Annotated in this window: 51 protein-coding genes and 6 pseudogenes (1 of these 57 running past the window's edge); 36 read left to right on the top strand and 21 right to left on the bottom strand. The window is 65.2% G+C overall.

The genetic code is table 11. The features are described from left to right. Positions 1–124 precede the first annotated feature (124 nt). From AC0KTM_RS00005 to AC0KTM_RS00020, 4 genes and pseudogenes are all read left to right on the top strand, one after another. Positions 125–1138 (top strand): annotated as a pseudogene (locus AC0KTM_RS00005) (IS256 family transposase); the annotation flags it as partial. A gap of 116 nt (positions 1139–1254) precedes the next feature. Next, positions 1255–2304 carry a tyrosine-type recombinase/integrase gene (locus AC0KTM_RS00010; protein WP_007172498.1) on the top strand — a complete coding sequence of 350 codons (1050 nt, stop codon included), beginning with the start codon at positions 1255–1257 and terminating at the stop codon, positions 2302–2304. Further along, positions 2301–4244, top strand: coding sequence for a tyrosine-type recombinase/integrase (locus AC0KTM_RS00015; RefSeq protein ID WP_007172497.1), 1944 nt, complete (start codon positions 2301–2303; stop codon positions 4242–4244). Before AC0KTM_RS00010 ends, AC0KTM_RS00015 begins: the two co-directional genes overlap by 4 nt. A 46-nt stretch (positions 4245–4290) precedes the next feature. Beyond that, positions 4291–4509, top strand: a pseudogene (locus AC0KTM_RS00020) (transposase); the annotation flags it as partial. A 352-nt stretch (positions 4510–4861) separates the two neighbouring features. Here the strand turns inward: AC0KTM_RS00020 and AC0KTM_RS00025 are convergent. Beyond that, positions 4862–5953 carry a tyrosine-type recombinase/integrase gene (locus tag AC0KTM_RS00025; RefSeq protein ID WP_007172599.1) on the bottom strand — a complete coding sequence of 364 codons (1092 nt, stop codon included), beginning with the start codon at positions 5951–5953 and terminating at the stop codon, positions 4862–4864. A gap of 838 nt (positions 5954–6791) precedes the next feature. Between AC0KTM_RS00025 and AC0KTM_RS00030 the strand changes: the two genes are divergently transcribed. The 5 genes from AC0KTM_RS00030 to AC0KTM_RS00050 all read left to right on the top strand — a co-directional run bounded on the left by AC0KTM_RS00030 (position 6792) and on the right by AC0KTM_RS00050 (position 11986). After that, positions 6792–7334, top strand: a complete 543-nt coding sequence (locus AC0KTM_RS00030) for a hypothetical protein (RefSeq protein WP_174814220.1) — start codon at positions 6792–6794, stop codon at positions 7332–7334. 587 nt (positions 7335–7921) lie between these two features. Continuing rightward, positions 7922–8638 (top strand): ParA family protein, encoded by a 717-nt coding sequence (locus tag AC0KTM_RS00035; protein ID WP_007172118.1) that lies wholly within the window; start codon positions 7922–7924, stop codon positions 8636–8638. Then, positions 8638–9528 carry a ParB/RepB/Spo0J family partition protein gene (locus tag AC0KTM_RS00040; RefSeq protein WP_007172119.1) on the top strand — a complete coding sequence of 297 codons (891 nt, stop codon included), beginning with the start codon at positions 8638–8640 and terminating at the stop codon, positions 9526–9528. Before AC0KTM_RS00035 ends, AC0KTM_RS00040 begins: the two co-directional genes overlap by 1 nt. A 275-nt stretch (positions 9529–9803) precedes the next feature. Beyond that, positions 9804–10886, top strand: a complete 1083-nt coding sequence (locus AC0KTM_RS00045; RefSeq protein ID WP_075630248.1) for a hypothetical protein — start codon at positions 9804–9806, stop codon at positions 10884–10886. Between the two features lie 59 nt (positions 10887–10945). Beyond that, on the top strand, positions 10946–11986 hold the full coding sequence (locus AC0KTM_RS00050; RefSeq protein WP_051445829.1) for a C40 family peptidase: 1041 nt from the start codon (positions 10946–10948) through the stop codon (positions 11984–11986). Here the strand turns inward: AC0KTM_RS00050 and AC0KTM_RS00055 are convergent. Then, on the bottom strand, positions 11934–12605 hold the full coding sequence (locus AC0KTM_RS00055; protein WP_007172122.1) for a helix-turn-helix transcriptional regulator: 672 nt from the start codon (positions 12603–12605) through the stop codon (positions 11934–11936). The two genes, AC0KTM_RS00050 and AC0KTM_RS00055, sit on opposite strands and share 53 nt — an antisense overlap. Positions 12606–12938: 333 nt before the next feature. On the opposite strand from AC0KTM_RS00055, the gene AC0KTM_RS00060 reads away from it, so the two are divergent. From AC0KTM_RS00060 to AC0KTM_RS00150, 19 genes are all read left to right on the top strand, one after another. Continuing rightward, entirely contained in the window at positions 12939–13349 is a 411-nt protein-coding gene (locus AC0KTM_RS00060) for a WhiB family transcriptional regulator (RefSeq protein WP_072501167.1), read from the top strand. Next, complete coding sequence (locus AC0KTM_RS00065) at positions 13342–13665, top strand: hypothetical protein (protein WP_007172124.1); 324 nt, start codon at positions 13342–13344, stop codon at positions 13663–13665. Before AC0KTM_RS00060 ends, AC0KTM_RS00065 begins: the two co-directional genes overlap by 8 nt. A gap of 14 nt (positions 13666–13679) precedes the next feature. Further along, a complete protein-coding gene (locus AC0KTM_RS00070) occupies positions 13680–14165 on the top strand; it encodes a hypothetical protein (RefSeq protein ID WP_046184891.1) in 486 nt (161 codons plus the stop codon). A gap of 15 nt (positions 14166–14180) precedes the next feature. After that, entirely contained in the window at positions 14181–14345 is a 165-nt protein-coding gene (locus AC0KTM_RS00075) for a hypothetical protein (RefSeq protein WP_007172126.1), read from the top strand. Between the two features lie 188 nt (positions 14346–14533). Then, complete coding sequence (locus AC0KTM_RS00080) at positions 14534–15142, top strand: hypothetical protein (protein WP_033717261.1); 609 nt, start codon at positions 14534–14536, stop codon at positions 15140–15142. A gap of 236 nt (positions 15143–15378) precedes the next feature. After that, positions 15379–20631: a hypothetical protein gene (locus AC0KTM_RS00085; protein WP_007172128.1), complete on the top strand. Its 5253-nt coding sequence runs from the start codon at positions 15379–15381 to the stop codon at positions 20629–20631. 170 nt (positions 20632–20801) lie between these two features. Next, the gene (locus AC0KTM_RS00090) at positions 20802–21158 is read left to right on the top strand and encodes a hypothetical protein (protein WP_132160395.1); all 357 of its coding nucleotides are present in this window, start codon (positions 20802–20804) and stop codon (positions 21156–21158) included. 57 nt (positions 21159–21215) lie between these two features. Beyond that, positions 21216–22223, top strand: coding sequence for a DUF4226 domain-containing protein (locus AC0KTM_RS00095; protein WP_007172130.1), 1008 nt, complete (start codon positions 21216–21218; stop codon positions 22221–22223). 273 nt (positions 22224–22496) lie between these two features. Beyond that, entirely contained in the window at positions 22497–22712 is a 216-nt protein-coding gene (locus tag AC0KTM_RS00100; RefSeq protein WP_007172131.1) for a hypothetical protein, read from the top strand. A gap of 566 nt (positions 22713–23278) precedes the next feature. Further along, on the top strand, positions 23279–24904 hold the full coding sequence (locus tag AC0KTM_RS00105) for a DUF4226 domain-containing protein (RefSeq protein WP_047324037.1): 1626 nt from the start codon (positions 23279–23281) through the stop codon (positions 24902–24904). 55 nt (positions 24905–24959) lie between these two features. Next, positions 24960–25256, top strand: a complete 297-nt coding sequence (locus AC0KTM_RS00110) for a type VII secretion target (RefSeq protein WP_231588657.1) — start codon at positions 24960–24962, stop codon at positions 25254–25256. A 4-nt stretch (positions 25257–25260) separates the two neighbouring features. Next, the gene (locus tag AC0KTM_RS00115) at positions 25261–25560 is read left to right on the top strand and encodes a DUF2694 family protein (protein ID WP_007172135.1); all 300 of its coding nucleotides are present in this window, start codon (positions 25261–25263) and stop codon (positions 25558–25560) included. Positions 25561–25605: 45 nt separating this feature from the next. Beyond that, positions 25606–27351 carry a PPE domain-containing protein gene (locus AC0KTM_RS00120; RefSeq protein ID WP_007172136.1) on the top strand — a complete coding sequence of 582 codons (1746 nt, stop codon included), beginning with the start codon at positions 25606–25608 and terminating at the stop codon, positions 27349–27351. Then, positions 27348–27488 carry a hypothetical protein gene (locus AC0KTM_RS00125; protein ID WP_007172137.1) on the top strand — a complete coding sequence of 47 codons (141 nt, stop codon included), beginning with the start codon at positions 27348–27350 and terminating at the stop codon, positions 27486–27488. The genes AC0KTM_RS00120 and AC0KTM_RS00125 overlap by 4 nt, the downstream gene beginning before the upstream one ends. Continuing rightward, the gene (locus AC0KTM_RS00130; protein ID WP_007172138.1) at positions 27485–27871 is read left to right on the top strand and encodes a YbaB/EbfC family nucleoid-associated protein; all 387 of its coding nucleotides are present in this window, start codon (positions 27485–27487) and stop codon (positions 27869–27871) included. The genes AC0KTM_RS00125 and AC0KTM_RS00130 overlap by 4 nt, the downstream gene beginning before the upstream one ends. Positions 27872–28135: 264 nt before the next feature. Continuing rightward, complete coding sequence (locus AC0KTM_RS00135; protein ID WP_007172139.1) at positions 28136–28618, top strand: hypothetical protein; 483 nt, start codon at positions 28136–28138, stop codon at positions 28616–28618. Beyond that, on the top strand, positions 28618–28950 hold the full coding sequence (locus tag AC0KTM_RS00140) for a hypothetical protein (RefSeq protein ID WP_033717256.1): 333 nt from the start codon (positions 28618–28620) through the stop codon (positions 28948–28950). Before AC0KTM_RS00135 ends, AC0KTM_RS00140 begins: the two co-directional genes overlap by 1 nt. Before the next feature lie 287 nt (positions 28951–29237). Beyond that, entirely contained in the window at positions 29238–29525 is a 288-nt protein-coding gene (locus AC0KTM_RS00145; RefSeq protein ID WP_007172141.1) for a hypothetical protein, read from the top strand. Positions 29526–29543: 18 nt separating this feature from the next. Beyond that, positions 29544–31898 (top strand): hypothetical protein, encoded by a 2355-nt coding sequence (locus AC0KTM_RS00150; protein ID WP_007172142.1) that lies wholly within the window; start codon positions 29544–29546, stop codon positions 31896–31898. Between the two features lie 371 nt (positions 31899–32269). On the opposite strand, the gene AC0KTM_RS00155 is transcribed toward AC0KTM_RS00150, so the two are convergent. The 3 genes and pseudogenes from AC0KTM_RS00155 to AC0KTM_RS00165 all read right to left on the bottom strand — a co-directional run. Beyond that, entirely contained in the window at positions 32270–32575 is a 306-nt protein-coding gene (locus AC0KTM_RS00155; RefSeq protein ID WP_007172144.1) for a hypothetical protein, read from the bottom strand. Further along, complete coding sequence (locus AC0KTM_RS00160) at positions 32572–32799, bottom strand: ribbon-helix-helix protein, CopG family (protein ID WP_007172145.1); 228 nt, start codon at positions 32797–32799, stop codon at positions 32572–32574. Before AC0KTM_RS00160 ends, AC0KTM_RS00155 begins: the two co-directional genes overlap by 4 nt. Positions 32800–33093: 294 nt before the next feature. Continuing rightward, positions 33094–33447 (bottom strand): annotated as a pseudogene (locus tag AC0KTM_RS00165) (ATP-binding protein); the annotation flags it as partial. Positions 33448–33557: 110 nt separating this feature from the next. Here AC0KTM_RS00165 and AC0KTM_RS00170 point away from each other — a divergent pair. Then, positions 33558–33719 (top strand): annotated as a pseudogene (locus AC0KTM_RS00170) (YnfA family protein); the annotation flags it as partial. Here the strand turns inward: AC0KTM_RS00170 and AC0KTM_RS00175 are convergent. The 5 genes from AC0KTM_RS00175 to AC0KTM_RS00195 form a co-directional block, all read right to left on the bottom strand. Next, the gene (locus tag AC0KTM_RS00175; protein WP_007172605.1) at positions 33716–33979 is read right to left on the bottom strand and encodes a hypothetical protein; all 264 of its coding nucleotides are present in this window, start codon (positions 33977–33979) and stop codon (positions 33716–33718) included. The pseudogene AC0KTM_RS00170 and the gene AC0KTM_RS00175 sit on opposite strands and share 4 nt — an antisense overlap. 57 nt (positions 33980–34036) lie before the next feature. Then, the gene (locus AC0KTM_RS00180) at positions 34037–35113 is read right to left on the bottom strand and encodes an IS110 family RNA-guided transposase (RefSeq protein ID WP_238955752.1); all 1077 of its coding nucleotides are present in this window, start codon (positions 35111–35113) and stop codon (positions 34037–34039) included. A 331-nt stretch (positions 35114–35444) separates the two neighbouring features. Then, positions 35445–35783 carry a transposase gene (locus AC0KTM_RS00185; RefSeq protein WP_033718757.1) on the bottom strand — a complete coding sequence of 113 codons (339 nt, stop codon included), beginning with the start codon at positions 35781–35783 and terminating at the stop codon, positions 35445–35447. An 11-nt stretch (positions 35784–35794) separates the two neighbouring features. Then, the gene (locus AC0KTM_RS00190) at positions 35795–38164 is read right to left on the bottom strand and encodes a copper-translocating P-type ATPase (RefSeq protein WP_089150873.1); all 2370 of its coding nucleotides are present in this window, start codon (positions 38162–38164) and stop codon (positions 35795–35797) included. A gap of 55 nt (positions 38165–38219) precedes the next feature. Further along, the gene (locus tag AC0KTM_RS00195; RefSeq protein ID WP_033718771.1) at positions 38220–38516 is read right to left on the bottom strand and encodes a DUF1490 family protein; all 297 of its coding nucleotides are present in this window, start codon (positions 38514–38516) and stop codon (positions 38220–38222) included. A 121-nt stretch (positions 38517–38637) separates the two neighbouring features. Here AC0KTM_RS00195 and AC0KTM_RS00200 point away from each other — a divergent pair, with 121 nt between their 5' ends. The 3 genes from AC0KTM_RS00200 (at position 38638) to AC0KTM_RS00210 (ending at position 40616) form a co-directional block, all read left to right on the top strand. Further along, positions 38638–39069, top strand: coding sequence for a heavy metal-responsive transcriptional regulator (locus tag AC0KTM_RS00200; protein ID WP_007170246.1), 432 nt, complete (start codon positions 38638–38640; stop codon positions 39067–39069). Positions 39070–39072: 3 nt separating this feature from the next. Next, the gene (locus AC0KTM_RS00205; RefSeq protein ID WP_007170247.1) at positions 39073–39843 is read left to right on the top strand and encodes a DUF2182 domain-containing protein; all 771 of its coding nucleotides are present in this window, start codon (positions 39073–39075) and stop codon (positions 39841–39843) included. Between the two features lie 440 nt (positions 39844–40283). Beyond that, positions 40284–40616: a YnfA family protein gene (locus AC0KTM_RS00210; RefSeq protein WP_007170248.1), complete on the top strand. Its 333-nt coding sequence runs from the start codon at positions 40284–40286 to the stop codon at positions 40614–40616. 242 nt (positions 40617–40858) lie between these two features. Here AC0KTM_RS00210 and arsB read toward each other — a convergent pair. Beyond that, positions 40859–42366, bottom strand: a pseudogene (gene arsB, locus AC0KTM_RS00215) (ACR3 family arsenite efflux transporter). A gap of 101 nt (positions 42367–42467) precedes the next feature. After that, complete coding sequence (gene arsM / locus AC0KTM_RS00220) at positions 42468–43268, bottom strand: arsenite methyltransferase (protein ID WP_007170251.1); 801 nt, start codon at positions 43266–43268, stop codon at positions 42468–42470. 88 nt (positions 43269–43356) lie between these two features. On the opposite strand from arsM, the gene AC0KTM_RS00225 reads away from it, so the two are divergent. After that, the gene (locus AC0KTM_RS00225) at positions 43357–43743 is read left to right on the top strand and encodes an ArsR/SmtB family transcription factor (RefSeq protein WP_007170252.1); all 387 of its coding nucleotides are present in this window, start codon (positions 43357–43359) and stop codon (positions 43741–43743) included. A gap of 53 nt (positions 43744–43796) precedes the next feature. On the opposite strand, the gene AC0KTM_RS00230 is transcribed toward AC0KTM_RS00225, so the two are convergent. From AC0KTM_RS00230 to istA, 9 genes and pseudogenes are all read right to left on the bottom strand, one after another. Next, a complete protein-coding gene (locus tag AC0KTM_RS00230) occupies positions 43797–46085 on the bottom strand; it encodes a heavy metal translocating P-type ATPase (protein ID WP_033718775.1) in 2289 nt (762 codons plus the stop codon). Positions 46086–46149: 64 nt separating this feature from the next. Beyond that, on the bottom strand, positions 46150–46446 hold the full coding sequence (locus AC0KTM_RS00235; RefSeq protein ID WP_033718759.1) for a DUF1490 family protein: 297 nt from the start codon (positions 46444–46446) through the stop codon (positions 46150–46152). 81 nt (positions 46447–46527) lie between these two features. After that, positions 46528–46884, bottom strand: a complete 357-nt coding sequence (gene cmtR, locus AC0KTM_RS00240) for a Cd(II)/Pb(II)-sensing metalloregulatory transcriptional regulator CmtR (RefSeq protein ID WP_007170255.1) — start codon at positions 46882–46884, stop codon at positions 46528–46530. A gap of 71 nt (positions 46885–46955) precedes the next feature. Continuing rightward, positions 46956–47777, bottom strand: coding sequence for a hypothetical protein (locus AC0KTM_RS00245; protein ID WP_065018912.1), 822 nt, complete (start codon positions 47775–47777; stop codon positions 46956–46958). A gap of 79 nt (positions 47778–47856) precedes the next feature. Continuing rightward, positions 47857–48882, bottom strand: a complete 1026-nt coding sequence (locus AC0KTM_RS00250; protein ID WP_007172501.1) for a TniB family NTP-binding protein — start codon at positions 48880–48882, stop codon at positions 47857–47859. Next, positions 48870–50945: a Mu transposase C-terminal domain-containing protein gene (locus tag AC0KTM_RS00255; protein WP_224860251.1), complete on the bottom strand. Its 2076-nt coding sequence runs from the start codon at positions 50943–50945 to the stop codon at positions 48870–48872. The genes AC0KTM_RS00250 and AC0KTM_RS00255 overlap by 13 nt, the downstream gene beginning before the upstream one ends. A 5-nt stretch (positions 50946–50950) precedes the next feature. Then, positions 50951–51691, bottom strand: coding sequence for a TnsA-like heteromeric transposase endonuclease subunit (locus tag AC0KTM_RS00260; protein ID WP_099459185.1), 741 nt, complete (start codon positions 51689–51691; stop codon positions 50951–50953). A gap of 97 nt (positions 51692–51788) precedes the next feature. Then, a pseudogene (locus tag AC0KTM_RS00265) lies at positions 51789–52247 on the bottom strand (ATP-binding protein); the annotation flags it as partial. Beyond that, positions 52244–53752: an IS21 family transposase gene (gene istA / locus AC0KTM_RS00270; protein WP_079669096.1), complete on the bottom strand. Its 1509-nt coding sequence runs from the start codon at positions 53750–53752 to the stop codon at positions 52244–52246. The gene istA and the pseudogene AC0KTM_RS00265, both read right to left, overlap by 4 nt. Before the next feature lie 426 nt (positions 53753–54178). Here istA and eccB point away from each other — a divergent pair, with 426 nt between their 5' ends. The 3 genes from eccB to eccCb all read left to right on the top strand — a co-directional run. Beyond that, complete coding sequence (gene eccB / locus AC0KTM_RS00275; RefSeq protein WP_007172147.1) at positions 54179–55669, top strand: type VII secretion protein EccB; 1491 nt, start codon at positions 54179–54181, stop codon at positions 55667–55669. A gap of 73 nt (positions 55670–55742) precedes the next feature. After that, on the top strand, positions 55743–56798 hold the full coding sequence (locus AC0KTM_RS00280; protein ID WP_007172148.1) for a hypothetical protein: 1056 nt from the start codon (positions 55743–55745) through the stop codon (positions 56796–56798). Beyond that, on the top strand, positions 56788–57671 hold the beginning of the coding sequence (eccCb, locus tag AC0KTM_RS00285) for a type VII secretion protein EccCb (RefSeq protein ID WP_007172149.1). 2215 nt of this gene lie beyond the right edge of the window; 884 of the gene's 3099 nt are visible here — the first part of the coding sequence; its start codon is at positions 56788–56790; its stop codon lies beyond the right edge, outside the window. Before AC0KTM_RS00280 ends, eccCb begins: the two co-directional genes overlap by 11 nt.

A 57671-nucleotide genomic window follows, 5' to 3' on the forward strand; every position in this document is an offset into this window, starting at 1 on the left:
GTTGCGTCCAGCAGAGTGGTGTACGAGCCGGTGATGACCGGCGTGTCGTAGCCGGATGAATGAAGGTCATCGCGTGATTCTTCGAGGGACCGACCAAAGTCACTCGAGCAAAGGAATCAACGCGATGACCATTGCCCACGATATCGACCTGTCTGCCGTGCTGGCCGAACGACTCACCACCACGCACCCTGATGTGCTGCGCGAGTTGTTGGCCGCCTTCATTCACGCCCTGATGGGCGCCGAAGCCGACGCGGTGTGCGGTGCCGGCTACGGCCAGCGCAGCAGCGAGCGCACCAATTCCCGCAACGGGTATCGGCACCGCGAGTTTGACACCCGCGCAGGCACATTGGATCTGGCGATTCCCAAGCTAAGGCAAGGTTCGTACTTCCCGGACTGGCTGCTGGAACGGCGCAAACGCGCCGAGCGGGCCCTGACCACGGTGGTGGCTACCTGCTACCTGCTGGGCGTTTCGACGCGGCGGATGGACAAACTCGTCGAGACTCTGGGCATCACCAGCTTGTCGAAGTCCCAGGTCAGCGTGATGGCCAAAGAGCTCGACGCCGCGGTCGAGGCGTTCCGGACCCGGCCACTGGATGCAGGCCCGTACACGTTCATGGCTGCTGACGCCCTGGTGCTCAAGGTTCGCGAAGCAGGCCGGGTGGTCAACGTGCACGCGCTGATCGCCACCGGGGTCAACGCCGAGGGCTACCGCGAAATCCTGGGCATCGACGTCACCACCGCCGAGGACGGGGCCGGCTGGCTGACCTTCCTGCGGTCGCTGACCGCCCGCGGCCTATCAGGGGTCCGTCTGGTCACTTCCGACGCCCACGCCGGTCTGGTGGCCGCGATCGGCGCCACCCTGCCTGGGGCATCGTGGCAACGGTGTCGCACCCACTACGCCACCAACCTGATGGCCATCACTCCGAAATCATCGTGGCCGTGGGTACGCACACTACTGCATTCGGTCTTCGATCAACCTGACGCCGGTTCCGTTGCAGCCCAATATGACCGCATCATCGACGCACTGGCCGACAAGCTCCCCAAGGTCGCCGACCACCTCGAAGACGCCCGCGCCGACCTGCTCGCCTTCACCGCCTTCCCCAAACAAATTTGGCGGCAGATCTGGTCCAACAACCCACTATCCGTTAACCGGCTCTCCGGGGACACGGTTCGGGCTGCAGCGTGAGGTTCACGCACAAGCGCTGAGCACGGATGGATGCTGTCTGCATCTCGGTGGGGGAAGGCGGAGCGGCGATGCGGGTACTCAAGAGCGACAGCGGATATGTCCTGGAGGGCGACTGGGACGGGCAGGACGCGGTGAACGCGTTTCTCAACCATTTGGCGGGACGGGGGTTCAGCGCGGCCACGGTGCGGGCCTACGCATTCGACGTCGCCAATTTGAGCCGGTTCCTCGTCCAGCAAGCGGTCGGGCTCGCCGCGGTCGATGCGCCGTTGGTGTTCGACTGGATCGACTGGCAAGGCGTCCGCCGAACGGACCAGCCCACCGGCGGTCACCGCTCGTCGACCCCGCCGGCAGCTTCGACGGTGAACCGCCGGGTCGCGGCAGTGCGCGCGTTATTCGAGTATCTGGTGATGACCGGTGTCTGCACCGACAATCCGGTGCCGTCGCCGCGGCGGGGACAGGGGCTGCGCCAGTCGCAGCGGGGGTTGCTCGGTCATCTGGGTCCCGGGCGTGCACGCAGTGGCGGTAGGTTGGTGCGTCAGCCGCAGCGTCTTCCGGAATCGTTGTCCACCAACGATGTCGACGCGTTCCTGGCGACACTGGCAACGCACCGGGACCGGGCGATGGTGCTGGTGATGCTACTCGGAGGGCTGCGTTCGGCCGAGGCGCGTGGCCTGCTGCTCGCCGACGTCGATATGGGCCGGCGCCGGCTTCGGGTGATCGGCAAGGGCGGCAAGGAACGTCATGTCCCGGTCGATGCGGCGTTCTTCACCGAGCTCGCCGCCTACCTGCGATGGGAGCGGCCGCCGGGGTTGGCGACGCCGCAGTGCTTCGTAGTGCTGCGCGGCCCGACGACCGGTGCACCGGTCAGCGAGGCCGGGCTGCGCAGCCTGTTCCGTCGGCACCGGGAGACCTCTGGCGCCACAAGAGTCCGCCCGCACCGTTTACGGCATACCTACGGCACCGAATTGTCGGCGGCCGGAATCGATCTGCTGGCGTTGCGGGCGTTGATGGGGCATGTCTCGCCGGAGACCACGGCCCGCTACGTGCATTTGTCGATCGAGCAGCTCGCCGCCGAATACGGTGCTGCTCGTGCGACGTTGGCCGGAGCCCGGCAGTGACCACGGTGTTGGTCGGCCAACCCGTAGGCGCCGACGAGGTGGTGGCGGATTATCTCGACCACGTCGCCACCCTGGGTTTGAGCGGGCGGGCGGTACGCGACCGGATTCGGATCGCTCGCGACTTCACCGCACGCCACCGCGACCTGCACGCCTGGATGACGCTGCCGGCAGCCGAGCGGATCGCCGAGATACGGGACACCGGGGCGTGGCCGCTGATCTGTCACACGATCGGCACCGGCCGGTTACGGCTGGACGTCGAGCTGGCCGCGGTCAAACAGTTGACCGGGCTGGGCCGCGCAGTGGAGGACCGGGATCCGAGCGGATTCGCCGCGTTGCGGAATGCGGGAATTCGGTTGGGCTGGAGGAGTTCCTGGGTCGAGACGGTCCTCGGCGAATGTCTGGCGGTAGTGCTGGCACACCACGGCGGAATGGTCGCCGACCTGACCGGCGACGCGCTCGACGACTTCGACGCCGCGCTGTCACGTACCGTGGTGCCGCCATCGTCGCGGCGGGCATACAGGGGGCGGCTGGCCAGCCTGCGGCAGCTGTTGTTCGAGACCGCGGTCATCGACACCGCGCCGAAACGCCGGCGGTGGGCCCGTAGCCTCGAGCAGCGCTTCACCGAGGTGGAGATGCCCGACCCGATCCGTCAGACGTTGCTGCGCTACATCGGCGTGCGCGCGGCGGTGCTGCGGCCCAAATCGGTCGAGTCGCTGATCAACGACCTGCTGCCCTTCGCCGAATACCTCACCGCTCACCATCCCGACGTCATCAGCCTGCGTGAACTCGACCGGAGCTGCATCGAGGGCTACCTGAAATGGAATCGCACCCGGGGCTGGCGTGGTCAGCGCGCCGCCGCGGGCGCCGGGCGCACCGTCTCGGCCGCGGTGGCCCAGTCGGCAGTGCTCAGTCTGCGCAACCTGCTCGACGACATCACCGCCTGGGGCTGGGCGCAGGCCCCACCACGGCGGTTGGTATTCGCCGCCGACGTCCCCAAACTCGACCAGCCGTTGCCACGCGCGCTAGCACCCGATGTGGACGCGGCAGTGATGAACGCCGTTGCCCACCTGCAGGATCCGTTCGCCCGCATCGGCCTGACCGTGCTGCGTGGTGCCGGCCTGCGGGCGGGGGAACTGCTCGACCTCGAACTGGGCAGCATCATCGACTACGGACCGGCCGGAACCTGGCTGAAGGTGCCACTGGGCAAGCTCGCCACCGAACGCATGGTCCCGCTCTCCGCCGCGACCCTCGCCGCGCTCGACGAGTGGGTCGCCCTCCGCGGCACGCACCGGCCGCTGCCGCACCCACGCACCGGCGTGCTCACCGACTTTCTGTTCACCCGGCACGGACGCCGCCTGGGCTACACCCGGCTGCGCAACGGGCTGCTCACCGCCGCTGAATCCGCCGGGTTGCACCGTCCCGACGGCGGCGTCCTGATGGTCACTCCACATCAGTTGCGCCACACCTGGGCCACCGAACTCGCCAACGCCGGGATGAGTCTGCAGGCCTTGATGTCCTTACTCGGGCACGTCACTCCACAAATGACGATCCGCTACGCCACCCTGGCCTCGCCCACCCTGCGCGCGGCCTACGACGAAGCGATGGGCAAGATGCGCCGCCAGTTCACCCTCACCCCGGTCGGCAAACCGATCCTGCCCGACAAGGTCGGCTGGCTGCACAGTGAAATGCTGAAAACCCGCGTTGCACACGGATACTGCGCTCGCCACGAATCCGCGGGCGCGTGCCCTTATGCCAACATCTGCGAAACCTGCGACAACTACGTCACCGCCCCCGAATTCCGCGACACGCTCACCGACCAACTCGCCGACGTCCAGGCCCTCAGAACCGACGCCGAGTGCCGCGGCTGGACCGACGAAGCCGCCCGCCACGACCGCGTCGCCCACGCCCTTACCGACCACCTCCAGCGCCTCGATCGATGAACATCCCACCCCGACGGGTTGACCCGCCCCCGAGGGCCGGATAAAAGAACGACTCAACAAGGAAATCCGCCGGCGCACCGACGTCGTCGGAATCTTCCCCGACCGCAACGCCCTAATCCGCCTCGTCGGCGCGGTGCTGGCCGAACAACACGACGAATGGGCCGAATCCCGCCGCTACCTCGGCCTCGACGTCCTCAGCAAATCCCGCGCCGACCACACGCCATCAACAGAACAGGAGGACACCCCGGCGGCACTGACCGCCTAAACCACCAAGTCGAAGAATCACACGACGACGTCGTACACCACGTCCCTGGACTTGACCGTCGCATAACCCCGGGGTCGGCTGTGTTCAGCGGGGGCGTGTGGCCTCCGCTCAATTGGGTTTGAGTCCTTTACACTTGATGAAGTGCGCTCCGATGCGGCCGGTTAAACAAACGGCTTCGGGACCAGCGTTGGGGATGACCTCCGGGTCTGCGCTCTAGTCGAATGGCCCCGGCCTCGCCAACCTGGCTTGAGGCCGGGGTCTAACGATTGGGTCTCCCTTCCCGTGCGATTGCCAGACAGCCTTGCCGCCACCTCGATCCCTGAGAAATGGGACGAAACAGGGCCAAACCGGATCAGCTGCGGCCCGCACGAAAAGTATCGTCGAGCGAGTCAAGCGCGGTTGCGATGTCGTCAAGCTCGTCGTCGAAGAGATCCGCGTAGGTGTGTGCGGTCACGGTGATTGATGCGTGGCCCATTGCCTTTTGCAGGAGTCGCAAGTCGGCGCCGGCCCGTCGTGACAGCGATGCGTAGGTATGCCGTAGGTCATGCACACGCAAGTTGTCCCGGCCGATCTCAGTCACAGACTTCCGCCAGTTGACCGCACGCTTCCAGTTCTCCAGGCTCAGCCGGGAACCCTTCGGCGACGCGATCGCCGGCGCGCCACAGGGTCGTGCGTCGAGCCGCGCCTTAAGTGCCGGCATCAAGCGCTCGGGGATTGGGACAGAACGTCGGCCGGCTTGCGATTTCGGGTTCCCTTCAACGAGTTTGCCGCCGACTTGGGTCATCGACCGGCGAACACGGATTCGACGAGCGCCCAGGTCGACATCCTCGACATTGAGGCCGGTGAGTTCACCGAATCGTAGGCCTGTGTAAGCCAGGAGCAAGACGACGTCACCTTGAGCGCCGCATGTTTGGGCAAGTGTTGCGACTTCGCCGACGGTTAGATAGACGTGTGTGGCTTGCCGCATCGGTGGGAATTTGGTGCGTGATGCGGGGTTCTTGCCGAGGAGCTGGTCTTCCTCGACGGCGCGGTCAAGGGTCATCTTGAGGACCGAGTGCGTCCACCTCACGGTCCGCGGTCCGAGACCCGACGCTGACATGGCATTCACCCATCGTTGGATCGACTCGTGGTCGATTCTTGCGATCGGCCACGAACCAAACTGTGGCTCGATACGCAGCCTCCAGTTGTCTTCGTATCCGCGGCGGACTTTCGCGCTCAGGTCGGGTCGGGAGGCTAGCCACGATCGATAGACGTTGCGGAGCAGGATTTTGCCGCCGCGTGGGTCCACCCTGACGCCCGCGGCGCTGTCGGTGACGAGCCTTGCTTCGAACTGGCGCGCCTCCCGCTCTGTTCGGAAGCTCTTCTTGCGCTTCGAACGATCCGGTAGGCGCCATTGGACGTCATAACGCACGCCGTCCTTCGTCTCGCGGCGCTTTATGGCCAAGATTCCTCCGGAATGACGTTGGGGGAATTGAGGATCAGTGCCTGCAGCCAGCAGTGAGCGTGTGCAAGCTTGATCGTTAGCTCAAAATTTGCGGTTGTGCTAAGTCGTGGGTGAGGGCGAATCGCTCTACACCCGAGTCGATTCCAGCCAATCTTTGACGTCATCCAGTAACCATCGACGGTGCCGATCGCTAAGCCTGAGGTGATGTGGACCAGGCGCATCAATCCCACGTTCCCGCCTGGCCGCCCAATCATGCAGCGTTGAGACCGGAACTCCGGTCATTGCTCGAACTTCATGAGCGGTGAGCATGACCGACGCATTTTCTATAGTCATCGTCTCCAACCCCGTCTCCCGCCGTTGGTACTGGCCGGCAGGTCATACCGAGATCATGAGGCATAGTTCTCGATTCCCGCTACCAGCAGTGCGACATTCGATCGGAAATGCACCGTCGAGTGCGGTCAGGGGGTCGAATCTGCGAGACCGGCTTTAGGAGAGCGGTCAAGCCCTTCTGGTTGAGGTCCAGAAGGGGTGTCTGAGCTGGTCATATAGCGCCATCGCACACCAAGCGAAACCACCGCGTGCCGACCAGTGCAGATAGCGGGTTTCAGGCTGCTGTGGTACGGGTCTCGTTGGCATAAGTGTGTCGTAGCGCGTGAACGAGCGCACCCGACCGTTTCCCGGATCGGACAGGTGGTTGTGGTGAGTGGTGCGGATCGGTGCGGATGTGTTGCATTGGTGGGCAGTTGATTTGGCGACAGTGGGTGCGGACAAATGGGGACACAGATGATGTTGGTCAGGTTGGTAGAGCGCGACGATGGGTGTGTCCTATGGTTCCCACGTGGTGAACATCAATTCGAAATCGGCGGCGCGCAAGCGTGTCCGGGAGGCGCAGCATAAGGCCAACGAGGCACGTCTGGAGCGTGAGCGTCAAAATGTCGATGACGCTGCGTCGTTTCTCGTCGAGATTGGGCGGCTGGTCGCCGTCGACGAGTGGGAGCGCAACCGTATCCTCGAGATACGCGCAGAGGGGGAGCGGCGCCGTCACGAACACCGCCAGGCTGGCGCGACAGCGGTGGCCCGGATGCAAGGCCGTGGTGAAAGCCTCACTGCGATCGCTGAACTGGCGGGAGTCAAAGTCGGTGAGGTGCGCGCGGTGTTGAAGTCTGCCGACGCGCAGGCAGCGCCACGCGCGGATGCACTAGGCGCGGAAGGCAGCGCGGCGCGGGGCGCAGGAGAGGGCGCGGTGCCGGAAGCCGGCGGTGGCGCAGCCACCGACGCCGCGGCGCAAGCACTAGGTTCGGTAGACGCCGCCGCGCGAGAGGTCGGCGGTGGCGTGCCCAACAACGTGGCGGCACAAGCACTAGGTGCTGGTGCGCCGTGAACCGTCGACCGACGGTGTCGGTGAGGTCGTCAAGCGTCGGTGCACGTGCGAACGACTATGGGGGCGCTTTGTGGGTGGACCCGGTTGTGCATGCCAGCGGATGCCGCCGGTTCGACTCCTACGTCGTGCGGGGCCCCGGCGCAATCAACGCCCCGATCCACGAGTGCCCGAGGAAGTGGTCACCCTCTCGGCGGCGGCTGCCGGCCAACGTCATGATGTGGCCGGATGCCATCGGGAGCGGCGAGTCGATGAGGCGCGCGCACAACTCACTGCCGCGGCGGAATCGCGTGACTTTTGGGGTGATGATCTGAGCCCGGCATGTCCAGTTTTCCGCGGAAAACTGGCCTGTCGCTCGTCAATCGACGCAAGTCATGGACTCGCTGATGTGATTGACGGACCGGGAAGGCGCGAAAGACGGCATGCGATCTCCGGTTGGATCTGGGCAGTTTTCCGCGGAAAACTGGCGAGATGTAATGCACAATTCAGCGTGTCTGAGGGGCGGTCGTTCGGTCAGCGACGTATTTCCTGGCGGCCGGTTCCCGGAGTGGGCCGCAGCCGCGGCCCAAGCGCACCAAGGTCTTCTCCCCATGACTAAAGTTGTCACTGTTTTGAACCAAAAAGGCGGTGTCGGCAAGAGCACCGCGACCGTCAATCTGGCCGCCGTACGAGCCCAAAAACTGACCGCATATCTCGAGCCCGACGCGTTCTCGCCGGTGGCTGCGGTCTCGATAGACCCGCAGGGGTCGGCAAAATGGTGGGCCAACCGGGTCGACGCACTCCCCTTCCATCTTGTCCAAGCGCACGACGATCCCCTCGAATGGCTGCAGCAGCTCAACAACCTGCCCGGTATTGTCGAGGTCTACGTCGATACCGCCGGCTGGTTCGACCTCGACGCGGACTCCTCTCGAGATGGTCTAGGTGACGGATACTCCGCCGATGCACTGCGGACCGTCCTCGACGTCACCGCCGAAGCGATCGTCCCGGTGCTGCCGGCGCCGATGTGCTTCGACCCAACCGCGCGCACGATCCGTAAGCTTCTCGAACCGCGCAACATCCCCTACCGGGTCTTCATCAATGATTGGGACCCGCGCGATGGCGAACACTGGTTAAAGCAAACGCAGAAGTTCATTCGCGGACAGGGATGGCCCTTAGCCGAGACGGTAGTGCGGCACTACAAGATTCACACGAATGCCTGCAGCGAGGGCGTCGTGGTCACCCAGTACAAGAAGAGTGGCTCGGCGGCCAACGCGGCGGCTGACTTCTACAAGCTCGCCGACGAACTGAACATGGTAGGAGTCCGGTAATGGGGCGCGGTGGTGTCAAGACATTCGATGATCTCGTCGATGCTGTTGGCGACAACTCATCTGTTGACGGAAACGCGAAGATTCCCGTCGTCGCCCCACGGTCGGGCCTGTCGCGGTCGGTGGCTCTACGAGACCTGGTCGGCAACCCACACAACCCGCGCGATTCGGTCGGTGACCTCGACGAGTTGGCCTCCATCGTTGACTTCCAACTACAGCCCGTAGTTGTTGTCACCCGAGGAGCATTTCAAAACATCTACCCCGAGACCACGATTTCGGCGCGGTGGGTAGTAATCATCGGCAACCGGCGGTTGGCCGCCGCGCACAAGTTCGGCCGACCCGAGCTCGACATCGTGATCAAAGACGAACTCGCCAATGATCGCGCAACGCTGCTCACGGCTGTAATCTCCGAGAACGTCGACCGCTCGGGATTCGACGTGATCGAGGAAGCCAAAGCTGTCGAGAGGCTAGTGGGGGAGTACGGCAGCGCTGACGCCGCGGCCGAACATCTTCGTAAGAGCAAGACGTGGGTGTCACATCGGCGCGCGCTACTCAAACTGGCACCCGATCTTCAGGAAGCCACCCGCAGGGGCGATCTGGCGATTCGCGAAGCGCGTTCACTTGCCCAGGTTCCGCTCGCACAGCAGGTGGCCCGGTGGAAGGCCGCTCGCGGCCGGCGCAGTGAAGGGGCCAACACCGCCAATGAAACCGAAGACGGCAATTCGGATTCGGCGGCACGAGACGAACCAACGGCGCCGCCGCTGCGCTCGGTGACGCGGGCGCTTCGAAAGTTCGACGCGGATCCACGCGCCCTGGCGATAGCGTTGCGCGATCAACTTGGCGATAAAGGAGCCAGGACACTGGTCGGCCAGCTCAGGAAGTTGCTCACATAGCATCGCGAGGGTCAGTTTTCCGTGGAAAGCTGACCCATCCATCGAGGTGGCGTGGCATACTGCACGCTCAGCCACACTCAATTATGTTGGGCGTCAAGCGGTTTCGGTGGCACCGTTCGATATCGCAGGTGGTGGTTGTCGGCGTCAACACCGGCGAGCCGAAAGCCAAACGCACCCCACGGCAACGCTCACAGCTGGGAGCGCTGGGAGGCGTGAGCGGCGAAGTTGGTGCTGGTGATAGCCGCGTGGGCGCGGTTTAGGTGATACTGCCGGGTATGTCGCTCGATGAGGTGGTGGCTGAGGCTGGCCGTGTATTGGGCGATGCGCGCAGGCTTTTCGGGGCGGCGCCGATGATTAACGGGGGTTGGTCATCAACGTCGGGACTGGTGACGGGTCGCCAGGTTGTGGCAGGCGCGGGACAGGCCGCCGCCGCAGGCTGGGGTGGTGCGGCGGCCACCGGGTACGGCGTTGCCAACACTGGGCAGCTATTTTCCCTGGATCACACCATCGCCGCCGACGCGGGGACCGGCCCGCCGCTGACCGGCGTGGGAGAGGCTGCTGCCGCGGGTGGCGGGGGCATGGATGGGGTGATCACCGATACCCGTTCGGGGGTGGCCGCGATCGCTCCTGCCACCGGAACCCCGGCAGGCAAGCGGGAATTGGTGACGCATTTGCAAAGCCAGCTGGATCGGGCCAAGGCCCTGTTGCGCATCTGTGAGCGGCGCAATATGGAGCTGGCGGCGTTGATCGGGCGAGGTGCCGGCGGCTACGGCGCAGGGATGGGCGCGATGCCGATGGGCGCCGGCGCCATGACCGGTGGCATGCCGATGGGCGGCCTGGGCGCCGCCGGCGGGGGAGTGGGCAGCCCACTTTCTATCCCCGGCCTCGACACCGCCCTGTCCGGGCTTACCCGAAACCACCACCACACCAACCCCGAGCCGGATCAGGGATTGAACCTGGCCGCCGAGCCCGCAGGTCCAGGGGCCGACCGCGTCCGCGCGGCGATCCGCAAAGCCCTCGACATCGAAGGCGTTCATGATCCCGTAGCACGTGCCCGGTGGGAAGCCGGGATGATGCTGGTGGCTAAACGTGAATCCGGATACCGCAACGACGCCATAAACCACACCGATGCCAACGCGCAGAGGGGAGATCCCAGCGGAGGGTCGTTCCAATTCACCGGTGCAACGTTCCGGCAGTATCACCAGCCGGGCACAGCAAGTAGCCGATTCGACGACGTATCCGAAGCGTGCGCGTTCATCAACTACGCCCGCGGCCGCTATTGCGTCGCAGCTGACGCGTCGAATCTGGCAGCCAACATCCAGCAGGCCGATCCCACACGACCGCCGAAGGGTTACTGAGCGGCGAAGTTGGTGCTGGTGATAGCCGCGTGGGCGCGGTTTAGGTGATACTGCCGGGTATGTCGCTCGATGAGGTGGTGGCTGAGGCTGGCCGTGTATTGGGCGATGCGCGCAGGCTTTTCGGGGCGGCGCCGATGATTAACGGGGGTTGGTCATCAACGTCGGGACTGGTGACGGGTCGCCAGGTTGTGGCAGGCGCGGGACAGGCCGCCGCCGCAGGCTGGGGTGGTGCGGCGGCCACCGGGTACGGCGTTGCCAACACTGGGCAGCTATTTTCCCTGGATCACACCATCGCCGCCGACGCGGGGACCGGCCCGCCGCTGACCGGCGTGGGAGAGGCTGCTGCCGCGGGTGGCGGGGGCATGGATGGGGTGATCACCGATACCCGTTCGGGGGTGGCCGCGATCGCTCCTGCCACCGGAACCCCGGCAGGCAAGCGGGAATTGGTGACGCATTTGCAAAGCCAGCTGGATCGGGCCAAGGCCCTGTTGCGCATCTGTGAGCGGCGCAATATGGAGCTGGCGGCGTTGATCGGGCGAGGTGCCGGCGGCTACGGCGCAGGGATGGGCGCGATGCCGATGGGCGCCGGCGCCATGACCGGTGGCATGCCGATGGGCGGCCTGGGCGCCGCCGGCGGGGGAGTGGGCAGCCCACTTTCTATCCCCGGCCTCGACACCGCCCTGTCCGGGCTTACCCGAAACCACCACCACACCAACCCCGAACTCGCCGGTGACCACGACGCCGCGATCGCTGGGGGAGGGCCATTAGCGCGCATCGCGGTCAAAGCCGCACTAACCCGCTTGGGGTGCCCCTATGTCTGGGGGGCCAAGGGGCCCAACCAATTTGACTGCTCCGGCCTGGTTCACTGGTCCTACGCTCAGGCCGGCATCACCTTGGGTCCCGACACATACACCCAGATTCACCAGGGCGCCAAGGTAGCTCATGGAAACGTCGAAGCCGGAGACCTGATCTTTCCCGAAGCAGGGCACGTCATGCTCGCCATCAGCCCAACGCAGTGCGTAGAAGCCCAGCAATCCGGTGTGCCGGTCAGGATTTCGCCGATGCCAGCCTCGTACGTGGCGCGCCGGCCGATGGCGTAGCAGTTTCGGTCGAGGCCTGCGCGTCCCCGGCGGCGTCGCGGATGACGTCGCGATACTCGTGCAGCTCGGTCAGCGCCGACATGGTCTCGCTAAACGACTTTCCGCGCACGTGCGGCAGACTCGCGACAATGAGCGACTCTAACTGCAACAGTTGATCGTCGAGGTCGCGCAGCGTTGCCTTCGCCTGTGCACTGTTGCTGTGGCGCACCAGAATCTGTGCGCATATCGCAGATATCGCCGCTATCGCCTTAGCGATTCCCAAGGCCTGCAACGTGGTGCGCGGATCGGTCGACACCGACTCGAACGAGGGCTGCGCCGTGAGCGCCGCTGCCGGGCGCGGTTGGGTCTGCGGGATGGGCTCACCGCGGCGTAGCGCATCGAGGGTGCCGCGCGGCCACTGCAGGGCATCTTCGAACTTCACGCGGTTGATCCGATGAGGAAATGACTTGCCGCGCTCAAGCAACGCGGCCGTGTTCAGCGACACATTCGCCGCGTCAGCTAGCTCTCGCTGCGTTTCCAGCCCAACTTCGACTCGGCGGTCGGCAACGGCCTTGCCGACCCGCTCTAGCGGGCTCTCGCCAGGTGGAGTCGCCTTGGTGCTCACCGTGTCCTTCGCCATCGTCGCCGCCGTCGTCGACCGACGACCTCTCGGATACTTGCAAGTTAACTATAGAAGTTGACCACGTTCAGCCACGGTCGGACACGGGATCCCAACAGATGTGCCACGCGAGAGATGCACAGAAATAGCCTGTTTAAGGCAGAAAAGCATGGTTTCGCGCAGCAGATGCGCAGGGGTGCCAATACGCTGTACGCCCTTGAACTGTGTCGACTTACTCTGCCGAAACCTTCATCTGCACTGATGTTGCCTATCAGCGCATGAGCAGCTATAAACGTAGTCAGTACACAACATACACAATATGATGCACAGGTATAATTAGGAATGGAGAGCGCCGTGACCACCATCCGACCCTTGCGAGCCGACACCGGCCTGTGCGAGTACGAAGACCCCGACACCTGGTTCAGGGGATATAGCGGGGAGCGAGAGTCGGCAGCGATCTGCACCAACTGCCCCATCATCGTCGCCTGCGCCCAGAACGCCCTCAGATTTGGCGCTACCGATGGGGTGTGGGCGAGCGTGGCCATGCCCGGCGCCCGTGACGTCGCCGCCCTCAAGGCCGCTCGAGCGCAATTACGCGAGGTCATCGCCCGCTACCGAAACCAACCCCCAGCGCTACGGCTGCGGTCCCTGCAAATCCGTCAGGCCGTGCACTTCGCGGCCACCCAGCGCGACCTGCGCCGCCGACAAGCGGCTAAACCCGCGTCCAGGGCAAGTGCGACGCTAAGGGAGAAGGCCAGTGCCTAGCAGCAGCGCAGCCACCCGCGTCCTGCGCGACGACCTGCTCGCCCAACTCCGCATCGCGCAACGGCCCCTCACGACGGCACAGTTGCGCCTGCACGCGCCTGACGTGCCGGTCGCGGGGGTCGCGATATCCTGCGCCCCGATCCACGAGCAGATCTACCGGGTGCTGTGCGGCCTTGAGCGTCAAGGCCTGCTGACCCGCGGTGGCCGTGAAGGCCGCGAGGTCACCTGGACGGCGGCCGCCAACCCCGCCGACCGCGAAATCGCCGCCCTGGAAGCCGCTTTCAGCGCCTCGGACGGCCAGCCGGCGCCACGTTGAAAGGGCGCCATCCGATGATCACATGTCCCGTTCGAGCGGCGCTGACAGCTCGGGTGCCCGAACTGGCCAACGGCTCCGTCGAAATCATTGCGGTCGCACGCGAGCCCGGACTGTTGGCTAAAGTCGCGGTCCGATCACGTGTTCGCGGGATCAACGCGGTCGCCGTCTGTATCGGGTGGGGCGGCCTGCGTATCGCCGACGTCGAAAAGCGCCTCTGCGGCGAACATGTCAGCATCATCGCCTACGACAGCGACACTGCCAGGTACGTGATCAACGCACTGGGAATCAAGTCTGCGATCGCCGAAGTCATCAACCCTGAACAGCGCCGCATCCGCGTTTACGTCAACCCCGATGACTATGCGCGCGCACTAGGCAAGGTTGGTCACAACTTGCGCCTTGTCCGGCAGCTGACCTCCTGCAGCATTCACATCCGCACCGCCACTGGCGCAAATCGTGCCCCCATGGTTGCACCACCAGGCAGTTGCCCCCGATCCCAGTAACCGAAAGGCAACCCAATGAGCGCAAACACCCTGTATGACATCGAGCTGCGCGACTGGGACCGAGTCGAAATCCTATCTGCCACATCGCAAAGCGGCGCCTACGCGGCGCGTACCGAGGTCTCGTGGTCCAACCGGAAGATCTTCACCCCGACATTATTCGACTGCGGCACAACGACATGACCTCCCCCGATGCACGCTCGGCTGCGGCACGAAGACGGGTCGCTGAGCGTCGGCTGCGCCAGTTTATGGCTAACCACGGTTACCCCGACCCCGACTCGAGCCGATCGGAGCGCACAATATGGCACGGAGGACGCGGCCAGATCCACACCAGCCGGGTCTGTTCGACATCTTCGGCGGGGACGGTGGTGGTGACGAGCCCAGAGATACGCCAGATCGTGGCGGAGGCCTACGCGGGCCCGCTCGAGCTGCCCCCGCAGTGGAGCCCAGCCCAACGCGAGACATTCCTGGACAGCCAGGCGGCCAGGATCAGCTACCAGGTCGCCGAGCTGGCGGCCGAGATGGGCGCCCAGGCGGTAGGGGCGTGGACCCGCAGCCGCGGCGAGCATCCGGATTACCTGACCAAGGCAGGGATGCTGAACACCGCACGCAGCCAGGCGATGGAGATCGTGCTCAACAACGAGCTCTACGAGCAGATCCCGACCGAGGACGGCCAGCCCAGCAACCTGTGGGGGGAGCACAACGACCCAGCGCCCGATCGCAGTCAGGTGCCCTGGGATCAACGCTGGACCCGGCCCCAGTATCGCAGCGACCCCAGCCAGAACATCGAGGCGCTGATCGCGGATCTGTGGCCGGACCCGAATTACTCGGCGGTGTTTCGGATCAAGGCCGGATACCTGCTAGCCGCCCGGGCCGAGGATGGCCTGCCCCTACCGAGCGGCCCGGACGATCCGCTCACGAGCACGCTGGCTCAGATGGTCTACACCGATCTGCGCGACGACGGCATACCCGAGCGGTAAACGCCCAGCCCTCACTGTTCGATGAGGCCGATCAGCCCACCGATCCGCGCTCGATTGACCCCGGCGGCGCCCCGCTGCCGCGGCCGAACCCGCGCACACCAGCCCACCAGCCAATCGACCCGCCGGCGGGCACCGTACAAAGCCCGGCTGTATCAGACGAACCGACTCCGGCCGCCGAGCAGCGGATAGAAGAATTCACCAGCCCCACCGATTTTCCGGCAAGCCTCGACACCCTGGTGCCATCGGGGTCCAAAGCACGCATCCGCGCCAACATTGCCGCCGTCCAGCTGCTGCGCGCCCTGCAAGACGCGCAGCGGCCGGCCACCCCAGCCGAACAACGTGTCCTGGCCACCTGGTCAGGCTGGGGTGCGGTACCCCAGGTGTTCGACCCCCGCGCCAGCGACCTCACCGCCGAACGGGACACCCTGGCCGAGTTGCTCGATCGCGACCAATACCGCCAGGCAGAGGCCTCCATCCTCAACGCCCACTACACCGATCCCGCCATCGCCGCCGTGGTGTGGGAAGCACTAGGTCGGGCCGGGTTTAGCGGTGGCAAGGTCCTCGAACCAGGTTGCGGAGCAGGAACATTCATCGCTCACGCCCCCGATGAGGCAGTCATGGTTGGTGTGGAAAGTGACGCCACCACCGCAGCCATCGCCGCCCTGCTCTACCCATCGGCCCAGATCCGCCACGAAGGTTTCGAATCCACTCACGTCCCCGAAAACAGCTTCGCCGCCGCCGTCGGCAACGTCCCCTTCGGCCGCTACGCGGTCACCGACCCCGCCCACAACCCCGCCCGTCACTCCATCCATAACCACTTCATCGTCAAATCCCTCGCGCTGATTGCCCCCGGTGGATACGTGGCTGTGCTGACCAGCCGCTACACCCTGGATGCGGCGAAATCGGTCGCCCGGCGTGACATTTCGGCCAAAGCCGACCTCATCGGCGCGATCCGGCTCCCGTCGAAGGCGTTTACGCGGGTGGCCGGCACCGAGGTCGTCACCGACCTGCTCATCCTGCGCCGCCGCGATCCCCGAACCCCCTCCCCAGACGAACTGCCCGCCTGGATCAACACCGAAGCCATCGAACTCACCGACCCCGACACCGGCGCCGGCGAAACCCTGCACATCAACTCCCATTTCGTCGCCAACCCCCACAACGTGCTCGGCCAGATGCACCTGGGCCGCGGACTCAACGGCTCCCACCAACTCGTCGTGCGCGGCACCAGCGGCACCAGCGGCACCAGCGGCACCGAGCTCGCCGAGCAGCTGCACGACCGGCTACACCTGCTCATCGACTCGGCCATGAAGCACGGGCTCGGATTAACCGCCACGCCGGCTGAACTCACCGAGGTCTCCGCAGACGTCTTCGACCCCGGCCTGATCACCGCGGCCGACCGCGGTGAGGACACCCCGCTCTACACATTGCGCTACAGCGAGGCCAACCGCGGCATCGAATACTGGGCCGGACACCAATGGGAACCCCACAAAACCCCGAAAACGCTGCTAGCAGAAACCCGCGAACTCATCGGCCTGCGCGACGTCGCCGTCAGCCTCATCGCCTCCCAACGCGACGGCCAGCCCGCCGCCGAGCGCGACCAGCTCCGCGGACACCTCAACACCCTCTACGACAACTACGTGCGCCAGCATGGCCCCCTCAACCGGTTCACCTGGGTCTATCCCACCGTCACCCAAGAACGCCACGATCAGCGCTTGGCCGCCGCCGAAACCGCCTGGCGCACCGCCGAAGGCACCCCCGAGCGCCCCTACACCGGGCCCGTGCCCGACGACGTCGCCGCGCAATGGGACACCGAGGCCTCCGAAGCGCCCGCGCCCTACAAGAAGCGGCGTCACCTCGACGGCGGAATGCGCCACGACCCCGGATGGGCACTGGTCGCCTCATTGGAAATCTTCGACGAAGACACCGGCTCCGCCCAGAAATCGCCCATCTTTTCCACCGACCTGCTCACCCCGCCGCTGGAGCGCGCCACCGCCGACACCCCCGAAGAAGCGTTGGCGGTGTGCCTGGACCGCACCCAGCGCGTCGACGTCGACCTAATCGCCAACCTGCTAGAAGTCGAAGTCGACGACGCCCGTGACCTGATCGCTGGACTGGTCTATCCCAGCCTCGACGACCCCGACGAACTCGTCCCCGCCGTGAGTGCCCTGTCCGGCAACGTGCGCACCAAACTCGCCCGCGCGCTCGATGCGGCCGAAACCAACCCGATCTACAACGACTACGCCGCCGCCCTGCAACAGGTGCTGCCGCCCCAGCGTGAAGCCCAAGACATCAAAATGCGCCCCGGGGCACCGTGGATCCCGGCCCAAGTCGTCGCCGCCTTCGCCGAGAAAACATTCGACGCCACCGGTGTGGTCGCCGAACACATCGGCGGGCGCTGGGTCGTCGACGTTGCCTCCTACAAACGCCACGGCCGGCTGATGACCGACGAATGGGGAACCGACCGACGCGGCTGCGACGCGGTCAGCCTGCTCGAGGCCGCCTGCAACTCCAAAGCCGTCCTCGTCAACAACGACGACGGTGTCCTCGACCTGCAGGCCACCTTCGCCGCCCAAGCCAAAATGGCCAAAATCAGCGAGGAATTCACCCGCTGGCTGTGGTCTGACGAGACCCGCCGCGACACCCTGGTCGCCGAATACAACCGGCGCTTCAACTCGCGGCGCGCGCCTGCCTACGACGGCTCACACATGCGTTTTCCTGGCATGTCGGATCACTTCACGCCGCACTTCTACCAGCGCAACGCCGCCGCGCGCATCATCTCCGAGCCCGCCGTTCTCTTGGATCATGTTGTCGGAGCGGGCAAGACGGGAAGCATGGTCGCTGGAGCGCTGGAACTGCGGCGCCTGGGGTTGGTACGCCAACCCTGGCTCGTGGTACCCAATGCGATCACCGAACAAGTTGGCCGCGAAGCCCAACAGTGGTATCCGGCCGCCAAGATTCTGCTCGGCTCAGCGGCCACCACCGCTGATGGACGGCGCCGCTTCATCGCCCAAACCGCCTCAAGTGATTGGGATCTCGTTGTCATCCCGCAGTCGGCGTTCACCGCGATCAACGTCTCCACGGATATGCGCGTCGACTACATCGAAAACCAGCTCGATACATTGCGCGAACAACTCCAATCCGCCGAAGCCGACCGCAGCAAAAAGCGCATCGAACTCGCCATCAAAAGCGCCAAGGCGCGGCTAGAAAAACTTGTAGCCGCCAACACCAAAGACACTGGGTTGCGGTTTGAGGAATCCGGTTGTGACTATCTGATGATCGACGAGGCCGACACGTACAAGAACTTGGGCCGCACCTGCAACATTGAAGAATTATCGTGCCCCAACGCATCGCAACGTGCCGAGGACCTCGCCCTCAAACTCACCGTGTTGCGCCAGCGGCGCCGCGACGAGGCGCTGGCCAAAGGCATTCCCGCGCACCGGGTTGTCGAACGGGTCGCGACCTTCGCCACCGGCACACCGATCAGCAACTCATTAGGCGAGCTATGGGTCATGCAAACCTACTTGCGGCCAGACCTTTTAGAGCACGCCGGGGTCGCTGACCTGGGGGACTGGGGTGCGGCGTTTACCGCGACCACCACCACCATCGAGGTCAACACCACGGGCACTAAGCTGCGGCCCGTCACGCGAGTAGGGAAGTTCACCAACCTGCCCGCCCTGCTGGCGCTGTCCTCGGTCTACACCGACGTCGTCACCCGCGACCAAGTCCCCGTCGAGCTGCCGCCGCTTCGCACCGGGCAACGCCAAATCATCAGCTTGCACCCCGACATCGAAGTCGTCGACTTCATTACCGACTTGGGCTACCGCCTCGATCATCTCGACTCACGCAATCCCCGACGCGACAACCCACTCAAAATCAGCAACGACGGGCGCAACGTGTCGTTGGATCCACGGTTGGCCCACCTGCCCAAACCCCGACACAGCCGCGCCTGCGCAGTCGCCGACGCAGCCATGCGTGTCCATTACCGCCACGCGCATCGCGCCTATACCCATCCCGACACCGGCGCGCCGGCCGGCACCGGGGCACTGCAGATCATGTTCTGCGACCGCGGCACCCCATCCAAAGACCCCGCCCAGTTCACCATCTATCAGGCGATCAAAGACGAACTCGTGGCGCGCGGCATGCCCGCAGCCGCGATCCGCTTCGTCCACGAGGCAAAAAATCTTCAAGAGATCAAAACGCTGTTCGCCCAGTGCATTAGGGGAGACGTCTCAGTGCTGATCGGTAGCACCGAGAAAATCGGCGCCGGGGTCAACGTGCAAGCCCGAGCCGCCGCCCTGCATCACGTCGACGTGCCATGGCGCCCGCGCGACCTTGAACAACGCGAAGGCCGCATTCAGCGCCAAGGCAACCAAAACCTCGACGGCATCGACATCTTCATCTACGTCACCGAAGGCTCCTACGACACCGTCATGTGGCAAAAAGTCCAAGCCAAAACGCTGTTCATCGAACAGATGCGCCGCAACGAGGTCCTCGATATCGAGATCGACGACCTTTCCGGCGGTGACATCGGGACCGCCGCCGCAGAAACCAAGGCCATCGCCACCGGCGACCCGCGCTACATACACCAAGTTGAACTCGACGACACCGTCAAACGCCTCACCGCCCTGCAGCGCGCACACAGTCAATCGGTGCGCAACCGCGACTGGCAAGTCAGTGTGCTCGAGCGCGCGATTCCCAACAAACAACGCGCCATCGACGAGCTCACTCCATTCGCCAGGGCAGCCGCCGCGCATGCCTCCGCCGGCGGGCCACCACGGCTGACCGTCGCAGACACCACCTACACCGAGCGCGTCCCCGCCTCCCACGCACTGGCTGCGGCCTGCCGGCGCGCCTACACCGCCGGCAAAGACCGCGGCGCCAGCCGCTTCGAACCCATCGGCGCCACCATCTACGGCATCGACATCCTGGCCGCCCGCGACCTCACCCACGACCAACTGCTACTACGACTAGCCGTGCCGTCGCGCACCGCAGAAATCTCCGGCCTTGAACTGTTATCCACCGGCGCAGGTCCAGGCTCCGACGTCAACGGCCCCAAACAACTCGGACTGCTGCGCCGCGTGGAAAACCTCTACACCGGCCTACCCGAACACCACGCACGACTGCAGCACGAACGCGACCGCGACCAGGCCGCCCTCGACGACTTTGTAACCAACCCCCCAGCACCGTTCGAACACGCCGACGAACTGGCCACAAAAGACGCAGAACTTAAAGCCCTCACCCTCGAGCTGCGCATGGCCGCCCAAAGCCCCGAAGCCAAAGCCAAAGCCGCCGCGGCCGAACAACGCATGGCCGCCCGCGGCCGCAAACCCGGATGGAGCCTGCTCCTGAACCCCACACCGGCCCTGGTCGAAGAACTCGGCTACCCCAGCGCCGATGCCCTACGCAAAATTGTCCGCGCCCGAGAACGCCTCGCCCTCGAACAACACGACCACCAGCAAGGCCTCGCCGGTCCCGAGCACGACTTCTGAATATCCAAACCGGAAGTTAGACACTACATTCGAACGGTCCCTTGTGTGGCGCTGAAGTTCCCCGTGCCCTTTCATCGCGGCATATTCGAGCCGTCGCCACCGCATGCCGACACATGGCGAAACCTCGCAGCCTTTGTCGCGCGGCACAGCCCCGCGGTTTACTGTGCGGCATGCCCGAATCCGGACCTTCGGCTCAAGCCCAACAAGACATCCGCGCCGCGCAAGCCTTGCCCGACAATCTCGCCCGCCGCGAGCACGTCCATGCCGTCCAGCAACGCGCGCGGGCCCTCCTTCTGGATGCCACGAGCACGCCCGAACAAAAGTCCGCCGTCCGGCTCGATATCAGACAAGCGCGCGCACTCACTAGCGACCTGTGCACGCCGCGCACCCCAGCACCCCTGACCTGGATCGCAGCCCCAGCATTGAATAAAGCTGCGACGCCGCTCGTACGCCAGCACGTGCATGCCGGAGACCGAATGAACGAGCAGTTGGCCGATCCGGTCGCCGACGCCCCGCACACCACATGAGCACGAAGTCGGAGACGGCGATAGAAGCCGCACTGGATCTGGGTAATACTGGCCAGTATGTCGTCACTCGATGGACTGGTGGCCGAGACAGGTCGCGTGCTCAGTGATGCTCGCCGGCTTTTCGGCGCGGCGCCCCTCGAAGCGTCGTTGCCTTCGGCGCAGCAGTTGATGGCGGGCCGAGCAGCTGTAGCGCCAGTGGGGCAGGCCGCAGCTGCCAATTGGCAAGGCGAGGCAGCGACGACCTACGCTGCGACCAACGCCGATCAGGTCCATGCGTTAGACCGCACGGTAGCCGCCGATGGCCAAGTCAATCCGGCGCTGACCCATGCCGGACAGGCCGCCGCGGCGGGAGCACGAAGCATGGACAACCTGATCGCTCAGACCCGCGCGGGGGTTAGCGCACTGGCCCCCAGCACACGTAGCGCCGCAGGGCAGCAGCAACTCGCCAGCTTTTTGCAGGGTCAGCTCAACCAGGCGAAGGGATTGCTGCAAAACTTCCAGCAGCGCAACGCTGAAATAGCCGGCACCATCCAAAGCGCTGACTACGGGCGCCTTTCCGGTAGCCACGGCAAGGAGTCACCACCTGCTGCGCCGCTGGATTCGCGCACGTGGAAGCCGGGTGATAAGCGGCATATGCCCTATGACGCCGGCCCGGGTGGGATGGGCCCGCCCAACTTTCCTGATTCGCCGCCGTGGGTTGATATATGGGACCGGTCAGGAGCAGACGACCCCGACAAAGTTCCGCACTACTTTGTCAGATCCGATGAAATCCCCGGCTACAAGGTGTATCCGCCCGGAGCCCTAGGGCCACCAACGGTCGTCGACGAACGCGGCAATCCAGACCCATATGTCCAGTTGGGCCCAAACACAGGCGTGTGGGTACCGCAGTCGGCCTTTCCGGGAGCGAAAATCTATCCGCCTGGCTCTAACCCACTGCCACCCTACGGATACGACGAATGGTTACCAGGGTCCGGGATTTATATGTGGCACAGCGATTTAACCCCCGAACCGTACAACCCTTCCGGTCCTCTGGGGCCACCAACCTATCCGCAGGAAGGCCACTAACTACTAACTAGAAGCCACACCCGGGGGACGGCCTGCCAACAACGGGCGGCGTACAGCCCCCATGGCCCGTCGCGATGCAGATCTACCCCAAGGCCGGCGATCAACCTTCGCGCGTCAAAGTTCTGGCGGGAATTTTGACCGTGACCGTCGCCTAGGCCGATAAGTTGCCCTAGCGTTGGTGGAAAGTGCAGCGCTCGAAGGGATTTAACATTGGAACCAAAGGGGTGCAGCGCCCGGATCGCTGATAGAGGTGTCAGGTTGGCCTCGCGGGCGATGCCACTTGTCGAAGGCGACCAGTTCGCATCGCGTCGAATAAAGTGGATCGCCGACGAGCTGGCCAGCTTGCGCGACGGTATCCCCGCTAAGCTAGCCGACGATCCGGGCATCACGCACGCAGTCGTGCAAGACGTCGACATGAAGATTGCGGAAATCCAGGACGTACTTACTGCCAGCCGCAAGGCCGCTTCTTCGGCGCCACCGGTCAGATGATCGGCGCCCGCCCGGGTTGCAATAGCGCCCCGTGCGCCAGGCTGATTCGTCACCGTGACAATTTGACCCTGCTCTTGTCCAGGCTGGTCCTGCTAGAGGTGCGTCGGCTTTCGCGCGCGTATGTCGGTGTTGGCGGCTACTGCTTGTGCAGCCGGGGATTCCACTGCGGGGAAGGGGCGTGCGGCGAGAAGTATCGAGGAGGCGCAACCCGTGATGGGCCCGCTGCGAACCCGAAAGTCATTGCCGCCGATGGATATGCGCGCGGTGCTCGATGCTACCGATGTAGAGCACGCGATCGTTGCCGGTGGAGCTTGCAGCTAAGATCGCCGATTGGCTCGCCGGCTACGCTCACAGTCGCGAGGCTCCCCGGCTTAAGGCACTCCTGTGTGCCGTATCTCCGGACTGATTGACGCAGGTGTGCGAAGTTGCAGGACGCATCTGGTGCGGCGTGTCTTGAAAGAAAACAAAAGTCGACAAGCCGTGTGGACATGCTGGCGTAGCCGGTTTTTGGTGAATGTGGCGTTGTTGGTAGCGGCTAAAGCGACTCGGGACTTATCGTCCCGAACATGACGGGCTGGACCGATGTAGCGCTGTCCCAGGTGCTCGGCGGAGTATCCGAGGTATTGGGGTCACCCTTCCCTCAAAGCCCGGCGCCCGGCGGCCCGATGCCACTAGACCCGGCCCCAACGGCTCCGGTCACCTCACGCGATCAGCTCACCAAGCTCGACCGAGCCAAGCTCACTTACATGGGCATTAACCCGGATACGGCTCCGATGCCCGAAATCAACCAGGCGCTGGGCCGCGACCAACCCGCAGCGCCTCCGCCCCCGCCGCCCCCGCCGGAGTCGCCGGCGCCGACCTCCCCGGCGGGCACGCCACCGCCACCGGGACTGAGCGGGGCAGGGGCAGAAGCAGCCAAACGGCTCGACGAGGCACTGGCCAAAAATCATTCGGCGCTCAATGACGCTGACGACAAACTGGCCGACGCTCTGCTTAAAGCGTCGAGCTCTAGCGCTGATGGTCGTCAGCGGCTCCAAGCTTTGCAGCAAGACATCATCGACCAGGTCAACAAGCTGGGGTCATCGCTGGATACTGCGACCGGCCAACAGCAGCTGGCAGAGTTCTTGCAGGGAAAAACCGACGACATCCTCAACGTCCTGAAAAACGCTGGGCTGGACTCAGATTCACAAGCGCGGGTGTTGGATGGTCTCTCGGCGCGCTATCAGGCGTTGCAAGACAAGAAACCCGGCGATGACCCGCACACCAAGGGTTCGAGCGGCGACGGCACTGGCAGCGGCAACCCGGACTCAACCGGCACTACACCGGGTGGTGGTGCCGATTCTCCGGCCGGGACCGGTGACGGCACTGGCAGTGGCAATGACCCGCTACTGGACGGGCTGGCCTCAGATCCGTTGATGTCGCGGTTGGGCATGATGGGCGGGCCTGCGATGGGCGCTCTTGGCTCGCTGCCAGGTGCGCTCGGTTCAGCGATTCCCTCGCTCGGCGGAGGCGGTGGCGGCGGGCTGGGGGATTTGGGTTCGGCGATCGGTGGGGCGCTACGCGATGGCGGCCACGATCCGGACCAGGCCTCTGATGAGCACGTCGATTCGTTGAAAGACCCGTCCGGATCGCACACCGGTGACGACAAACCGCGAGATGGCACCCAGCCGGCCGGACTGCACGACCCAGGGGACAAAGCAGACAAAGGGGACAAGGCGGGGACAGAAAACGCTGGCAGCGGATCCACCCCGCCGCCGTCAGCGCCGGCAGCGCCAGGTCAGACGCCAACACCGTCGACTCAGGTCCAGCTGCCCGACCAATCGGTGCGAACCGCGGCCAATGGCGCACTCGCGCAGGCCGGACGCGCGGTGCTCTCCGGTGACAGCATCGACGACGCGTTTGCAGGGGCCAATCTTCAGTTGCCGCCGCTGGGTTCGCCGGTGAGTTCACCCATGGCACCCTCGCGGCTGCAATTCGGCGATGTGGGCCAATACACCGATCATCGGGTCATGGCTCTAGACAAAGACCATGTTTGGCTCAATGGCCAGGTCACGCCGATTGACCAGCTCGACACTGGCCCGAATTTCTTGGGGTGGACACGCGTGTCGGCCCCAACAGCGACAACGGTGACTTCGGCGGCCGTCGCCCCGGCACCGGCCGTGGCGCCCGCACCGGCGCCGCCGACCACTTAAGCGAACTTTTACTGCAACGTGAGGGAGTACCGTAATGACCGTGAATGAGCAGGCCTTGCAGGTCAACACCGATGACCTGATCCGATGGGCGATCGCCCACGAACGCGCCGCCGAGGCGTGCGGGCAGGCCCGTGCTGACCATGCCCGCACCGTGGCTGCGGCCGAATCGTGGGGACCGCTGTTTTACGAGGCGCGTCGTGCTGCAGTGGCCGCGGTCAACGACCGCGAGACCGCATTGCGCGACCAACAAGAGCGGCACGGGGCCATGGCGCAGCAGCTTCGCGCCGCCGCGGCGCGCATGGCGGAGATGAACGCTGACAACCGTGCCAATTTGACGATTTCCACGGATTAGCAACATGTCTGAAGCGCCGTCGACCGACTACGACACCGTGGTGTTCGAGGTCGCAAGCCGCGATGAGTCGATCGTGGTGGCGGTGGGCCGCAGCGGCAACTCGTTAGGCGTGGAGCTTCAGGCGGCGGCGATGCAGCTCAGCGACGCCGAACTGGCTAACCGCATCATCAAATTGAACACGCTGGCTCATTTACGCTCGCAGTTGGCGCTGCGTCAGGAGTGGGAGGCTCAACACGTGACCGTGTCCAGTGCGTTGCCCACCAAGGATCAGGTTGCCAGCTATGAGGCCCTGATCGATTTCTGAGAGAACTCGTCGCAACGTCAGCTAGAACACGGAGGGAGGACCGCAGTGCTGCAGGTCGATGTTGCCGGACTGCAGAGTGCGGTCGCGGGGCTGGTCGCCGCCGCTAACAGCCTTGCCAGGCTCGGCGCGCAGTCGCCGGTGCACCCTCCGCTGGCCACCGATGAGACATCAACGAGCGTGGCTGCCCGCCTCAGTGAGCACGCGGCGGTGATGGCATCGCGAGCTGCTGACGGGTCGACGGTCCTTGCGGCCGGCGCCAAGGCGATAACCCAGTCAGCAGTCGCGTATGGGCAGATGGACCAGGCCAATCAAGCGGTGGTGAGCTTGCAAGGTAACCCTGCACCCTCCACGCCGGGCTTCACCCCGGCGGTGACGGTGAATCTTGTTGCGCCTGATGTGCCGATCGCCCCGCCGGGACCCCGCCCAGCCGAAACGACGGCGGCGATCATGGAAGCCGGTCAGCCCGCTGCCGGGGATGCGTTTGTGGCCGACTGTGCGGCACTGTCAGAAGGATTTAGCGCTGCCGCGCGATCGGCCCGCCGCGGGGCGGCCACGGTCAGTGAACATCTCAAAGGGGAAGCAGGACCGCGTATTTCGGCGGCGTTGAATCGTTACGCGGACTGGGCGCAGGAGATGGCCCGCCATGCCGACACCGTTGGAAAGCTCGCCGGCAGCCACAAGAACAGATTTACACAAGCCAAGCAGGCGACTCCGACGACCACGGAGTTCGCTAACCGTCACCGCGAGCTCCACAACGCGATCGCACTCAACAGCTCTTATCCCAGTCCGGGATCGGCGGCCGCGGTGTCTAAGGCACACACGAATTTGACCCAGTTAACGAACCACACCCAGGTTGTGGCCGCTGGCTACCACACCGGCGAGACGATACCGGAGGCTCCGCCGGGGCCACCGCCAGCCCCAGCAATCGTGGAACCTGGTGCCGGACAAGGGGACACCCCGCCGTCTCCAACTCAGCAGGGAGCGGATCCAAAACCGACACGCGATCACCCGGGCACCACCCACGCCGGCGACGTCGACCCCGACACCGACCCCGCCGGCCTCGACGAGAGTCTCAATGCAGGCGATGGTGATCCCGCCGCTAACCCGCTAGCGCCTGCGGGAACGGGTGCGATGCCGGGAATGGCCTCATCTTTGCCGCCGATGTTGACCGGCCTGCTGGGCGCCGGGGTCGGGATGGCCACCCAGATACCGCAGAAATTAGGCCAAGAGCTGCAGGGATTGGCCCAGCAAGCCACCCAGAGCGTTGCAGGTTTGGCACAAGGAATGGCAGGCAAGAACGGGCTGGACGACGCGGCCAAAATTGAGCCAGCAGACTCCCTGGGCAGCGGTGCCGGCGGAGGCGGTGGTGACGACGGCGCTACCGCCCCGGCGGCCAGCGGCGGCGCAGATCTCAAGCCGGCGGCTTCAGCGATCTCCGGAATGAGTTCCCCCACCTCGCCCCCGTTGGCGGGGGCCAGCGCCACCCCGAGTCCCACCGCTGCCGCCGCTGAGAGCGGTATGGGCGGCTCCCCAATGTTCATGCCCCCGATGGGGGGCATGGGCGCTGGCGCCGGGGCGGCCAAGCGCAAGGTAAAGGACCCGGACAAGTCGATCGAGATGCCATCGCGCCCTAATTCCGAGCCGATCAAAGGCGAACGGGGAGACCCAATTCGGCACACGGCCACCGTTGACGCCGCTGCCTACCCCAAAGACGGGCCGAAGCGCACGGTGACCGTTCGGTCACGCAGCCGACGCGTCGACCGCGACCCGGGCAGCGGTGATGACCAGTGAGCGTGAATGGGTGCGTCGGCTATCAGTCCGATCAGAATCTGGTCGCTGAAGTGATGGCCCAGCTCGATTCGGTGTCGATGGCCCTGCCCGACCTGCAGGATGAAATTGCGTCCGACGACGATGGTGAGGCCCCGTGACGGTGTACGAGTATGACGGCTACCAGGCGGATAAGAATTTAACCGCCAGTGTCATAGCGCGCATGGAACGGGTGTCGACGATGCTTTCCAAGCTGCTCGAGGAGATGGATGGCATCGACCTGGAAGCCATCGGCGGCGATGGCGACGTCGTGTTGTCGGTGAACTCCCAAGGACAACTCACCTCGCTGTCGCTGGCGCAGGGCTGCACCACCCGCTACTCACACGGGGCTTTGGCCGAGCTGATCAACACCACGATCGACGAGGCAGTCAACGCCGCGGCCGAGGAAACAGCGAGCGTGGGAGGCGGCCAAGACCAGGAAGCGCTCGACGCTGCTGTGCAAGCGTTCATCAATCCCGAAAGTGAGATCTGGACTGCCACCTGAGCACCGGTTTCGTCTTGGATTCGCGTCCAACGGTAGCCCGATGTCGCCGCAGGACAGTACGCTGATTGCATGAATCCGCAGGCAGTTGGGCAGCCGAGCTACCCCGCTGCGACCGGCGGCCCGCCCACCTCCACGAGTACGGTCGGTGTGCCGACCGGTGCCGCGGTGTTGCCACCACCGCCCAGCTACGTGCCACCCCCACAAGCTCCTGCACCGCCACCGGTGTACCGCAGACGCGGGCCGGGCTGGCTGGCGGTATGGGTAATGCTGGCGCTCGCGCTGCTACTGGCGTTAAGCGCAACGGTGATGAGTGCGATGAAGTTGACCGCATCAAACCCGGCCGCGACAACCACCACGGTGATGGCGCCACCCCCACCGCCGGTGAGCTACAGCCCGGAGCAAGTGGCGGCGGCCAAGAAGGAAGCCTGCGACGCCAGCGATACGGCGGACAAATCGATAATTGCTGCTCAAAAGAACTTCTTCGACGCTGCGCGAGACCGGCAATCGCCTCAATACCATCCTGCACTGGGCAACTTCCAGCTTGTGGTGATACTGGAGACGCAGTACATCCAACAGCATCTTCCGCCGGCTACCCCGAAGAACGTGCTAGACGCGACCAATGAATATGTCACCGCAGTAATTCGGTTGGTCGACGCCAATACCCGCGAGCTGTCCGACCACGATGCCCAGCCGTTCGTGTTAGCGCTTAGAAGTGCGGGAGATCGACTCGACAAGGTGTGTGAGTGATGCGAACCGATGACATTCTGCAGGTCATTCCCGCTGCGGCGGAGTCGGCGAACATGCTGACCGGTTCGGCAACGGTCGAGTTTGCTACGACCGTGCCCGAGCACGCGGCCCATGGCGCGGCGGCCACGGCAGCCGGGGGGGCTCACGCGGCTTCAATGTGGGCGCCGAGCGTGGCAGCAAGCGCAGGTGTGAACCAGCAAGTCGCGGGAGCCGGTGCCGCGCTGGCGCCACGCGGTGGAAAGGTGGCTCAACGCAACGATCAATCGTTGACCGCAGACCTTCAGACCGACAACCAGAACGCTCAGGACCTGACACCGGTGGTGAGCATATGACCGCCACCCTGCACTCGCCCCAAGCGGGGACACCGCTCCCACCCGCTTTCCCGCCACGTCAGCTTCCGCCACCGGCGGGGCCCGGCCGCGGGGCGGTGGGGGGCACGGCGGCGGCGCTAGTCGTTGCGGTCGGAGCCGCCGTCCTTGCCGCAGTAGCGTGGATGACGCCATCCAAAGTTCCCGTCAGTACGGTGGTTGCGCCGTGGTCACCACCTGCCCCGAGTTCCGACCAGGTGGCAGCCGCACGCACAAAGGCATGCCAAGTGTGGGGGATTACCGCGACAGCAATGGACGCGGCCACGAACGCGGTGGCCCACGCTCCAGCCGACTGGAATGACCCTGGCACCCAAGAGGCCTTGGCCAACGAGGCGCGGGTAATCCTGGTGGAAAGCGCATACCTGCGCCGTGAACTGCCCGCCGATACACCGGCAACGATCCGCTCAGGGATCGACGACTACCTTGCGGCCAGCTCGGACATGGAAAACGCCACCACGCATCGCAAGGGCAGCTTGCGAAACGCCGCGATCGGTCGTGCAAACACCGCAGAAGACAAGGTAAACGCCGCTTGCCGGTAGTGTGAGGAAGAGGGAGCCGTGGCGGATGTGCCCGCAACCAGTATCGCTGGGAACATCATCATCACCCCGGATATGGTGCCGCCAGCAGCAGAGCCGTTGGAGACCCAAGCGGCGCACTACGCGGCGTTGGCGGAGAAAGTCGGTGAGCTGCAGCAGCAGCTCAAAGCCGCCAATGCGATGCGCGAAGAGGCCGCACAATCGCCCGGTTGGGAAGCTGGGCACGAAAAGAATCGCCAATTGGCCGCAGACTACGGCCGGATGGTCGAGATATACAACGCGGCGGCAGATTATTTCAACGGAGTCGCTGGCGTTTACCGCGACGCGCAAACCGCCCAACGGAACGTCTTGATGAAAGCCAATGCTGAACTGTCGCAGGCCAAGAACGCGATACAACAGCAGGAGATCGCGGCGCGCTGGCACACGCACGCCCGAGCCCTGACGACCAGCGCGGTAGGAGCCGCTACAGCCAAGGCCGGAGTTTTCGAGCACACTGCAGGCACCGATATCACGGCTCTTACCTCACGCCTAGGCGGTCCGGCACCTCAAGACCCCGTCTTGCCCCATAGCGGCGGAGGCGGAATAGCCGTACCCACAGGCAAAGAGGGCTCCGGACTAGGTGATGACAACGGCGACCCCGCGAACCCCAACGGCACTGGCAATCCGCAGGGAATAGGTAATGGGCACACGCCGCGCCACAGTGGTGCAGCGAAGGGCGAGGACGGCGAGCCGGCGACGACGGGACCAGGATCCACTCCTGCGGTGATGGGGAGCCCTTATCCGGGTGCCGGGCAGATGCCGATGCCGGGTGGTGGTGGCAGCGGGATTCAGTCTGTTGGTTTCCCGCCGGGGTTGACGTCGATGACGGGGGGACTTGGATCGATGCCCGGTGGGGGTGGCATGGGAGGCCTGGGCTCTGGTGGGGGCTTGGGCGGGCTGCCCGGCGGTATGGGGCAGCTGCCCGGTACTCAGGCTGCCGGGCTGGGGAACCTGCCCGCTAATGCCGCACCAGCAGCCGGGGCACCGGCACAGTTGGGACCGGCGTTCTCCCAAGGACTTTCAGCCGGATCGGCGTTGGGGTCGCTGCCGCCTGCGACCGGCACTGGAACGCCGGCCGCAGGGCAAGCAGCCGCAACTCCAGCGGCAGGGCTGACTTCGGGTGCGGGCGTTCCTTCGGCCGGGTTGACAGGAGCAGGTGCGACCCCTCCGGCAGTCAGCCCCGCAGCGCCGGGGCTTGCCACGTCTGGCGGGCCGACGAGTGCTGCACCGGCGGCGATGATGCTTCCGCCCCCGGGTATGGGCGCTCCCGCGGCCCCCGTAGCTGCGGGTGGCGCAAGTGCTGCAGCCCCCGTCGCCCCTGCTGGCAACACGGCCACACCGGGTGGCTCCGCGCCGACAACCGGGCCGGCAGCTGGATCGACGGTCGGATCGGGTGGGGCGGTGGTTGTGCCGGCAAGTGTTGTCAGCGCCGGAGCTGGCGCCCGCAACCGTGGACGACCGGAGTCAGCCGAACTGGCAACCGCAAAAGTGTTGGCGCGCAAGCTCCGTCGTGACAGCGACATTGTTAATTACGCGTGCATTGAGTGGGCCGTGGGCGTATTTCGCCGCGAGGCTGGCGGGGCCACCGAGTGCGTGGTGATGTCCAACGAAGGCTTTGGTTACATTCCGCGGGGAGTGTTCTTGCCACGTACTGCCCGTCTGTTGACGGCAGATAAGTTGGTAGACAACCAATTTCGGGAAGGCTGGTTCGGGTCATCCGATCCTGCCGAGGTGCTAGCCGAATATGCACGGCTGCGCGGCCGCGGCGGAACGCATCTGGTTGCCATGGCAGTAACCGCGGACAGCCCCTACGGTCGGGTGCCAGGGGTCGAATACGCGGTTTGTCAACGCGAATTCGATGACGGTGCTTACATCCGCCCGATTCTCGACGATATGCATATGCATCGTCTCGAAGCGTTGCACCCGGAGGTGTATGCCCGGGTTCAGCAGACGACCTCCACTGAACCTGAGACGCGCATGGTTGAAAATCAGGTCGTTGTGCCGCTGGCTGTGCAGATGATCGAAGCTGTGAAGATGTCGGGGGAGATGACGCTCGATCTGCGGCAGATGTGGGATGTGCTGGGCACCGGCGACCACATCTCGGAGGAGGTATGGAACCAGTACCGGATCGCCTCAACCGTGTACTACGTGAACCTCAGCGCGAACCGGCCTCGGCCGGAGGCCTCCACAGGAGATCGCGAGCGTTATCAGGCGCAGTGGGTCACCGCACGCACGATGGAGTTGCTGCAGGGTTGGGAGCGGCGACCGGTCGACGTAGCGGATATGGTCTACGCTGCGGCGACGGCCTACCCATGGAGATTTTGGCACCAAATTTGAATTGTTATGGCGCGTGGTCGAATCCGAGCTCGGCTGCGGCGTAGCGTGAGGTGCCGCGGCGTGCGACGTGGGATGCAGTGATCAGGATTGACCGCCGAGCGCTGGCGAAAACCGTTATAGGAGCACGCCTTATAAGTACGTGGTAGCTGGGCCTCGATTTGGCGATCGAGGTGATGGCCGGATCGTTGGAGGAGAGACGCCGAGTCGTCACAGTGACGAAATAAGCGGTATTCGCTGGAAGCACCCATCCATCCACCGCCGCGGCCACGCGCGCAGGGTTGCCCGAGAAATTGGTGTCTGTTCTCACGCAATCTCGGGGACATTCTTATCGGATTGGGGGCAAGTTGCGATCGGGGATAGTACGTTGAGGGTCAGGAAATGAGCGCGGTGACGGCGGTCGTGGTCGTGTCAGCGAGCGCGATGCCGCCGATATTGCCGATGGGTTGGTCGAGGGCCGCGACAGGAAGCCACTGGATGAGCTCCGGTAAGACAACCCCTTTGGGTTGCAGCACTGTGACGATCATAGCCATTGTGCTGCTGGGGATTTCACCGGGAATGAAGGGGCAGATGATCACCTGGCCGGTGGCGGCTGCGAGGTGAATCGTGTTAGATAGTACGACAACGTACAGTTCCTGGTTGGTGTCGCGGCCTGGCGTGATGTCTCCGGGTGTGATCACAGGCCAGCGGCCCGGTTCGCCTGATAGACCTTCTCCGCGTAGGCGTCGATGTCGAGCGTTGGCACAGTGTGTGTTGTGTAGTTCTCGAGCGAGATTCGGAGATGCTCGTTGTGCAGGGCTCGTTCGATCATCTCTGAACGATTCAGCCCGGCCGCCTGGGCGTCCGCATCGGCCGCCGCCAGCACGGCCTCTTCAATCATTACGGACACTTTGGCTTTCGCCATACCATTTATCCTACTCTGAGCAGGACAGTTGTCGTGAGGGTACTCCGGCTGGTGGCGCCGACGCAGGTTGCGTTAAATGGTGCGAGGACGACCTACCACAGATTCAGCTTGCCAGTCACGGTTACGGACGGGCCCATGTACGCCGATGACGACGATTCGGGGCGCGAAACGGTGTACCTGCTAGGTTCGCGTGAGAATGCGCGCCGCCTCATGGCGGCCGTCGCACGGTGTCAATGGCCAAGTAGAAGTACCCGCTGGTGGCCGGATAAAAGTACCCACCCCGTGCAGTGATTCTTAGATTGGTTGGGGGTTCTCCTTCCGGTGTTGGGCGTCCTTCATTCGGTAGGACTGGCCGTCGGTGATGACGACGGTGGCGTGATGCAGGAGCCGGTCCAAGATGCTGACGGCGGTGGTCTGCTCGGGCAGGAATCGACCCCACTCTTGGAAGGGCCAGTGCGAGCCGATGGCCAGGGAGCGGCGTTCGTAGGCGCCGGCGACGAGGCGGAACAGCAGCTGGGTGCCGGTGTCGTCGAGTGGGGCGAAGCCCAGTTCGTCGAGGATGATCAGATCGACACGGAGCAGGGATTCGATGATCTTGCCGACGGTGTTGTCGGCCAAGCCGCGGTAGAGGGTTTCGACGAGGTCGGCGGTGTCCGTTGTCGTTCTATCTGAGGCAGGTGCGGGCGTCTGACCTGCGGTGCCTCAGATCAAATGGCGATCCTGTTGCGGGTGGTTTGTCATCTGATCTGAGGTAAATAGGCCGGATCCTGGCCGCCTACGGGGAGGCGTGTTCGTCGGCGGCTCGCTGGCGTGGGGTATGGCCCTCGAGGGGTTCCGACCCGGCCGCTGGGACGTGCTTGGCGCCCCTGGTTTTCCTGGCCGGCGTTGCCGTGAACATGTACGCTCCTCGCGGCCACTAGCTTTCGGCCGCAATCGCCCGTCGCAGCGCGGTCAGTATGACGTCACGGCTGGGCAGATCCAACCGACAGACGTCACCCGTCGGCGGCCGATCGGGACGCATCACATCGGTGCCGTCAATCAGTATCGACGGTGACGGAAAGGGTCCGACCCGCTCAACGATCGCCGTGTTGATCCCGACCACGGCCAAACAGTCGACCAGCATTTCATGGGCCGTTGCCGCGTTCGGACAGCCCGGGCTGCTCAGAATCTCAATCCGCATCCCACGGTCTCCCAACACCCGTCATTAGCATCTCAGGTGGGATGCTCCTATAGATTGTCAAGGGCTGACCGCTGGGTCTTCGGGTGTGGGTGTGAATCGTGTTGGGCGCGTGAGTTCCTGGTAGATCTCGCGGGCGATGGCCCGTTTGAGGCAGCGCATGATGTCCTTCTTTGACAGTCCTTCGGCGGTTCGCCGGCGAGCATAGGCGCGGGTGCGTTCGTCATATTTCAGCCGCACGACAGCGACGGTGTGAAGTGCTTTGTTCGCTGCCCGGTCGCCACCCCGGTTGAGCCGGTGGCGGTTCGTGCGTCCCGAGGATGCCGGGATAGGAGCAACACCGGCGAGATGGGCGAAGGAGGCCTCGGAACGAAGCCGTTCGGGGTTGTCGCCGGCACTGACCAACAGTTGTCCGGCGACCTCGGTGCCGACGCCAGTCTTGGCCAGCAGACCTGGAGCAGCAGTGGTGGTCAGCTCATCCAAGACGATGTCGAGCTCTTTGATCTCGTCATTGAGCGCCAGGTGGCGGCGAGCCAGGGATCGAAGCGTAAGTCTGATCGCTGCCGCTGGCGCCGAGAGGTCTGTTCCGGGGCGCAGACGCGACAGCGCCTGGATCAATGCAACGGTTCCCAACGGTTTCATGTGCTCACGCAAGTCCATCGGGCCGGTGATCAGCAGTCCGCGAATCTGGTTGATGCACTGAGTCTTTGCCTTGACTGCCGATCGCCGAGCCACGCGAAGACAACGGATGGACTCCACGATGCCGTCTCGTGATTTCGGAACGCTGTCGGCTCGCCCGGAGGCTACCGCTTGGGCTGCTGCGTAGGCATCAACGGGATCAGACTTGCCATTGGCGCGCCGGGTCGCACGGTCGGGCCGGTTGACCTCGAGCACCGCCAGGCCCGCTGCCGTCAACACCCGGCCCAGTTGGGCTCCGTAGGTTCCGGTGCCTTCCACTCCCACACCGGCGACCGATCCGATCGAGGAGATCCAGTCCAGGAGGCTGCGGTAGCCGTCCGGATCGGCGGGGAATTCTCGGTCGCCGAGGTGGCGTCCGAGTTGGTCGATGACAGCAACGTGGTGCGTATCGGCGTGGGTGTCGACCCCGACAAAGACAGCGGTCGATGCGGCAGGCATTGGCCTCCTTCAGTGGTACTGATACGGACAGCACCCTGAGCGCGGGCCGATGGGACAAGACAGTGATGGGCCCCGTTGCTACGACAAGCTCCTATAAGGTCACCAAGCACGCCCTCAACGGGTGCATGGGCTCAGTGACGGACCGGCAGATCCCACTCAAAGGCAGCCATCCGGCGCCGGTCAATTTTCGGGCCAGGCCCGCCACCAAGCTCCGAAACAATGATCACTGTCAATTTTCGCGACCCGGTGACAGTTGCAGCCGGAGTTCGACGCGCCCGGTAGCTCGGCGATTTCGGGTACGCCGTGGCAGGCGCACTCCCTTGCGGCGAGTTCAAGCCGCGGCTCGCCGCTGCTGCGGTCGCAAAGTGTGCCGAGACGCGTCTATGCCGGCCATTTCTTGCGCCTGCTCGGCTGCGGTCTGCCCTAGCCGGACCAAATCCGCTCGCTCCTGGACCGAAAGCGGCTGTTCGCCAGCGACATCTGGCCGCTGGCCGTCACCGCTGCGGGCCTGGGACATCAGCCACCGCTCATCGCGCACCCATGTATGCAGCAGGCTCGTGTCCACGTTTAGCTGGCGGGCTACCTCAGCGACTCGCCGCTGCCCGTCGATCACCATGTGCGCGGCCGTGACTCGATACTGCGGGGTGAATGAGCGCCGATGTTGTGGCATACCTACTGGCTTCACGAATCCCACGTCGCGCTATCTGGGATGTCCACCATGTGGGCGGTCTGGGGCGATCCTTGTCGGGTGTGGCGGCCGAAGCGGCGTAGCCGCAGCGAGTTGGTGACCACGCTGACCGAGGAGAGCCCCATCGCCGCTCCCGCGATGATCGGGTTGAGCAGACCGAGTGCGGCTAGGGGGATCGCGGCGGTGTTGTAGCCGAAGGCCCAGCCAAGGTTCTGGTGGATCGTGCGCAGCGTCTGCCGCGAGAGCGCGATCGCCTCCACAACACCGTCGAGCCGGCCGGACATCAGCGTGATGTCGGAGGCCTCGATGGCCACGTCGGTGCCGGTGCCGATCGCAATGCCCAGATCGGCCTGCACCAGCGCGGGGGCGTCGTTGACGCCGTCGCCCACCATCGCGACCACCCGCCCCTGGTCTTGTAGCCGCTCGATCTCGGTGACCTTGTCCTGCGGCAGCACCTCAGCCAGGACGTGATCGATGCCGACCTGTGTGGCGATCGCGGCGGCGGTGCGCGCGTTGTCGCCGGTGATCATGGCGACCTGCAAGCCCATGGCGTGCAGTTGAGCGACCACGTCGGCGGCGTCGTCCTTGACCGTGTCAGCGACGGCGAGCACGCCCACAACGTGGTCGTCGCGGCCGACGAACACCGCGGTGCGGCCCTGCTCTTCGAGTTCGGCGGCCGCCGCCGCAAGGTGCTCAGGCAGCAGCAGCTCGTGGTCGTCGACAAGTGTGCGACGTCCGACCAGCACGGTGCGGCCGTCGATCTGGGCCTGCACCCCGTGGCCGGCGAGGCTGGCGAACGCCGTGGCGGCCGGAATCTGCAACCCCAGCTCGCGCGCGGCCGCGACGATCGCCGCGCCGATGGGGTGCTCGGAGCCCGACTCGACCGCGGCGGCGATCTGCAGCACCAGATTGGGCTGGCGCCGCTTGCCGGCAATCACATCGGTGACCCGCATCTGGGCGCGGGTCAGCGTGCCGGTTTTGTCGAACACCACGGTGTCGATCTTCTTCGACGCTTCCATCACCTCGCCGCCTTTGACCAGGATCCCCAGCTCCGCGCCGCGGCCGGTGCCGACCGTGATCGCCGTGGGAGTGGCCAGGCCCAGCGCACACGGGCACGCGATGATCAGCACCGCCACCGCGGCGGTCATACCGGCGACCGGGTTGGCGGCGATCAGCGTCCACCCGGCAAACGTCACCGCGGCAACCCCGACGACGGCCGGGACGAACACCGCCGAGACCCGGTCAGCCAGTCGCTGTACCGGCGCCTTGCCGCCCTGTGCCTGCTCGACCAGGCGCACAATCTGCGCCAGCGCGGTATCGGCGCCGACGGCGGTGGCGCGCACGGTCAGCAGCCCGTCGATGTTGACCGTCGCACCGGCAACACGGTCGCCCACCGATTTTTCGACCGGGACGGACTCGCCGGTCAGCATTGACTCATCGACGACGGCGCGCCCGTCGGTGATCTCGCCGTCGACCGGGATCTTCTCCCCAGGCCGTACCCGTACCAGGTCTCCGACTTGTACCTGATCAACCGGCACGAGAATTTCTTGCCCGCCGACGAGCAGGCAGGCTTCCTTGGCGCCCATCTCCAAAAGCTTGCCGATCGCCTCCGACGCCTTGCTCGTGGATCTGGCCTCGAAATAGCGACCCAGCACCACGAACGCAATGATCAGCGCCGCCGTCTCGAAGAACAGTGCGCCACCGGCGAACAACTCATACGTGGAGTAGCCGAATGCGGTCAATGTGCCCAGTGTGATCAGCGTGTCCATGTTGGCGCTTCCCGCCCGCGCCTGCTGCACCGCGCCGCGCAGGAACGGCCACCCGGCGACGAATTGCACCGGTACCGTCGCCGCGAACGCCAACCACCCCGCCCACGGATAGGCGCCGAACACCATCGTCGACACCGACGCCAGCAGCGCCAACGGCATGGCCAGCCACAACCGCCGCAACCAGTTCCGCTGCTCACGCCTGTTCAGTTCACCCGAGGACGCCGTGCCGCACGCACCGCCCTGTCCCTGCCCGCAGCCGCCACTACCCTCGGTGTCGCGCGGCGCGTCGCTATCGGGCCGGGCGCCCAGTAATCGGCGGAGTCCACCGATGGCCTTGCGCACCACCCCGGGGGTGCGCGCATCGCCGGAATGCGGGGCACGGGTGGGCACCAACTCTGCAGGGATGTGCTCGGCTACGCCGATCGCCGACAGCACCGCCGCGGTGTCGCAGCGCTGCGGCGAATACTGGATCACCACCGATGCCGTGCGCGGATAGGCCGTCACCGCCTGCACACCGGGCACCGTGGCCAGAGTCTCCTCGATCGCGACGGCCCGGACCGCATCGACATGAAATCCGGTGATGCGCAGCCGCATCCGCCCGGACGCGTCCGATACGACCGTCGCCGTGGCGTCGGCGGCCGGCAGGACCTCAGTCGTCATGGCCGTCGCCCGGGCTCGTCACGATCGCCGGTTCGGTGTCCTCTCCGGCGCGCTCTCGTGCCTCGGCAACCACGTCGGCGACCGTCAATCGGATCTGTTCCGTGTTCGTTTCGGCCGTGCGCTGCGCTTCGCGGGCGGCCCGGATGCCCCACGCGGTCACAGCAACGGTTGCCGTGCGCAACGGAACCTTCGCCACGGCCGTGCGCACTGCCTCATACGCCGCAACCCCCACCACCCCGGTTACCACCGTGGGCGCCGCCTTCATCAAGAACCCATGCCACGCCATACCAAGCACTCCCTTCCCGTCGTTGCACCGCCAAACGGTGACCAGTCGGCCACGGTCGCTGCGGAGCGACACGAACCCATCCTTGACCTTCCAGTACAGTGGAAGGTCAAGGATGGGTTCCATGCAGATCGGCGAACTAGCGAAACTCAGCAATACCAGCGCGAAAACCATTCGCTTCTACGAGAACGCGGGGCTGCTCCCGCCACCGGCACGCACGGCGTCGGGGTACCGCGACTACGGGCCCGAGGTCGTGGATCGGCTGCGGTTCATCCATCGGGGCCAAGCCGCCGGGCTGACCTTGCAGAAGGTGCGCCAAATCCTGGCGATCCACGACCGCGGTGAGGTGCCGTGCGGGCACGTGCAACAGGTCCTGCACACCCGTCTGGACCAAGTCCGCGCGCAGATCGCCGAACTGGTCGCCCTCGAAGGCCACCTGCAGACCCTTCTCGACCACGCGGCGCACGCCGCGCCCACCGAACATGACCAGTCCACGGTGTGCTGGATTCTGGAAAGCGACCTGGATGCCGACGCCACCGTCGGTCCCGGCCACTAGACCATGAACAGCACCGAAATGCGTGAGTGGTCATGGACTGATGCGTGGTTGCCGGCCGCCCTGCTGGGTGTGGCGGGGGTGGGCTGGTGGTGGTCAGTGGTCAGCATGACCGGCGACGCCATGTCTATGGACACCGAGCCAGGAATGCCCATGGAGACCGCGCCAATGATGTCGTTCGCCGGTTTCCTCATCGCGTGGGTGGCCATGATGGCCGCGATGATGCTTCCTGCGGTCCTGCCCGTCGTTCGCGCCTACGCCCGCGCCGCCACCGGCAGCGCCGCTCCAGCGATCGTCTTCGTCGCCGGATACCTGGCCCTGTGGAGCGCCACCGGGATCCCCGCCTTCTGGGCGTGGAGCCACCTCAACGGGCCACTGGCACACGGATCACCGTGGGTCGGCCGCCTGGCCGGCGCCATAGCGCTGGCCGCCGGGATCTATCAGCTCACGCCGCTGAAAGCAGCGTGCCTGCGGCACTGCTACTGGCCATTGTCGGTTTCCCCGCCGTGCGGCAAGTACCACGACAGCCCGGCCCGGGCGCTTCGTGCCGGTGGGCGCTACGGCGTCTTTTGTCTGGGCAGCTGCTGGATGCTGTTCGTAGTCATGATCGCCTTCGGCACCATGCAATTGGCGTGGATGCTGGCGCTCTCGGTGGTGATCTGGCTGGAGCGAGTCGCCTCCTTCGGCGATTGGCTCACGCGCGTCACGGGGGCGGTGCTCGTAATCCTTGGCGTTGTGCTGCTGGTGCACCCCGCGTTGGTCATCAACCTTGTCTAGCGAGGAGTTAAGTCATGACGACGACGACACAACCACGCACCCGCCCCTGCGCTTTAGCGGCGACATTTTGATCTGGCTGTCCGCTGTCGTTTGATCTGAGGCGCTGCTGGCCGTTTGACCTGCGGCGCCTCAGATCCGTGCGCTTGAGCACAGTATTGCGGGGTTGATCGAGGATGCCGGTGCTGCCTGCGTGAGCGGGTCCAGTGCCGAGTGCCCAGTTCTCGAAGAACTGACTGAACCGGCAGTGCGGCATTCGATTTGAACGCCAACGCATTGCCGTGTTCACGTCGGTTCCCGTGGGTTGGCTCTCTGAGTATGGTGTGCGGGGCAGGTGTCTGTCACGGGTACGCGCACGGGTCGACGATCGGGTTGTGGGGCTGCCGCGTCCGGAAGCCGGGGACGCCCCGATGCCCCGGCACGGTCTCCTAAGATCAGCAATCATGGTGGCGCGTTCAATCCTGTTATTCGTCCTGGCTGCGGTCGCCGAAATCGGCGGTGCCTGGCTTGTCTGGCAAGGCGTCCGCGAGCAACGTGGTTGGCTCTGGGCGGGACTCGGCGTCATCGCGCTAGGAATGTACGGGTTCGTCGCCACCCTGCAGCCCGATGCCCATTTCGGCCGGATCTTGGCCGCCTACGGCGGCGTATTCGTCGCCGGCTCGCTGGCGTGGGGCATGGCCCTCGACGGGTTCCGACCCGACCGTTGGGATGTGATCGGCGCCCTGGCCTGCCTGGTAGGCGTTGCCGTGATCATGTACGCCCCTCGCGGCCACTAGCTCAGCATCACGTGGCGGCCGGGCAGGCCCAAACCGACCCATCGGGGGCGGATCGGGACGCATCACCTCGGCCCCGCCGATCAGTATCGACGGTGACGGAGACGGGCCGGCACGCTCAGCGATCGCCGTATCGATCCCGGGTACGGCCAGACAGTCGACCAGCATTTCATGGGCCGTTGCCGCGTTGGATAACCCGGGGGGATCTCAGTGGCGCAACAGGTTTCGGTGACTGTGGGTTTGGGTTATGTAGTGGTGCCAGGTAGCAGTTCGGCGATCAGGGTCTGGACGCGGTTGGCGATGTCGTCGCGGATGGAGCGGACGACCTCAAGGGCTTGGCCGGCGGGGTCGGGCAGTTTCCAGTCCCGGTAGGTGACTCCCGGGAAGTATGGGCAGGTGTCTCCGCAGCCCATGGTGATCACGACGTCGCTGGCTTGCACCGTGTCGGCGGTGAGCACCGCGGGGCTGTTGGCTGTGATGTCGATGCCCAGTTCGGCCATCGCGGCAACGGCCGCCGGGTTGACTTGGTCGGCGGGTTCGGTGCCCGCGGAACGGACCTCGATGCGGCCACCGGACTGGTGGATCAGCAGTGCGGCCGCCATCTGGGAGCGACCGGCGTTGTGCACGCAGACGAACAGGACGCTGGGTTTGTCGGCCATCAGCGGGCACTGCGTGATTGGGACTCGGGTCCGAAGAGGCGGGTACGCAGCGCCAGGGACACGTAGACGAGTCCGACCAGCACCGGTACTTCGATGAGCGGGCCCACGACCCCGGCCAGGGCCTGCCCGGAGGTGGCGCCGTAGGTGGCGATCGCGACGGCAATCGCGAGTTCGAAGTTATTGCCGGCAGCGGTGAACGCCAACGTGGTGGTGCGCTCGTACCCGACGTTGAGGAGGGCGCCGAGCAGGTAGCCGCCGGCCCACATGATCGCGAAGTAGGCCAGCAGCGGCACCGCGATGCGGGCGACATCGAAAGGCCGGGAGGTGATCTGATCACCTTGAAGGGCAAACAGGATGACGATGGTGAACAGCAGTCCATAGAGTGCCCAGGGGCCGATGCGGGGCAGGAATTGCGACTCGTACCAGGTGCGGCCTTTGGCGCGTTCGCCTAGGCGGCGGGACAGGTACCCGGCCAACAGTGGGACGCCGAGGAAGATCAACACCGATTTGGCGATCTGCCACGGGGAGACCTCGATCCCGGTCTGGGACAGGCCCAGCCAGCCCGGCAGCACCGACAGGTAAAACCAGCCCAGCGCGGCGAACATGAGAACCTGAAAGATCGAGTTCAACGCGACCAGCACTGCGGCGGCCTCGCGGTCCCCGCAGGCCAGGTCGTTCCAGATGATGACCATGGCGATGCAGCGGGCCAGCCCGACGATGATCAACCCGGTGCGGTATTCGGGCAGATCGGGAAGTAGCAGCCACGCCAGGGCAAACATCACCGCCGGCCCGATCAGCCAGTTCAACACCAGCGAGGACGCCAGCAGTTTGCGGTCGGCGGTGACCTCGCCGAGCTGGTCGTAGCGGACTTTGGCCAGCACCGGATACATCATCACCAACAGCCCAAGGGCGATGGGCAGCGAGACTCCGTCGACCTCAATGGCACTTAGGCCCGCGCCCAGGCCGGGCACCAGCCGCCCCAGCAGCAGGCCGGCGGCCATCGCTACCCCGATCCATACCGGCAAGAGCCGGTCCAGGGTGGACAGCTTGGCGGCCACTGCGGGTGCAGCAGTCGATATGGCGGTGTCACTCATGAGGTTTCTCTCCCGTGGCGCGAGCGGCGTACCGCTTCACTGGCAGCTGTCAACGTGAGGTGGGTCGGGGCGCGGTGGCGCGGTCGTTCGCTGCGGCTGTCTCAATCAGACGATGCGGCGGGTTTGGTGGCGTGGATGATCGCGCCGTGCATCCCTTCGGCCACCTGGTGGGTGAACGTGACCGTGGCATCGGTGAACCCGGCCGCGGCCAGTCCGTCGAGGTACTCCTGGCGGGACAGCGCTCCGGCGATGCAGCCGACGTAGGAGCCGCGTTCGGCGCGCTCGGCCGAACTGAGGTGGTCTTCGGCGACGACGTCGGAGATCCCGATCCGCCCGCCGGGGACCAGCACCCGGAACATCTCGGCGATCACGGCCGGTTTGTCGGCGGACAGGTTGATCACGCAGTTGGAGATCACCACATCGACGGCGGCATCGGGCAGCGGGATGTCTTCGATGGTGCCCTTGCGGAACTCGACGTTGGTGACACCGGCCTTGGCTCGGAATTCTTCGGCGTTCCGCCTCGCCAAGGCCAGCATCTCGTCGGTCATGTCGACGCCGTAAGCAAACCCGTCCGGGCCGACCCGGCGCGCCGACAACAAAACGTCGATCCCGCCGCCAGAACCCAGGTCAAGCACCCGCTCTCCGGGGTGCAAGTCAGCGACCGCGGTCGGGTTACCGCAACCCAGGCTGGCCGCAACCGCTTCAGCGGGAATCTCGGAGTGCTCGTCGTCGCCGTAGAGACCGGCGCCGAAGATGGTCCCGATATCGGCTGAGTCGCTGGACCCGCAGCAGCTCGCGGCGGTCAGCACATCGCTGTTGGTAGCGCCCCCGCTGATCGCGGTGGCGGCGGCGCCGTAGCTGGCCCGGACCTGATCACGCAGCTCATTGTGTTCGGCGGTCATCGCACCTACTCTTTCCATCGACAGACATCTATGTGAGCAGTGTGCGGGAAACATCGATGACTGTCAATGCGTGTGTCATACTGGGGCCATGCCCGCCGCGATCGCCTCCCCGACCGAACGCGATGACTCGTTGCTGGTCGCTGACGTTGCGGCGTGCTGCAGCCCGATCACCGACGGCGTACTCGACGCGGCCGCCGCCGAGCGGCTGGCCGGCGTGCTCAAGGCGCTGGCCGAACCGACCCGGCTACGGCTTGTGTCAATGATCGCGGGCCATGAGGGCGCCGAGGCGTGTGTATGCGACCTGACCGCTACTGTGGGGCTATCCCAGCCGACGGTGTCGCATCACCTCAAGATCCTGGTCGAGGCCGGCCTGCTCGACCGAACCCAGCGCGGCAAGTGGGCGTACTACCGGCTGGTGCCCGCGGCCCTGGATGCGCTCGGCGGGGTGTTTGTTGTCCGTTGTCGTTGTGGCTGAGGCAGCGCTTGAGGGCCTGACCTGCGATGCCTCGGATTCAGTGACGGCCGCCGCTACCTTGAGTTGTCCTGCCGCCGGGTGTCTCGTGCTGGCCCCGCAAGAGGCGTTATGCGTCCGGCGCGTACGCCGTTGGCGATGACGACGACTTCGGCAAGCTCGTGCACCAGTACGACCGTGGCCAGGCCGAGGGTTCCGAACATCGCCAGCGGCATGAGCACGGTGATGATGCCCAGGGAGAGTCCGACGTTTTGCACCATGATCTGCCGGGAGCGTCGAGCATGTGCTAGTGCGTGGGGCAGGTGCCGCAGGTCTTGGCCCATCAGGGCGACGTCGGCGGTTTCGATCGCGACATCGGTTCCCATGGCGCCCATCGCGATTCCCAGGTCGGCGGCGGCCAGGGCCGGAGCATCGTTGACGCCGTCGCCGACCATCGCGGTGGGCCGGTGAGCGCCCAGTTCTGCGATCAGGTGAGCCTTGTCCTCGGGGCGCAGTTCGGCATAGACGTGCTCGATGCCGGCTTGGGCGGCGAGCGCCGCCGCGGTGGCGTGATTGTCGCCGGTGAGCATCGTCACCTGGTAGCCGCCGGCACGTAGCGCGGTGATGACCTCGGGAGCTTCTGGGCGTAGTTCGTCGCGCACGGCGATGGCACCGAGCAGCCGGTCATCGCGTTCTACGAGCACCGCTGTGGCCCCGGCTTGTTGCATGTGCGCTACGTGATCGGCGAGGTCGGCGGGGTCGATCCAGCCGGGCCGGCCCAGCCGGATGGCTTGCCCGTCGAGGTGGCCGGTCAGCCCAGCTCCGGCAACGGCGTGCACGTCACTCGCGGCGGCCACCGGCGCTTGGGTAGCGGCCAGGACGGCCGCGGCCAGCGGGTGTTCACTGCGGGTTTCCAGCGCGGCCGCGACCGCCAGCACCTCTTCGCGGGTGGCGTCGTTGGTGGTGGCGATGTCGATGACGGTGGGCCGGTTGGCGGTCAAAGTTCCGGTTTTGTCCAGCGCGATCCCACTGATGGTGCCCAGGGCTTCCAGCGCGGCACCGCCCTTGATCAGTACCCCGATCTTCGAGGCGGCACCGACTGCCGCCACGACGGTCACCGGCACGGCGATGGCGAGCGCGCACGGGGACGCGGCGACGAGCACCACCAGAGCGCGTTCGATCCACACCAGCGGGTTACCGAAGATGCTGCCCGTCCCGGCGATCAGCGCCCCGGCGATCATGATGCCCGGCACCAACGGCTGCGCGATCCGATCGGCCAGGCGCTGGCTGGCGCCCTTGCGGGCCTGTTCGGCTTCCACGATCTGCACGATTCGCGCCAACGAGTTGTCCTCAACGGTCGCGGTGACCTCCACCTGCAGCACTCCGGACCCGTTGATCGACCCGGCGAACACCTCATCACCGGGTCCGGCCTCTACCGGCACCGATTCGCCGGTAATCGCCGAGACGTCCAGGGCGGTGCGCCCGGCAACAATGATGCCGTCGGTGGCCAGGCGTTCCCCGGGTTTGACAATCATCTGATCACCGACGCGCAGTTCGGCTGCGGCCACCACGGTTTCGACACCTGCGCGCAAGACCGTGGCCTGATCCGGCACCAGCGCCAGCAGAGCACGCAGGCCGCGGCGGGTACGGGCCACCGCGTATTCCTCCAAACCCTCGCTGATGGAGAACAAAAACGCCAGCATCGCGGCCTCGCCGACCTGACCGAGTCCAACAGCGCCGAGCGCGGCGATCGTCATCAACGTGCCGACACCGACACGGCCCTCGGTCAGTCGCCTAACGGTTGAGGGCACGAACGTCGAAGCGCCCACCGCGAGCGCCACGACTTTCAATCCCAACGCCACCGGCCCGAATGGAGTCAGCCACGCCGTCACCAGTGAGGCTGTCAGCACCACCCCGGAGAACGCGGCCCGCCGCAGCTTGACAACGCCCCACAGCCGCTCCGACTCAGGGTGGCTGTCGTCGTGGTCGCAGCAGCCATCGCTTCGTTGCACTGGTCGTTGTGAAACCCTGTCAGCTTGCTCGCCGGATAGCGTCCGCTCGCTCCAGTCGAGGATTCTCTGCACCACACCGGGGTTGCCTCCCTCGACCGAGTGCGGCGCCCGGGCGGGCACCGACTCGGCAGGGATGTGCTCGGCGGCGGCGATCGCCGACAAAATGGCAGCGGTGTCGCAGCGCTCGGGTGAATACCAGACCACCACGGAAGCCGTGCGCGGATACGCGCGGACCGCATCCACACCAGCCACCGTGGCGACCGAGTCCTCGATCGCGACAGCCCGCACCGCGTCGAACCGAAACCAGTTAGCACGCACCCGTATTCGTCGCGCACCCGCAGACACGACAACCAGCGCGGCCCCGTGATCGGAGGAAACCTCAGCAGTAGGCACAATCGACCTTTCCCCGTGAAAACGGCTAACCCATCACTTGGCAGCAGTCGTCATCGTCAGCCTTGGCGGCGGGCGGCCGAGGGGCATCGTCGCCGATGCGTCCGCGGGCTTCGGCGACCACGTCGGCGACTTTCAGCCGGGCCGACTCCGCTGCTACCTCTGCGCTCCGAGTTCCGCGCAGTCCCCACTCCGTCACGGTCACCGCTGCCCGGTGAACCGGCGCCGTGCCCACCGCCTTGCGCAGCACCTCGTAGGCGCTCACCCCGACCAGCCCGGTGAACACTGTCCCGGCTGCTTTGGCCACGAACCCATGTATAGCCACTGCTTATCCCTTCTGTTCTGCCAACTCACTACGATTGAGCGACCGCGATCTTCAAGGTCACCGGATCGCTGCCACTGATGGTCATCGACCAACGGTGGCCTCGGCTGCGCCCGATGCGGCGTCCTCGCCGACACAGGGCTGGTCGGTATCCACCGCCAAAACAACCTGGACCAGCTCGCCCAGAGCACGGGCGAGGTGAGGGTCGGCCAGCGCGTAGCGAACCTGCCGGCCCTCATAGGTCGCGATGACCAGCCCGCAGCCCCGCAAACACGACAAATGATTGGACACATTCGACCGTGTCAACCCCAGCTGCGCAGCCAACTGGCCCGGGTAGCACACCCCATCGAGCAGTGCCACCAGAATCCGACACCGCGTCGGATCCGCCAGCGCTCGGCCCAGCCGAGCCAGCGCCGATTCCCGCGTCTCACACGTCAGCATGCACCAAACAGTACAGCCGATACTGATATGTCAGCAAGGGCTGAATTGTGCCATGGCTCCACACGCCGCCGTCAGCCCTGACGCCGCCCAGCTGGCCCAGCCGGGCACGGTGATCGCGGGGATTGACCTGGTCGTGGTTTCCACGCGTCGAAGTGGTGTGCGCGGCGGGTGGCGCTGAGTTGTTGATCGTGGATCCACTGTTCGATGGGGCGGGTTTGGTCGCGGTGCTGGGGAAACCGGGCGCTGACGTTGACGTAGACCGCATCGACGGCGCGGGCACGGGCGGGTGTGGCTGGCGCGGTGCCCCAGATCCGGCGATGAGCGCCGGCCAGGATGGCGGCCAAGGCGATCAGGTCCGGGTAGGCGCCGATGTGCGTGTCGGCGTCGGCGCGGGCAGGCGGCAGCGTAAACGGGCTGGTGCTGCGTGCCCAGCAGCGGTGAATCCGCGCGGCATCCCTGACCGCGAAGCGCGCAGCGTCGCCGTGACACCGATCCAGTCGGGCATGGCGCTGCGCTGCGGCGATCACCGCGGGGGCGCAGCGCAGATCGCGTTGATCGTCGAGGGTGGAGGTGCCTGCACCGATCCATCGGCGGTGGCGGCAGCAGACGGTCGCGTAGTCGGGCAACCAGCAGTAGACCGGCTCATAGACACCGCGGCGTGCCATGCACAGGCGGCATGCGGGCCGGGCGTGGCGGCGTTGGCGGGTGGTGTCGCGGTCGGGGGCGGCCAGCCCGATGAGCCGGGCGTGAAGGATGCCCACGGGCTGGCCGCTGGCGGTTGCCAACCAGTCCGGCCGGGGACGGCAGATCGCTGGACCGTCGGCCAGGTAGCGCCGCAGACCTCGGGGTTCTAGGTGGTTGGCGTGCGCGAGCCGATCAAGATAGGACTGCACCGTTTCGCCACGAAACGGTGTGACGGTGCGCGGTAGTGGCGCGGCAGGCCCCTGCGGCCACGCCGGTGGGGTTGATACGTCAGCTGGCATGGCGTTGCGCCGATGTTTGGGCTGCGTAGTCGATGAGCACCGTGTCCATCAGATCCCTGGTGAGGTTCTCGGTTTCGTCGAGCATGCTGCGGATCGCAGCCGAGCGGATCAGGTGCGCCAGGCTGCCGATCATTCCGCCGGTGCGTCGATGCAGGTATTTGGCTTCGGCGACCAGCGTTCCCGCGGTGTGATGGTGCAACCGCAGGGTGCCTTCCATCGCGGCCACCAGCGACTTCCATTCCCCGGCGTACGGGAACGGGCTGGTGTTGATCACACCGCAGCGCCCGGCGAGCTGGCGTCCGCGGGTGCCGGTGAACACACCGGAGCGCTCGACGTCGATGCCGGCGTAGACGAACGTGGCGGGCAGGTGTTCGGTGAAGTACTTCAGGTGATCGGACAGTTCCTCGCCGGCCCGGGTATCGAGGTTGAGGTTGTGGATCTCGTCGACGATCACGATGTCGGTTCGGGCGTCGATGAGGACCTGGCAGACAGCGTCGGCGATATCGGTGACATTCATCCGCGGTTGCATCGGCGGAAGGCCCAGGAATCGCGCGAACTCCATCGCGAGTTTGCGCGCCGAGCCTTTCGGGGGCGCGGTCACGTATACGATCGGGATCCGGGACTTGTCGGCGAATCGTGTCCTGATACGCAGTTCGTGGAATCGGCCGAGTTGTTTGACCGCGGTGGTCTTGCCGGTCGCGGCCGCCCCGGAAATGATCAGCCCGCGCCGGGCGCCGATCTCGCGTTGGTTGAGCAGGGTCAGCAGCCGGCCTTCGTTGGTGATGCGCTGGATCGCCGACGTGGTGACCACGACCAGTTCACTGTGATGCGCTACCCGGGCTTCGTTGTAGTTGGTCCGTTCGGTCTCCGACAGGGTGCTCCACTGCTCATCGGGTAACAGGGTGAACTCGGGTGGATCGGCATCGACGAAACGGCGCCAACCCTCGAGCGTGGTGGTGGGTTGGCGCCGGTCCTCGAGTTGGCTCACCGGGGCAAAAGTGTTCACAGCCGCCACGATTCAGCCTCCTTGCGTGCATCGAACACCGGTAGTGGAATGACTTGGGCGATCTCGATGTCGTCGGCGTCCTCGTCACCGCCTGGCGGCGGCTCCTCATCGCAGGGTTCTGCGGTATCCGGCGGGCGGGGCCAGGCCGGTGTCGCGGTGGCTCGCGTTCGACCCGCCACCCTGCGATCCTTGGATTCCTGTCGGGTGGGGGCGGGGCCTTGCGCGGCCCGGTCGAGCAGGTCATCGGCCGCGCGGGCGATCTCGGCTTCGGTGGCCTGATCGCATCCGCGCTGGGCCAGCACGGACCGCGCATGCTGCCATACCAATTCGCCGAACGGTACCGGGTGGCTGCGCAAATGCGTCCAGGTCGCGGCCAGCCAGCCCTCGTCGTGATGGTTGCGCACCCAGATCCGCGACACGTCGTAGGGGTCGTAGTGCACCTCCCACTGGCCCTTCTTGGATTCCACCCCCGAGTGCTGGCGGCGGTAGGGGTTGAGTGCCTTAGCGTCGTAGCTGCGGTTGTTGACCCGGATCCCGTAGGAATTGATGCGCCGCCAGCACGACGGCAGTAACTCGATGTAGTCCTCGGCCGACAGCGGCACCGGAACATACCCGGCGACCTCGACCAAGGCGGCGTACTTTTCGTTGGGCGTCAACGCCTTGCCCGGGGTGACGGGGTCACGCAGGCCGTCGTGGGGCCGGTTTTGCCATACCGCGACGATCCACTCATCCAGCAGGGCTTGCAGCTCCACGATCGACCACACTGCGTCCTGTTCGGCGTTCTTGCCGCGCCGCTCGACGCTGGAGCCGACATACCCGGCGACATGCTGGGCGAACAAGGTGGCCACCGACTGCAGGGTCCGCTCGATCTTGGGTTTGTCGGTCGGCGTATCCGGGTGGGCGGGCTGCAGATTGATCCCCAACGTGCAACACGCCTGCCGGAAGGTTTGCGACAGATACGCCTTCCCGTGGTCGCACACTACGGTCTCCGGGGCGATCACCGGCCGGGCGGCCGCATCGGCCAACCGTTGATCCACGCCGGTCAAACAGCGATACGGCAGCACCGACCGCGACATCCGCAGCGCATCGGACCACTCCGGCCGCATCGGTTCTGGCGTCAACGCTCGGGCCAGCAGCAGCGCCGCGTCGACCGCTTTGGTCGTGGGCCGCAACACCGCGGCCGGAATCGAGCAGGTCGCGTCGTCAACCATGCCGGTCAGCTCGACCCGGTCCACCGTGCCGTCATCGAGGACCACCCGCACATCCAGGGGGGTCGAATCGATCTCGACCACCTCGCCGGGGCGCGCCACCGTCAGCGCACCGAACGGGCCGTCGGGCTGTTTGGACAACGAACGCCGGGTGCGCGCGGACCCGAACGTGTGCCGGCCCTCCGACAGCCTCTTCACCAGACGATAGAACGTCCGCTGAGACGGCATCGCCGGTGCGTCCTGGGCACCGTATTGAGCCACCAGCGATTTGGTCACCCGTCGCTGCAGGCGGCTCACCGTCCCGGTCGACACGTCGGTCTCGTCATCGATGGCCTGCCGCACTGCGGCCACCAGCCGCTCGTCGACGCGGCCGAACATCGCCCGCCGGGGAATGTGCCGGCGATCCACAACCCCCAGCAGGCCGTCTCGTTCGTAGGCATAGCGTTGCCGCTGCAACGTGTACAAGCTGATCTCGTGGCCAGCCGAGCGCAGCTCGGCGAGCTTGGCCAATTCGCGCTGCCGCAACGAACGCGACGCCGGATCGAACTCCGGCCGCGGCCGGCTACCCGCCTCGGAATCAACCCGTCGACCCGTCAACACCTCGATCAAGTGCCGTTCCCACCAGCGGGCCCGCTCGGCGGCAGCCTCGGGCACCCCGGCCAACGCTTCTTCGGAACACAAAGCCGGTCGCGATCCTGACACCAACTCCAACGCCGGGTCGCCCAGCAGCCGAGACAGCGGTACCACCGACTGCCCGCCGACCGCATCGGTCAGCCTGGCTGAACTGCCCGAAAGTGTGACAACCGTGAATACGCCGTCGGATAACCGGATTTCATCGCCCTCGCGGATGACACCCGACCGCATACCCGTCATCGTGACAACGCGGGCCCGACGATCGACTCCTCGGTCAAGACAGCCGCGGAAAGATCCACGCCCAGTCGCCGGTGCCACAACAGGTGAAACAGCACCGGCAACACCATGATCGCTTCACCGACCGGTCTCACCCCGGTCATCAGCGGCCGCGCCGAGTCGAACACCGCCTCCAACGCTGCGGCGACCGCCGGGCGGTACACCCGTGGATGCCGATACCCAGACAACCAGCGCAAATTCGCCGTCACGACCGGATCCGCAACGCCCGCTCGCCGATAGGCCCATCCCAGGGAACGGCACGCCTGCTCGGACCGGTCGAACAACTCAGCATCAGCATCCGATATTCGGTCATCGGCCCGCACGTCAAGAACCGTCGCCGTTCCGTCGGACAACCGCACGAAGTAATCAGGCACGTGGTGCCTGCCGTCACCCCAATGGAGCCGGAACGGCTGCGACGCAACACCAACCACCGCGGGATCGGCGTCCAGCGCGATCAAATGGTCACGCTCCGACCACGACTCGTACCCAACGTGCTCACGAGTCGTCGAAAACCACCACAGGCCTGGATAATTGCCCTGCCCGCGAAACGCTGGGAAACCACGCACGGGTGAGCAGTCCAACTCAAAGGCCACTGCGGCACACTCCGCCAGCGGCAAGCGCGAAGAACCCCCGGAGGAGTTGAATTCCACCTCAACGCCACCGTTGACCTGCGGCCATAGCGCCGCCGGCGCCACACTCACCTAAACAACGCTACCGGCGGTACCTCGGATAGATTGGCAAAGACACGCCGATACCGCAGATACGGTGGCAATACATCACATCGGATGTCAACGGACAGGCGGCGGTGAAGTACCGGACCTTGTGCCCAGCATGAATCGCAGCGACCCCCAGTCCGATCAGGGTGTGGGACTTGCCGGTCCCAGCCGGTCCGATGATCGCCAGATTCTGTTGTGTGCGAACCCATTCCAGGCTCGACAGGTAGTCGAACACCTTGGGCTGAATCGACGATGCGGCCACGTCGAAGGACTCCAAGGTCTTGGTGACCGGGAACCCGGCAGCCTTGAGCCGGTTGACGACGTTGGAGGCATCCCGTGCCGCCAGTTCGGTCTCGACGAGGGTCCGTAGCACTTCTTCGGGGGTCCAGCGCTGGGTCTTGGCGGTGATTAGGACTTCGGGGGCGGTGCGCCGGATCGCGGCGAGCTTGAGCCGCCGCAGCCCGGCGTCGAGATCAGCGGCGAATTGCGGAGTGGACAGTGGTGCAACGGGTTTGGTTGCCTTGGCTGGCGTGCCGTTCATGACGTGGCACCACCGTCTGCGGCCGGGTTGACCGTGTAGGCAGCCAGGGATCGGGTCGGGGCGACTGGGAGGTCCAGGATCAACGCATCCCCGGCGGGGCGGGGCTGCGGCGTTCCGGCGCCGGCGGCCAGGATGGACCGCACGTCGATCGCGCGGAACCTCCGGAACGCGACCGCCCGGCGAAGCGCGCCGACCAAGGCGTCGGTGCCGTGGGCGGCGCCCAACGCCAGTAGGACTTCCAGTTCGGAGCCCAGCCGAGTGTTGCCGATCGCGGCGGCCCCGACCAGGAATGCTTGAGCATCCTCGCCGAGTGTGCAGAACTGTTGCTCAGCATGAGTTTTGGGTCGTGGTCCGCGGCTAGGTTCCGGGCGGGGACCGTCGTAGTGATCGTCGAGGACTGATGCGCTGCCTGGGGCACCCAGTTCGTGCTCAGCCACGATCACCCCAGTCGCGGGCTCCACGATGCACAGCGCGCCGTGATCGACGACGACGGCCACGCTGGTCCCGATCAGTCGGGTGGGCACCGAGTAGCGGGCCGAGGCATACCGGACACACGACAGCCGGTCGACCTTGCGGATCACCGACGGTGCCCCGATTCGAAGTTGCAGCGACGGCAACGGTTGCAGGAGTTCCCGTTCGATCAGCAGTTGCTCATCGGGGACCGCACAGATCTCCGAATGCACCGCGGCATTGACCTCCAGACACCACGCCCTGGCCGCAACGTTGGCAGCACGCAGATCAACCGGCACCCCGGCGATGGCGGCGTCGGTGAGCAGCGGGACGGCGAGGTCGCGTTGGGCGTAGCCGCACAAGTTCTCCACGATGCCCTTCGATTTAGGGTCGGATGCATGGCAGAAGTCCGGCGCGAAACCGTAATGACCTGCCAGCCGGACGTATTCGGCGGTAGGGATCACCACGTTGGCGACCACGCCGCCCTTCAGACAGGCCATCCGGTCGGCCAGCACCCGGGCCGGGACACCACCTATCCCGGCCATCGCTTCGGCGATCAACGCCAACGTCGTGGACGCCTTCTGGTCGGTGGCGAACGCGACGAAGCGCCACCGGGAGAACGCCAGCACTGCGCAGAACAGGAACAACCCGGGTGCGGCTTGGGCCCAGTCGATCACCAGATACTCACCCGGTGACCACACCGCCGGGCGACGTCCCCGGTGATGTTCGTTGCGCCACAACACCTTCGCCTCAGCAACGAGGCGACGGAAGTTGCGTGCCGACCCGTCGTAACCGGCGGCCTTCGCGATCGGCAACATCCGCTTCGCCGACATCCGACCCGCCGACTTCTCGACACGCTCGGCGACCAGATCGGCCACCGCATCGTAATTGTGGGCCCGCTCGACCCGCGGCGGTGCGCTCTCACCGGCTTCGAATTTCTCGACGACTTTCTTGACGGTCCTATGGGTGGTGCCGCACAGCTGCGCGGCGCCGCGGTATGACCCGACTTGTTGATAAGCAGAAATGATGTCCATGCGGTCCCTCGCAGACTTCAATGGAACTCCCCGGTGGTGACGATGAGTGGTTGGCACCTTCACCGTCACCACCGGGGCCCGCAGTTCCTGATCGACACGACGAACACGGGGTGGGTACTTTTATCCGGCCACCAGCGGATACCTCCACTTGGCCACCAGTGGGTACTTTTTCATGGCCACGGACACACGGGATAGGGCCGTCGTCCCGGGCTGGCGAGCCTTACTAAGTCGATGGCCGAACTCGAGGAGATGGTCGGCGGCCAGGAGTGAGCTGCGATCCTGATGGGTAGGGCGACTTCGCTTTTGGGGCGGACTCCGATCGCTGGCGGTCAAGGTCCTGAAAGCCCGGTACCTGTAGCGATCTGGCGCCACTGCGGTGTTCTGGGTTTTCATTCAATTTGGACGTGCTGGTAGCGGGGGTGTAGCGGGGGGCGGTACGGTGCCGGTGTGCCGTTGAAGTTGGCGTCTAAGACGCAGGTTTCGGGTCATTTCTTTGTTCGGCGACGCTTGTCGTTTGCGTTGCTGCGCCGTTCGGTGAGCATGGAGATCAATCCGGTTCGCTGGCACCGCACGCTGTTGATGTTGTCGGCGGTGTTGGGTGTGGTGCTCGTGGTGGGGGCGTTCGTGTACGGGTGGTTTCGCCCGGCGGGGGTGATCGACGACTCGTCGAAGATCGTTGCTGATCGTTCGTCGGGGGCGTTGTTTGTGGTGGTCGACAAGCGACTGTATCCGGCGTTGAATCTGGTGTCGGCGCAGCTGATTGCTGGGTCGCCGGATCGGCCGACGTTTGTGGCATCGGGGGAGATTGCGAAGTGGCCCAAAGGGCCGACGGTGGGGATCCAGGGCGCTCCGGTGGAGACACCGGCGGTGGTGTCTCCGCAGGTTTCGCGCTGGGCTGTGTGCGACACGGCGCCGACGACGGTTGGTGGTTCGCCGTTGGTGACGGGCATCAATGGGCAGTTGTTGCTCGGGGAGGCGGCGGGAGAGCTCGCCGGCAGCGAGGCCTTGTTGTTGTCTTATGGGCCGCAGGTACACCTGGTGACTAATGGTGTTCGGATGCCGATTGATCTGTCTCAGTCCGCGGTCGCCGGGCCCCTGGGGATTGCGCCCGGGGCGCAGGCGACGGGGATGTCGCGGGCCCTTTTTGACGCGTTGCCGGCGGGGGGACCGCTGGCTGTTCCCGCGGTGCCTGGCGCCGGTGGGCCCGGTCAGGTGGATTTGGGGGCGGGGGTTGTTGTCGGTGCGGTGGTGGCGAGCCGGGATGTGGCTGCACAGTCGGACCGCTTTTATGTGGTGCTGGCAGATGGGGTTCAAGAGGTCTCGCCTGTGGTGGCTTCGATGCTGCGCCAGCATGATTCGTTTGGTTTAGCCACGCCGCCGCAGATATCGCCGGATCATTTGGCGCATATTCCGCTGCGTCATGTTCTTGATGTGGATTATTATCCGCGGTCGCCTGTGCGCCTGGTTGATGCGGGCAGTCGGCCGGTTTCGTGTGTGGCGTGGCAGTGGAGTGTGAGCGAGCGTCAGGCGCGGCTCGCGGTGATTTCGGGTCGGGGGTTGCCCATCCGCGCGGATCAGCGGGCGAAGATGGTGCCGTTGGTGGGTGCCGGCAATGGCGGGGTGCAAGCGAATCAGGTCTTGGTCGGTGATGGTGCATCGACGTTTGTTAGCACTACTGGTCAGGCATTGGATTCGCCTGCGCGCGAGACGATGTGGCTGACTAGCTCCACCGGGTCGCGCTATGGTGTGCCGTTTGACGACAATAGCGTGCAGGCGTTGGGGCTGGTGTTATCTCAGGTTCGTCCGGCGCCGTGGTCGATGCTGCAGGTGTGGCCTGCGGGACCGGAGTTGTCGCGGGCGGCCGCGTTGACGGTGCATAGCCCGTCGGACGCGGTGGCTGTGTTGCCGACGAAGACCAACGTACGGGCCGGCGGATAGGAGGGGGAGAAGGTTGTCGACGATTCGTTTCAGCCCGTCTCGGCGGCTGAGGGCGCCCAAAGTTGATGGCGGCATGCAGTCGGTACGCGATTCTCCGATCGCGCCGCGCCGGTTGCCGATGACGAAGGCGCAGATCATTTTGCCTGCAGTCATGGGCGCGGCGTTTTTGGGCATGATGGCCATGATCTTGACTCAACCGGGGCTGCGCTCGGGGCCGATGAGTTTGTTTTCGTTGTTTGTGCCGGTGATGATGATTGTGTCGTTCGCCGGGGTGTTTATGCAGGGCCGTTTTGGTGGCGGTGATAAGGCGTTGTCTCCGCAGGCGTTGGAAGAAGAGCGCCGTGCCTACATGGACGAGCTCGACCAGACACGTGATGTGATTCAAAGTGACGCCGAGCGTCAGTTCGCCAATTACCAGTTCTTGCATCCCGAACCGGCGATGCTGCGTGGGTTGGTCGGGTCGCCGCGGATGTGGGAGCGATCGGGTTCTGCTGAGGACTTGGCGATGCACTTTGGTTTTGTCCGTTTCGGAACCGGTACTTCGGATTTGGCGAAGAAGCTGGCTAAGCCTCGGTTGGGGGAGTCGGCCGATTATGAGCCAGTCTGCTATGACGCGCTGCGCAAGTTTTTGTTGGAGCAGTCCAAGATTAGTGGGATCGCTAAACCGCTGTCGCTCAAGGTGATTCCGCTGATGACGTTGGTGGGTGAGGATGGTCCGGACACAGTCCACGGTGTGGTGCGGGCGATGATTTGTCAGGCGGCCTGCTTCCATTCACCGCAGGACTTGAAAGTCATGGTCGTCACCGACGAACCAGCACGATGGGATTGGGTCAAGTGGTTGCCGCATTGCCAACACGACAAGCTCTTTGATAGTGGCGGGCCGTTGCGAATGGTGTGGACGTCGCCGACGGCGATGGATGCGGCGGTTGGTCACGAATTGCATGGCGCTCGAAAGAATTACGGGGACCCTGGCGCCGCGGACGGGGTACGTCCGCATTGGCTTGTGATCAACGACCAGCTCCGTGTGGATAGTGAATGGGACACGTTGAATCGCAGGGGCGTTGGGGGGGTCGCGGGCGTGACCTTTGTGCGTGTAGTGGTCAAGGAGGGCGCGGCGGATGACAACTGAGTTCACATTGCATGTCAAGCGCGACGGGGCATATGACGAGGAGGGGTTTTTCGCGCTCCCCGATACGCTGGACACGGCGTCCGCGGTCGCGTTTGCGCGCAAAATGGCTAGATACCATGCAGATTCGCGGGTAACGCAAAGTTCGACTGCCGCCGCATCGAAGGTCGTGGATCTGTATGAGATTCTCGGCCACGCTGATCCGGGCGATATCGATGTGGAGGAGGCCTGGGCGGCGACGCGGCTGGGTCCGCCGCTGCAAGACGACGAGGGCGAATTGCAGTGGGGTCGGGAGTGGATGCGGTTCCCGATCGGTATTGATCCACGCAATGGACAGCCCGTGGCCCTCGACTTGAAGGAGACTCACGAGTTCGAGGGGATGGGCCATCACGTCGTCGTCGTCGGCACGACTGGGAGTGGTAAATCGGTGTTTTTGACGGCGTTGATTACGTCGGCGTGTTTGACGCATTCGCCAGACTCGTTGAAGGTCGCGGTGTTTGACTTTAAGGGTAGTGCGTTGGCGCATTTGGTGGCGGGATTCCCGCACTGCGTCGCGGCGATGAGCAACTTGCGTAACGATCGCCTGTGGATTGTGAGGATGGAAGATGTCCTCTACGGCGAGATGGAGCGCCGCAAGTCTTGGCTTGACCGGGCTGGGGTCAGTGACATCGCTGAATATGAGTATTTGCGCATTCACAAGAAGGAGAAGTTGCGGCCGATGCCGCACCTGCTGCTGATTGTCGATGAGTTCACGCAGATGTTCGCTGAACATGACGGAGCCAAAGCGGTCATGGACGAGGTCGGCCGCCAGGGCCGCTCGCAGGGGCTTCGCCTCGTGATGGGGTCGCAGCGGCTGGGCCACCAGATGCAGGGCGG

It is taken from the genome of Mycobacterium sp. NTMscope_Eco_3 (genome assembly GCF_976985685.1).

Bases quoted from the DNA above. Each gene is read 5' to 3' on its own strand.
- AC0KTM_RS00175 (WP_007172605.1), bottom strand. From the start codon at position 33,979: ATGCGGATTGAGATTCTGAGCAGCCCGGGCTGTCCGAACGCGGCAACG.
- AC0KTM_RS00075 (WP_007172126.1), top strand. From the start codon at position 14,181: ATGAGCGCAAACACCCTGTATGACATCGAGCTGCGCGACTGGGACCGA.
- AC0KTM_RS00055 (WP_007172122.1), bottom strand. From the start codon at position 12,605: ATGGCGAAGGACACGGTGAGCACCAAGGCGACTCCACCTGGCGAGAGC.
- AC0KTM_RS00185 (WP_033718757.1), bottom strand. From the start codon at position 35,783: ATGCCACAACATCGGCGCTCATTCACCCCGCAGTATCGAGTCACGGCC.
- AC0KTM_RS00100 (WP_007172131.1), top strand. From the start codon at position 22,497: ATGCCACTTGTCGAAGGCGACCAGTTCGCATCGCGTCGAATAAAGTGG.
- AC0KTM_RS00200 (WP_007170246.1), top strand. From the start codon at position 38,638: ATGCAGATCGGCGAACTAGCGAAACTCAGCAATACCAGCGCGAAAACC.
- cmtR (WP_007170255.1), bottom strand. From the start codon at position 46,884: ATGCTGACGTGTGAGACGCGGGAATCGGCGCTGGCTCGGCTGGGCCGA.
- AC0KTM_RS00195 (WP_033718771.1), bottom strand. From the start codon at position 38,516: ATGGCGTGGCATGGGTTCTTGATGAAGGCGGCGCCCACGGTGGTAACC.
- AC0KTM_RS00010 (WP_007172498.1), top strand. From the start codon at position 1,255: ATGCGGGTACTCAAGAGCGACAGCGGATATGTCCTGGAGGGCGACTGG.
- AC0KTM_RS00115 (WP_007172135.1), top strand. From the start codon at position 25,261: ATGTCTGAAGCGCCGTCGACCGACTACGACACCGTGGTGTTCGAGGTC.
- AC0KTM_RS00105 (WP_047324037.1), top strand. From the start codon at position 23,279: ATGACGGGCTGGACCGATGTAGCGCTGTCCCAGGTGCTCGGCGGAGTA.
- AC0KTM_RS00070 (WP_046184891.1), top strand. From the start codon at position 13,680: ATGATCACATGTCCCGTTCGAGCGGCGCTGACAGCTCGGGTGCCCGAA.
- AC0KTM_RS00205 (WP_007170247.1), top strand. From the start codon at position 39,073: ATGAACAGCACCGAAATGCGTGAGTGGTCATGGACTGATGCGTGGTTG.
- AC0KTM_RS00035 (WP_007172118.1), top strand. From the start codon at position 7,922: ATGACTAAAGTTGTCACTGTTTTGAACCAAAAAGGCGGTGTCGGCAAG.
- AC0KTM_RS00135 (WP_007172139.1), top strand. From the start codon at position 28,136: ATGCTGGCGCTCGCGCTGCTACTGGCGTTAAGCGCAACGGTGATGAGT.
- AC0KTM_RS00160 (WP_007172145.1), bottom strand. From the start codon at position 32,799: ATGGCGAAAGCCAAAGTGTCCGTAATGATTGAAGAGGCCGTGCTGGCG.
- AC0KTM_RS00280 (WP_007172148.1), top strand. From the start codon at position 55,743: ATGCAGTCGGTACGCGATTCTCCGATCGCGCCGCGCCGGTTGCCGATG.
- AC0KTM_RS00140 (WP_033717256.1), top strand. From the start codon at position 28,618: ATGCGAACCGATGACATTCTGCAGGTCATTCCCGCTGCGGCGGAGTCG.
- AC0KTM_RS00145 (WP_007172141.1), top strand. From the start codon at position 29,238: ATGGACGCGGCCACGAACGCGGTGGCCCACGCTCCAGCCGACTGGAAT.
- AC0KTM_RS00190 (WP_089150873.1), bottom strand. From the start codon at position 38,164: ATGCGGCTGCGCATCACCGGATTTCATGTCGATGCGGTCCGGGCCGTC.
- AC0KTM_RS00210 (WP_007170248.1), top strand. From the start codon at position 40,284: ATGGTGGCGCGTTCAATCCTGTTATTCGTCCTGGCTGCGGTCGCCGAA.
- AC0KTM_RS00045 (WP_075630248.1), top strand. From the start codon at position 9,804: ATGTCGCTCGATGAGGTGGTGGCTGAGGCTGGCCGTGTATTGGGCGAT.
- AC0KTM_RS00255 (WP_224860251.1), bottom strand. From the start codon at position 50,945: ATGCGGTCGGGTGTCATCCGCGAGGGCGATGAAATCCGGTTATCCGAC.
- AC0KTM_RS00090 (WP_132160395.1), top strand. From the start codon at position 20,802: ATGCCCGAATCCGGACCTTCGGCTCAAGCCCAACAAGACATCCGCGCC.
- AC0KTM_RS00050 (WP_051445829.1), top strand. From the start codon at position 10,946: ATGTCGCTCGATGAGGTGGTGGCTGAGGCTGGCCGTGTATTGGGCGAT.
- AC0KTM_RS00095 (WP_007172130.1), top strand. From the start codon at position 21,216: ATGTCGTCACTCGATGGACTGGTGGCCGAGACAGGTCGCGTGCTCAGT.
- AC0KTM_RS00180 (WP_238955752.1), bottom strand. From the start codon at position 35,113: ATGCCTGCCGCATCGACCGCTGTCTTTGTCGGGGTCGACACCCACGCC.
- arsM (WP_007170251.1), bottom strand. From the start codon at position 43,268: ATGACCGCCGAACACAATGAGCTGCGTGATCAGGTCCGGGCCAGCTAC.
- AC0KTM_RS00225 (WP_007170252.1), top strand. From the start codon at position 43,357: ATGCCCGCCGCGATCGCCTCCCCGACCGAACGCGATGACTCGTTGCTG.
- AC0KTM_RS00040 (WP_007172119.1), top strand. From the start codon at position 8,638: ATGGGGCGCGGTGGTGTCAAGACATTCGATGATCTCGTCGATGCTGTT.